The organism is Mariniphaga sediminis (assembly GCF_003573545.1).
Taxonomy (GTDB): Bacteria; Bacteroidota; Bacteroidia; order Bacteroidales; family Prolixibacteraceae; genus Mariniphaga; species Mariniphaga sediminis.
The window spans coordinates 1-43,019 of the sequence record NZ_QWET01000029.1 but is presented as its reverse complement, the minus strand read 5'-3'; the positions used below and the strand labels follow the sequence as shown (position 1 = coordinate 43,019).

Genomic DNA, 43,019 nt, shown 5'->3' with positions numbered 1-43,019 from the left:
ATTTTAGAGTCCATATCAGAGCAAGGTTTTGTTTGTTAAATATTTAAATATAAGACACTTAAATATAAACAAAACTTTGCTTTTTTGCTAGCAATTTCTTAGGTTTCTTACATCGAACTGACGTTAATAATACGTTCTGCTATTTTTTGGGCTCACCTTGAAAAGGGATCACCTTGAAAAGTAGGTGAGCCAAAAACTGTCCGAACATAAAATAAAAAAACCGTTGGAATAATTATTTCAACGGTTTTTACTAATCTTAAAAAGTGACTCAGCTGGGGCTCGAACCCAGGACCCCATCCTTAAAAGGGATGTGCTCTACCAACTGAGCTACTGAGTCATCCTTATGTTGCCTTTTCCTTAAAGGCGGGTGCAAAAGTAATATTTATTTTTTTCCAGACAAATCCAGCCAGTATTTTTCCCTAAAAAAAAACCTTTTTTAAACTTTCAAAATACACTCCCAAACAGAAAAACATTCATTATCAAGAAATAAAACAAAAATACATTTTTTAAGCCGATGTATAAGGTAATGAGGAGTGATGCAAATTGATTTTTAATTCTCCATTCTGGTTGAGAAAATACCCAAAGGTATATTCTACTTTCACTTCATATCCGGTCTTATCGGTGAAATAATAGTTCCCCATGGCAACCGCATGATTTTTAATGATAATTATCCCGGCATTCCGGAATTTGACTTTCACCCATGGCCTTATCGCAAACCCTTGGTCTTCCGTATATTTCGGATTCCCTGAAATAAAATACGATAATGCCTTCTCAAAGGTATCGCGAAATTGTTCAACAGAAGCCAGAGTGGGTTTAAAAAGAACTATTCCTTCCTGGTACCCGTAAAACTTTTTCACAAAATCTTCTGCAACCGACTGGTAATCCCCATTATTGACGTAGGTATTTCCTATTTCGACAATTCCATCTCCCCACATTTTTTGTATGGAGTTGATCTTTTTTTTAGTCAGTATTTTTTTCATCCTTTTCCATGTTTGTGGCTTTAAATATAAATTAAAATTGAAAAAATCAGCCCCGCAATTCAGACAAAAAAGAATTTTATTTATCCATTCTCAATATCGCCCTGCATTTTTCATCCTGTTTTCAAAAAAAGAGAGCGGTTATTTATAGGAATACAGATATCTGCATACAAGCATTTGTTAAGTCAAATGCAGTCAGAAATATTAATTCCGGCCAATAAAAACAGAGAGATTTAAAAGAAACTACATTTGCAAAATTTTTTAAATAGCAGCCAAATGGAAACATCCTTTAAGCCAAAATTATTCAGTGTACTAAAAGAGGGTTATTCCCGAAAACAATTTTCATCCGACCTGCTGGCCGGGATAGTAGTTGGGATTGTGGCCCTTCCTTTGGCAGTTGCCTTTGCCGTGGCTTCGGGTGTTTCTCCTGAAAAGGGATTAATTACCGCAGTGGTAGCAGGCTTTTTAGTTTCTCTGCTGGGCGGCAGCCGGGTACAAATAGGCGGTCCCACCGGCGCCTTCATCGTGATTGTTTACAGCATTCTCGCACAATATGGTTTCGATGGATTATTAATATCGACAATCCTGGCCGGCATAATCCTGGTTATTTTTGGACTGTTAAAACTGGGGTCGTTGTTGAAATATTTTCCTCATCCGCTGATTGCCGGATTTACCAGTGGAATTGCCGTTGTTATTTTCTCCACTCAGATCAGGGATGCATTGGGGCTGGACATTCGCAATCTGCCTCCCGGATTTATCGCAAAATGGGCTGTTTATTTTGACCATATCCAGGAAGTCAGTTTTTATGCTGTCGGCATTACACTTTTAACTATTTTACTGGTAATCTTTTCCAAAAAATTTGTAAAACAAATACCTGGTTCACTTATTGCCATCATTGCGGGGACGCTGCTTGTCCAGCTATTTAAATTACCAGTACTCACCATTGAGTCGTTTTTTGGTGAAATTCCCCAAACGTTTCACCTTAGTTGGCCGCAGTTGGAGATTAACAAACTGGGAGATTACATCCAACCGGCATTGACCATTGCCCTGCTTGGTGCTATCGAATCGCTACTTTCCGCTGTTGTCGCTGACGGGATGATCGGGGGGCGCCACCGTTCGAATACCGAATTGATCGCCCAGGGAGTTGCCAACATTGTAACTCCATTTTTTGGCGGAATTCCGGCAACCGGCGCTATTGCACGTACTGCAACCAATGTAAAAAATGGCGGGAGGACCCCTGTTGCTGGCATGGTACATGCCGTTGTATTACTCCTTATTATGCTGTTTTTCGGCCAATGGGTAAAATTAATTCCCATGGCAAGCCTGGCCGGCATTCTAATGGTTGTAGCTTACAATATGAGCGAATGGAGGACGTTTCGCTCCATTCTGAAAAGTTCGTTTTTCGATATTACCGTTCTTTTGACCACTTTCTTTTTAACGGTACTGGTAGATTTAACGGTGGCCATCGAAGTGGGAGTAGTGCTGTCGGCCACACTTTTTATGAAAAGAATGGCCGATTTGGGTAAAAACATCCCTGCTGTTGTAGATACCGACATCATTGAAGATTATTCGCAATTACCCCGGGAAATCGGCATTTACGAAATAAGCGGACCGCTGTTTTTTGCTTCTGCCAAACAATACTGCGAAGTACTGAAAGCTACCGGACTAAAGAACAAAATTGTCATCATCCGGATGCGCCATGTTCCGTTTGTCGATTCAACCGGTATGAAAAATCTGAAAGACGCGCTAAAAATTCTGAATAAGTCCGAAATAAAAGTCATTCTATCGGGAGTGAATGACAGCGTAAATGCTGACTTAAAAAAGGCTGGTGTGTACAAAATAATTGGAGAAGATTCCATTTTCAGCACGTTTGAAAAAGCGGCAGAAGAAGCAAAAAGGCAACTTGGTTAAAGCCAGGATTGCCCTGCTCTTTAATTCAAATTTATTTCCATAAAATCTTTTAGCTGCTCCACCGTCATCTTCTTTGCCACTATCTTTTTATCTTTATCTAAAACATACAATCCGGGTGTTTTACGGCCATCATACTTGACTTTAAAACGGGAAACATGATGCTCGTCCCACACATTAATCCAGTCAAATAAATTGTGTTCCGTCAGAAAATTGCCCCACTCCTCTTTGTTATCCATGGAATAAATGGCATAAACCTCCAGACCTTTCCCTTTAAAGGGTTCATACACTTCGGCGTGCAGGCCCGGAACAAATACTTTGCAATGCGAACAGTCGGGTTCGTAAATGAGCACCAGCGTAAACCGGGCATTTATTGCGTGCAGGTTATGGTATTCGCCGTCAAACCCTTCAAGGGTAAGGTCGGGTGCTGTTTGACCGACAAGGTTGTTTTCAAAAAAAAGCACATTTTCCCTCACTTTTTCCAGCGATTCTTCCGTGGCCCAAAATGCTTCACCGGAAAGGTAATATTTACGGGCAAGATCCACAAAAAGAGCATCCATCCCCATAATATTGCTGTTAATACTGCTGTTTAAAAAGAACGACACGGCAAACTGAAAAATTCGCTTGTGTGGCCGGACTTCCTCAATAAAACCAAATACATGGCTTTTCACTGAATCATGGTGTTGGTAAAGTACTTTGGTAAACCAGGTTTCGAGTTTCGATTTAAAAAACGGAGTGTAAAGGAACCGTTCATCCGTATAATCGAAATAATCCCAGAAATGCGCCTGCTGGTAATAAAACCGCGCGTTCAGTAAAAGCGAATCATTATTTTGCACTTCTTCGGGCAATGTGGAAATATCTAACGCGGGAACAGAACCTGCTTTGACAAATTTTGAAAGAAAAGAATCCGGAAATTCTTCGGACAGTCTATCCCAATAACGATGCAATTGAGGTGTAAGCTGTAAAAGTTCTTTTCTCAATTTCTCTTTTTCTTCCGTAGAAGCAGATTGCAGCCGATCGTTTAATTCCGATTTTTTGGTCTGAAGGTCTCTCAAAAAAGAGGTATAAGCGCCAAATGCCGCCGTTTCTTCCGCTCCTTCAACCTCCATGGTTTCGGAATTGAATGTTTCATTTTTCAGCAATAACTGCTGATCGGCTCCCAATAAAAAGTCGAAATGATGATTCTGGTCTAGGTAAATTTTATACAACCCTTGCGGAAGCAATGAATCCGATTCAAATATACCAACCCCTTTCCCATCTGTCAGAACAGTATCTTTCACATAAATATTTCCAAGATAATGGCTGGCAAGAAAAATCTTTTTGTCCACTGCCTGTTTCAGCTCAACCTCAATTTTCAGCCCTTGCCCGAAAACAGCAAATGGAATCCCAAAAACTACACAAAAAATGTATTTTAACATGCTCCCAAATTTTTAGACTGAATTATTCACCTACTACTTTTCTAATCCGGAATGACTACGATTCTTTGAAACCTTTTTCTCCATTCCCCTCCATCTAAGTCGAACAAACCAAAATCAAATGCATATGTAGTAAAAACTTATGAATAATTCAGGTCAACTTGTTCCAAAACAGGATATCAAAAATAATGTTTAACCGGAAAATATTCTGACCCCCTGCCCGAATCCCTGCATTTTTTCGTAAATTACAGACAGAAATGTCTTTTATTATAATAATTACAAGGGAGAACAAACTATGGAAACAAAGTTTATTGATTTGCACATCCACCCGGCCATGAAACCAATGGGAAAAAGTTTTAACCGCAAACCCGGTGTAAACAACCCGGATAAGAACCGGCTCAACAATATCTGGCATCATGATTCAGCCACCTTCCTCGATAAAGTTCTCAATATTGTGACCACCCTCACTAAGTTCAGGCAGTCTGACTTTACTTCGCTCGCCAAAGGAGGAGCCGAGGTTGTTTGTGTGTCGTTGTGCGGACTGGAAAAAAGTTTTGTAATGTCTAAACTTGGCACCCGGCTCCCGGGCGACGTGGTGAGTGATCTGGTTACCGGACTGGGCAAAAAACGAATAGACCATGTACAGGAAATGAGCGACTACTTTTCTGACCTGGAAATGGAGTACGATTTTTATAAACAACTGGACGGGCACAAAGTAAAAATTGACGGATTATGGCATCGTTACAAAATTGTTTCAAGCTTCAACGAGATAGAAGAAAGCCAGGATCCGGATACAAAAACCATTTTTATTATTCTCACCATTGAAGGAGCCCATGTTTTTAATGCAGGGTTGCAAATGATGGGAAAAACAGCAAATCCGGACGAAGTTTTGGCGAATGTGGATAAAGTAAAAAACTGGGACAAAAAACTTTTTTTTATGGGACTAACCCATCACTTTGATAACGAAATGGTAGGTCATGCCCAGAGCCTTCACGGTGTGGTAAGAAAAATGTGCGATCAGTCGGACCGGATGAACGAAGGATTTAACGATCTTGGCTGGAAAGTGTTACGCAAATTACTTGACAACTCGAATGGAAAAAGGGTTTTGCCCGACCTGAAACACATGAGCGTTAAAGCCAGGAATGAATATTACCGTTTTTTGGAAGAAGAATATCCCGGCGAGATACTTCCGCTAATTGTAAGTCATGGTGCGGTAAATGGTTTCAGATCACACCTGGAGAAAGTGGAAGATGACCTGTTCAATTACGGGAAGTTTCAGCCTGACGATATTAATTTCTATGACGATGAGATTCTCCGCATTGTCCGGTCAGGAGGGGTCTTTGGCATTCAGTTCGACGAAAGAAGGGTAGCCAGCGAAACGGAACTTAAAAAAGGCGGGCCAACCCTGAACCGACGAAAAATGCTTTTTTATAAATCAAAACTTATTTGGAATCAAATCCAGCATGTCGCCGAAGTTCTTAACCGGAATGACCAGTTTGCATGGGGAATTCAGTGCATCGGCACCGACTATGACGGAATGATTAACCCGCTCAACGGCTTTTGGGGGGCAGAGGAAATGCCTCTGTTCGACAGTTATCTTGAAAAACATGCTTACAATTTTCTTGCATCAAGCCAGTCTGACAATCTGAAAGATTACAACAAACTGAAAGCTTCTGATATTGTAGAGCGGTTTATGAGAGGCAATGCCTGGGATTTCCTGAAGAAAAATTTTTAATCTGAAATAAAAAAGAGGGGCGACTTGCGCCCCTCATCAGAAGGCGATACCGAATTGATGGTAAAAAAAAAGTGGACTAATGCACGCCTTCATGGATACAAAACGGTGATGTATGTCTTTTATTATTCATCGTCACAAAAAATCAAAAATGTACTCCCAACGACAGAAAAAAGTTTATCCCGGGCGCAACCACCCCCGATGAATAGGTGCGGTATCGGCGATCGAAAATATTTTCCACGCCGCCGGCAATGGAAAAAACATCGCTCATCCGCCAATTCATTTTAACATTTAATGTCCACCAGCCAGGCGACCAGGGCTTCCCATTTTCATCCGCTGCATAAAGATGTGGTTTCTCCTGTTCATCGGGAGCAAGCTGTTCAAAATCAAATTTCCCGGAGTAATCCACATACATATCAAAGAACCACCGCTGTTTTTCAAAAAGAAAATGCGAACTTCCAAAAACAGGCGGCACATGTCGCAAGGGATAGCCGTCGGCATCTTCTCCCCGGGCAAACGAAATATCGTTTCGGGTACGGAAAGCCGGAGAAAACAGGTACTCAAAAGAAAAATTTCCGCCAAATACCCTAGCCGATTCCGCGTTAACCAACGCTTCCACCTTACTTAAAACACCGTCGTATACAATGGAATCACTTCCTCCTAAAGAGAAATCACGACGAACCATCGCATCCTTCAGGTGGGTAAAAAATACCGTTAGTTCCACCTTTGCCTTTCCGGCATAACTTCTGACAATACCTGCCTCCAGATTCCGGGTGTATTCCGGCCTGAGGTCCGGATTGGGAACAACTACATTCCCCGGCTCCGAATCAAAAACCTTAGCCACATCGTCGATATTGGGGGAACGAAACCCGGTAGAAGCATTCAGGTTGATTTGCCAATCAGGGGTCGGATGCCACACCAGACCTGCATTTCCATTAAGTGCTGAATTTTTCATATCGAACCCCTGAAAAGGGAAATTATAAAAAGCGGGGTCGAACTGTCCGTTTAATTCGGTGTAAGTATAACGCATTCCGGCCTGCAGAATCAATTGATCTTTCAGGTTATATTTCCATGAAAAATAACCTGCCCAACTTTTGTAATCCGAACCATCAGGGTATCGTGGAGCAATCTTTTGAGGAGTTCCCCCGGAAATATTTTCGGCTGTACCTTTTGAACCTACCTTATTCAAAAAGGCTTCTGCCCCGTAAAAAAAATCGTTACGCTTGTTCAACGTTTTTCCCAAATCCACATTAAACGAAAAGATGTCTAATGCCTCCTCGCGGCGGAACATTTCTTTGGCGTACAAGCTTCTGTCATGGCGGCTTTCGGCATACTGCTGAAACCCCGCCAGAATATTGAGTTTATCAAACAATACATGAGTGCGCCGATAATCTATCCGCGCCGAAACCAACGACCACTGTTGGGGCCCGTAATACCACCGGGCATAACGCAGGGCGTCGTTCCGGTAAACCACCAGCCGATCGTAACGGGGAATATCGGAAGTTTGGGAAAGATGCGCCCCCAGGGTAACATCAAAATATTCGTTTGGCCTGTACCTTGCTTTTGCCATCAGGTTAAACTGGCGGTAACCTGTTGACACCTGAACTTTCGGATTCCGGTTACGGACTATGCGGTCATCCGTTCCCATTTTTCCGGGTTGTACATACTCGGGGCGCAGATACTCCTCCGGGCCATGAGTTCCCATGCGGAGATTATCAAAGTCTGAAAATGTGGTACTCACTAACGCAGCCCACTTTTTCCGGCCAAAATTAAGACGACCATGAATCATTTTCTCCATGTTGGCGCTGGAAACACGCGACATGATTTTACCTTTTTGTTCTGCCTTCTCGGAAGTAGACAACCGGGGAGAAAAAGTGTTAAAACTCATTACCCCTCCCAAAGCATCGCTTCCATAAATAACCGATCCCGGCCCGAAAATAACTTCGGTTTTCTCCAGGCTGTTGGCATCAAGCGAAATAACATTATGCAGGTTTCCACTGCGGTAAATGGCATTGTTCATACGAATTCCATCCACCACCAACAACACCCGGTTCGCGGCAAATCCTCTGATCATAGGGCTTCCGCCACCCATCTGACTTTTCTGAACAAACACGCCCCCTTTGCTTCCAAGCATATCAGCAGTCGTTTGCGGTTGATTTTGCAGTACCTCCTCGGCCCCAATCTGGTGAATTTTATGGGGTATCTCGTTTTTTGTCTGCTCCCAGCGGTTTACCGAAATCACCACCTCATCAAGCCGCACCGGATCTTCAATCAACATCACAATATTTCCGCGGTCTGCAATTCTTTCTTTTGTACTGCTAAATTTTAAAAACGAAGAATGTTGAAACAATATTTTTTCATCAGGTTTGATGTTGTCAAGACTTACTTTACCTTCAATATCTGTTTGGAAGGTAAAGTTTTCTCCAATGACAAGGACTCCTTCCAGCGGTTTGCCGGTACGGGTAGTTATAACCTGAACAGTTTGCCCTGTCAGGGTGAAAGTAAAAAGAAGAAGGATAGCGTAAACAAAAAGAAACTTCACAAACTGTTGATTTTATTCAAATTCCAAGGCGTTGCGAAGCAAAAATTATGCCTGTTCATACGGATTCATACTGAAACAAAAAAACAGCTTACAAAAAAATATCCGGACTGGGTTGTACAGTCCGGATACTAATCTTATCAAAACGAAATCGTATAATCTATACCAGTCCCTGCGCCAGCATTGCGTCGGCAACTTTCACAAAGCCGGCAATATTAGCACCTTTCACGTAATTTACCACTCCGTTCGAACCTTTTCCATGTTCAACACACATGGAATGGATATTCTCCATAATACATTTTAGTTTTTCATCCACTTCTTCACGGGTCCAGCTCATGCGCATGCTGTTCTGTGACATTTCCAGTCCTGAAACAGCCACACCACCTGCATTGGCAGCTTTTCCGGGAGCGTACAATATTCCTGCATTGAGGAATTTATGTTCGGCCTCGTAGGTTGATGGCATGTTGGCGCCTTCGGCTACCACAAAACAACCATTTTTCAGCAGGGTTTCTGCCTGGCTTCCACTGATTTCGTTTTGCGTTGCACAAGGAAGTGCCACATCACATTTAACACTCCAAGGACGCTCGTTTTCAAAATATTGAACGTTGTATTTATCAGCATACTCGTAAATCCTTCCCCGGTAATAGTTTTTCAACATTTTAACGTATTCCAGCTTTTCGCGATCTATTCCATCGGGATCATAAATGGTTCCGCCTGAATCGGACAACGTCACTGGTTTTCCACCAAGATCGAGTACTTTTTCAACCGCAAACTGGGCTACGTTACCCGAACCTGAAATCGTCACTGTTTTTCCGTTAATGCTGTCTTTCTTCGTTTTCAGCATCTCTTCGGCAAAATAAACCGTTCCGTAACCTGTGGCCTCCGGACGGATGAGAGAACCGCCCCATCCAATTCCTTTTCCGGTAAACACACCCGTAAACTCATTTCTTAACCTTTTATATTGGCCAAACATAAAACCGATTTCGCGTCCCCCAACGCCAATGTCTCCTGCCGGGATATCGGTATCAGGACCAATGTGCCGCGCCAGTTCTGTCGCAAAACTCTGGCAAAAACGCATTACTTCGCTGTCTGTCTTCCCTTTTGGGTCGAAATCAGAACCTCCTTTTCCACCCCCCATTGGCAGCGAAGTCAAACTATTCTTGAGTACCTGCTCAAACGCCAGGAATTTAAATATGTTAAGGTTAATTGTTGGATGAAACCGAAGTCCGCCTTTGTAAGGACCAATCGCACTGTTCATTTCCACCCGGTAACCCCGGTTTATATGAATATTGCCTTTATCGTCAGTCCAGGGTACCCTGAATTGTATCACCCGTTCGGGCTCCACCATCCGCTCCAATATCTTAGCTTCGACGTAACGTGGATTTTTAACCAGAAACTCCGACAGGGTTTCAACTACTTCGAGAACTGCCTGATGAAATTCAGCTTCTCCCGGATTTTTTGCTTTCACATAAGCCATAAAATCCTCTGTAAATCTCTTTGGATCTTTTGTCATTTTTGTCTATTTTAATCTGTTGCTGTTGAACTTAATAACCCACTCAATCTTATTCTATTTTACTGAAGGATACAGAACATTAGTTCTTTATGGTTTGGATTTCCCCTTAAAATAGCAGTTTATACCGACTGAATAAAAACTTATGCAAAAATAAAATTTTTTGATATTTTAATCGAATTCCTTCAAAAAATCTAATATTTCTTAAAAAATCATCAAGTTTTTCAGCAAAAATGACACAAAATGACCCAAAAAACACAAAATTTAAAATTTGGGGGTTTCTCCACTCACAAAAAAAGCGGGTTTAAAAATTTGCATTTTTAAAAACCCGCTGACAATAGGAAAAAAGAAATTCTGATTCTTCTCTACCTATTCATTATGATAAAAAAATCAAGGTATTTCACCTGTTCATTCAACTTAACAATATAGATCTTGCTTCTTCATCCAAAGCATCTGTCATAAACGGAATATTTGCCACCTCTGCCGTTTCACGATTCGATGACATTAAATCGTTCCGGCTTAACTCGTTCAGGTTGAATTTCCGTGCGCCGGCCATAAATTGCTGCAACCCGGCTCCGAGTTTATCGGCATATCCCATCATCGCAACAGCACCAAAAGGAATGTTCTTCATTTCATCTGCTCCCACTTTATTTTTTACGGTTTCCCATTCCGTAAATATCTCTTCGGGATAAATACCGTATTCGGTAACAGACGGGGGAAGCTTCTCCCAGTGTCCGTTCAGTTCGGCTTTTCTTTCCGGGTGGAAGGTGCTCTCAATATTACTACCCAAAAATCCGGCAATCATGGGAGCGCGCCCCAAACAAATCATTTTCGTAAAAGGTGCCCCTAAAGACAATGCTTTAAAAAGATGATCCTCGCGGGCAAATCCTCCGGCAAATGAAATATCGGGAACCTTAATTCCTCTTTTTTCAAGCAACTGACAGTATTCGTACGTTTTAGCATGCAACGGAAGAGAAGGAATACCCCAATTCTGCATCATATTCCACGGGCTCATTCCGGTTCCTCCGCCGGCGCCGTCAATGGTTAGCAGGTCGAGTTTGGCATCGGCTGCAAACCGGATAGCCATGGCCAGGTTCTCCATTCCGTAAGCTCCTGTTTTTAAAGAAATCCGCTTAAATCCTAACTTGCGGAGGTAAGTAATACTATTCATAAATTCCTCGCGCACTGCTTCTGCATTGGGCTTATCGGTTGCCCCCAAACGACTGTGACGGGCAAATGCGGTAACTGCCCGGTTTTCATACCCCCTGATTATCACCGGGCTGTATGGATCCGGATCGACAATATAACCCCGATCCTTCAAAAACTGGGCATACTCCAGGCTCGAAACCTGGATTTCACCGCCAATATCTTTGGCGCCCTGGCCCCATTTAAGTTCGATAATAACATCATTCCCGTATTTTTCAATCAGGTATTCAGCCACTCCATTCCGGGCATCTTCCACATTCATCTGGATGATTATTGCGCCGTATCCATCGTAATAACGCATGAAATATTCAATCCGCCGTTCCAGTTCAGGCGCTTTTATAATCCGTCCGTTTTTTATTTCTGACTGCTGGTCCACACCTACCACATTTTCTCCAACCACAATAGGAAAGCCGGCCAAAGCAGCCCCTACCGCAAACGAAGGCCAGTATTTGGCTGCAATAAAAGTCGATCCAAGCGCTCCGGTCATAACAGGTAACCGGCTTTTGGTTTTTATTTCATTTCCAAATTCGGCCTCAATGTTTACATTCGTGAAGATGCAATCATCCGGATCATGGGTGAGGTTATCTGGAATACCTGTTGAGCCATAAGCATAACCTTGTATGCGTAAAGCATGATAACCGATGCCAACCGCCGTTACCTGATTGGCACCTGAAGTAGAATAACCAAACCTCCTTGGATAAAGCATCTTCCGTCCTTCGAGACAGGAAAGCCAGGTTTCACATTTTCCTTTGCAGGAAGATTCACACAGGGTACATAAACCCGATTCACAGGGAACACCCCTGTTTACACTCCCGAGAGCGTCATTGTTTTTTACAAACTGTAACATTTTTGCTGTTTTTATTTAAAAATTAGTTGACTTATCTCAAAAATAGTAATAATCTGACACAAACATGTCATTTGTCATGTTTTTCACAACATATCAAAACAAAACAGCATTCAGCAACATCGAACAAAATCTTTATCTTTGCAGCTTTAAAATCAAAACCTTTTTTAAGAAGTAAAAAATGGAATATAATTTCGCGGAGATAGAACCGAAATGGCAACAGTACTGGGAAAAAAATAAAACCTTCAAAACCACCGATGATTTTTCAAAGCCGAAATATTATATCCTCGATATGTTTCCTTACCCTTCGGGGGCAGGATTACATGTAGGTCATCCGGAAGGATACACGGCTACCGACATTTTGAGCCGTTACAAAAGGATGAAAGGGTTCAACGTGCTGCATCCCATGGGTTACGATGCTTTTGGGCTGCCCGCGGAGCAATATGCCATGCAAACGGGTACTCATCCGGCCATCACAACAAACAAAAACTGCGACAATTTCCGGCGTCAAATCAAGGCCATTGGTTTGAGCTATGACTGGGACCGCGAAATCAACACGACTGATCTTCATTATTTTAAATGGACACAGTGGATATTCAAACAGATTTACAACACCTGGTTCGATGAAAATTTGCAGAAAGGCCGGCCAATTTCCGAATTACCGATTCCGGAAGAGGTAAAAGCTCAGGGGCAGGAAGCCATAAACGAATACGTTGCCGAAAAACGGCTGGCGTATTACGACAATGCACAGGTATGGTGGTGCGACTCGTGCAAAACAGTGTGTGCCAACGAAGAAGTTCTTACCGATGGTTCGCATGAGAAATGTGGCCACCCGGTAGTTCGAAAGAATTTAAAACAATGGCTGCTGCGCATTCCACACTACGCCGAAAGATTGCTTCAGGGGCTTGAAAACCTGGATTGGCCTGAGGGAGTAAAAGACATGCAAAAAAACTGGATTGGCAAATCCACCGGGGCCGAAATCGATTTTCAGGTTGAAGGACTGGGCAAAAAACTAAGAGTGTACACTACCCGTCCTGACACATTATTCGGAGCAACTTATATGGTTATTGCCCCGGAACATGAATGGGCAGATGAGATTACGATTCCGGAGAAAAAAGAGGAAGTAAAAAATTATATCCGTACAGCAGCATTAAAATCGGATTTGGATCGTACGGATCTGGCCAAAGAAAAAACCGGCGTATTCACCGGTCGCTATGCGGTAAATCCTGTGAACAACCAGCCCATTCCTATCTGGATTGCGGATTATGTACTTACAGGATACGGAACCGGGGCCATAATGGCTGTTCCCGCACACGACACCCGCGACTTTGATTTTGCAAAAGAATTTGATATTCCTATCGTTTGTATCCTCGATCCGAAAGAGGTGGAAGGCCGGGAAGAAATCCTGTCAGGCAACAAATGCTGGACTGAAGACGGACAGTATATCAACTCAGCCAGCGAAGAAACTGGATTGAACATTAACGGGCTGAACAAAGAAGCCGGCATCCAAAAAACAATTGAATGGCTTGAAGAACGTGAGTTAGGTAAAGCCACCGTTAACTTTAAAATGCGCGACTGGCTGTTTAGCCGCCAGCGCTACTGGGGCGAACCATTCCCGGTAATCCACTGGGAAGATGGTGAGGTGTCTCTGCTTGACGACGAGGAATTACCTTTGGCTTTGCCTGAACTCGAAAAATATACACCCGGAGAATCGGGTGAATCGCCGCTGTCCAATGCCAGAGAATGGCTTCATGTGACCGACAAAAACGGACGTAAAGGTCGCCGGGAAACCAACACCATGCCGCAGTGGGCTGGTTCGTGCTGGTATTACCTTCGGTTTATCGACCCGAACAACAAAAACCGGATTTTTGATCCGGAAAAGGAAAAATACTGGATGCCCGTTGACCTTTACATCGGAGGTGCCGAGCATGCCGTACTGCACCTGCTTTATTCACGTTTCTGGCACAAAGTACTGTTTGATTTGGGTATTGTTACTACCGACGAACCGTTTCAAAAACTGTTCAATCAGGGAATGATTCTGGCTTTTGCCTACGAAACAGGCACCGGCGCCAAAGTCTCCTCCGACCTGGTGGAAGAACGGGACGGTAAATACTTCCATAAAGAAACAGGCGATGAATTAAAACAGATTGTGGCCAAAATGTCGAAATCGTTGAAAAACGTAGTAAACCCCGACGACGTGATCGAACGCTATGGCGCCGATTCGCTGCGGCTTTACGAGATGTTTATGGGGCCGCTGGATGAACGCAAACCCTGGGCAGAAAATGGTGTGAAAGGTGTATTCAACTTCCTGAACCGGGCGCATCGCTTTTTTACAGATACAAATAACATTACAGAAGGACAGGAAGACAATGAAGTGGCCAAGGTATTACACCAGACCATCCAAAAGGTAGCATTCGATATTGAAAACCTGAAATTTAACACAGCCATTTCGGCTCTTATGGTTTTCAATAACATCGCCATAAAAAAAGGGAAGGTTACGAAGGAAACGGCACAGACATTCGCTAAAATCCTCTCCCCTTTTGCGCCCCATTTGGGGGAAGAACTTTGGTCCCAATATGGTAATGACAAAACACTGGCTTACGAACCCTGGCCAAAGGTAGACGAAACCCTGCTTCAGGAAGACAGTTATGAATACCCGGTATCTTTCAATGGAAAAATGCGGTTTAAAGTGGAAGTTCCGCTAGACATGCCCAAAGAAGAAATTGAAAAAACTGTTTTGGCCGATCCGAAAGCTCAGAAATGGATATCGGGTAAAACCGTTCGAAAATTCATCCTTGTGCCGAAAAAGATTATTAATATTGTGGTTGGATAAAAAAATGGACATGCAACAAAATCTCAAAGGCACAAAATACCACAAAAGGATGCCGTTTTAGGGAGATTTTGCATTTTATAGTAGTAATGGTGAAAATAATATTGGTATGAAAAATTCATGGGCTATTATTCTGGGAATCTCCGTTATTTTTGCGTTTGCGCTTTGGGGATGGTTTTTTAAACAATCGAGACAGGTACAGCAAACGGTAAGGGTTGTTGGGTACGGCACCGAAGAGTTTGACAGTGACATTGTAAAATGGTCAGTTAGTTTTTCCGAACGGGTTTCATTAAACGGGACACAGCAGGGATATAAAACCATGGCAACCAAGCTGGAAAACTTCCAGAAACTTTGGAACCAGACCGGTATTCAAACTTCAGAGTTTAAAATTTTCCCGGTAAACGTAAACCGGGAATACGGGCAAGGTGGACACATCGGTTATACTTTGAATCAAAGAATCTACATTGTTTCCAACAATATCGGGAAGGTAGAGCAACTGGCCATCGACCCGAAACTCTTTGTGGACGACGGGGTAATATTCGACAACTCCACTATGGAATTTTTCAGCAGTGAGATTGAAGAAATAAAAAAGAAGTTGCTGGGCGAAGCCACGCAAAATGCGTATGAACGTGCCGAGCAAATCACCTCTACGACGGATCTGAAGGTGGATAAGCTCATCTCGGCCCGCGCCGGCGTATTCCAGATTACCGAACCCTACTCCACCGAAGTGGCTGGCTACGGGATTCATAATACCAGTTCTGCCCGTAAAAACATCAAAGTAACTGTTTCAGCAGAGTTTACGTTGAAATAATATAAAATTGTAATTAGTTTTTAGTAGCTCTGTAGCTACTAAAAACTAATTATGCGAATCAAGAGTTGACATCAGCTAATTTTCAGCAATTCAACCCTTTGCATTAATTGCAAAACATTTCAACGGCAATCTCAAATTTCGGATATAGCTCTCGCTTTTTATACGTTCAATGTTGTATACTCCCTGTATTGGATACTACAAATAGGGAATATGTTGGTCTGAATCAGGCAGGACAAATGAGGTTGCATCAAAAATGGTTCTGATCCTTCTGACATTGTTTTTACAATGGATTGAACACAATTTTTTCGGAACCCGAAGCCTTAAAAACCGGCAGCAACCAGATAGTTAACCCAAAGTAGATTCTCCAGAAAACACTCCCTGTAAAACATAAAAATTTTCCAATGGATTGTTTTTGCTTTTACATATTATTCCATATTTTTGATTCCTAAAGATCAACACCTTGAACAAAAAGCTACCAAACCAAATAGTCCTTTTATTGTCTATTCTATGGATAATATCTTTCCATTCAGCAGCGGTGGGAAACCATCCTGTCGGAGGGCGATCTTTGGGGCTTTCACATGCATCCGTTTCGTTTACAGATCCCTGGGCTGTTTTTAACAACCAGGCAGGAATGGTTGGATTGCCTGGATTTTCTGCGGGCTTTTTTTACGAATCACGATTCGGCATCGATCTGCTTTCGCTCACTGCCGGTACAATTATCCTGCCCCACCGGGAAGGGGCATTCGGGATTAGTTTTTCTCAATTTGGCAGTGGAACTTTCAAAGAGAACAAATACGGATTTGCCTATGCCCGGCGGTTCTCCGAAAAGTGGAGTGCCGGCATCCAGCTCGATTACTTCTCCCAAACTTTTCCGGAGAATAGTCGGGCCAAAGGATTTGCCACATTTGAGGGAGGCCTTCTTTTTCACCCCTCTGAAAAACTATCTCTCGGAGCACATATTTTTAATCCGGTATCTGGTGGTATTGAAACGCCTGAAGGCAAACAGAAAATGCTTGTCACCTTTCGAGCCGGAGGTCATTACTGGTTCGACCAATCTGTAATGGTAGCTTTTGAGGCGCAAAAAGAAGAACAATACCCGGCTCTATATAAGAGCGGAATAGAATTTTATCCGGTTGAAAAGCTGGCGCTGCGTTTTGGTGTGTCTGGAAAACCCTTCAAATATACAGCAGGAGTCGGGTACCAAACCGGCAACATTTCGGCTGACCTGGGCTTTAGTTACCACGGAAACCTGGGTGTCACTCCATCTGTTTCCGTTCAAATTCTGCTGCCATGAAACAGGTGTTCCGATATATCGCACTATTTTTTATGATAAGTTTGCCTCAGGTTGTCTTGTCTCAAATATCCGATGTTTCCGGCCAACTGGAGGCCATCATCGAATCTGTTTTAGAAGGACTGGAAAAAGAGACTGATGCTGCACTTATTATTGAGGATCTGGAAGGATTTGCAGAAACCCCGCTAAACATCAACACGGCTACCCGCGACCAACTCTCACGGCTTCATTTGCTCGACGATATTCAAATTCAAAAGCTACTGGACTACCGTACGGAATTTGGCCCGGTGCTTTCCATTTTCGAGTTGAATACAGTGAACGGACTGACCCCTGAAGTACTGACAAAGATGGAACCATTTATTTGGTTTGGCCCACTCAATGGAGAGCCCCTTTCGGTTTCGGAAAGGATGAAATACGGCCGGCACGAACTTATAATACGCTCACTCGGAACGGTTCAAAAACCCAAAGGGTACCAACAAAAGGACGACGGTTCTGTTCCTTACCAAGGTAACCGCGTCAGGTACTATTCACGTTACCGGTTTCAGTCGGGCGATAATATTTCGGCAGGTATCACAGCCGAAAAGGATCCCGGTGAAGCTTTCTTCAGAGGCTCCAACAAACAGGGGTTCGACTTTTACTCCGGACATTTAAGTTTAAAAATCAGTCCGGTGATTGAAAACGTTATTATAGGTGATTTTGTGGTACGCAGCGGACAGGGACTGGTACTTTGGCAGGGATTTTCGACCGGCAAATCGATTTATTCCCTGAACATTTCCAAAACCAACCAGGGGCTCCGTCCCTATACCTCTACTGATGAAAACCAACACTTCAGGGGTATTTCTACCTCTCTGAATCTGGGCAATGCACAGATAAGCATTTTTTACTCACAAAAAAACAGCGATGCCAATCGCGCTTTTTCGGATTCGCTGGGCAACCATTTTACCAGCCTGCAAACCTCGGGGTACCACCGCACCGAAAATGAAATTGCCGATAAAAACAGTATAAACGACATGAATACAGGCATCGTTACATCGTGGCGGTTTACAAACCTGAAAATTGGCACAACTTTTCTTTACCGTCAGTTTAATATGCCTTTCATTCGAAACGATCAACTTTATAACCGGTTTCGGTTTCGGGGCAAGAAAAATCTGGTAGCAGGCGCCGATTACCTTTTCAACAAAGGAAAGTACCAGCTTTTTGGCGAGGCTGCCTTTTCCAAATCCGGGGGCAAAGCAGCATTGCAGGGAGCCATAGCGCATCTTCACGATCTCATTCAGTTTTCGGTATTATTCCGCCATCTCGACAAAAATTACCATGCCTTGTGGGCCGCTCCTTTTTCTGAAGGTAGTTTGGCTGCCAACGAAACCGGCATGTATTTCGGCACCCGCATTCTTCCTGTAAAGTTTGTAACCTTTTCTGCTTATTCTGATTTCTACCGTTCAAAATGGATAAACTACACCACCGCCGGACCTTCCAACGGTCGGGATATTTTTGCACAGGCTGACTTTCGGCCCTCCAACCGGATACAATTTTATCTCCGGTATAAAAATGAGGAGAAGGACCAAAAATTTAGAATCGATGAAAAATATGAAAACCATCCGGAACGATTTCAGAAATCCCGATTTCACATACAATATAATCTATCGGATATTTTTACGCTGAAAACCCGGCTGGAACATGTTCTCTACAAAGGATTGGAAACGGAAAACGGCTGGATGATTTTCCAGGATGTGCAGATGACCCCGGCAGTTCTTCCTCTAAACCTTTCGGCGCGGGTGGCCTGGTTCAGTACCGAAAGCTATAACACGCGGATTTATGCCTACGAAAACGACCTGCTTTACACATTCTCTATTCCGGCCTATTATAGCAAAGGGCTACGCACATACCTCAACTTGAAATACAAAATCAGCCCAAAAGCCGATATATGGTTTAAGGTGGCAAATACCTGGCTACACAACGCAGAAAGCATTGGCTCGGGTTATAATGAAATACAGGGAAATCAAAAAACCGAAGTAAAATTTCAGTTGAAGTTGAAAATATAGATCTGAATTCGTTACTTTGTGCCGCCAAAAATTTGCACCATGGAATATAATTTTGATGACATACGCCCTTACACAGACAAAGAGGTAAAGGAAAAAATCCGCCTCATGCTCAAGGATCCGGCCTTCGACAAGGTATTAATGTATCTTTTTAAGGTCCGCCCAAAAGTGGAGATGGTGAAATTGCAACTTCGTATGATGAGAAAAATCAAACAGTTGCAGGGCACCTTTGTTTATGATTTGCTTCGCTGGATTGTCAATAAAACATCCGATGGGCTAACAAGCACAGGGCTTGACACACTAGACAAAACAAAACCATATCTTTTTATTTCCAACCACCGCGATATTATTCTCGATCCTGCTTTGCTAAACCTACTGATTTTTGACAGCGGAATGAATACCACGCAGGTTGCCATCGGGAATAACCTTTTGCTCTACGAATGGATTGAACATGCCGTAAAACTGAACCGGGCATTTATAATTAAAAGAAACCTTCCCCCCCGGGAGTTGTTGAAATCCTCGATAAAAGTATCGCATTTTATTCGCAAGTCTATTACTGAAGACGGTCTTTCGGTATGGATTTCCCAACGCGAAGGCCGCACCAAAGACGGTTTTGACAAGACCCAGGAAAGCGTTCTGAAAATGATAAACATGAGCAACACCAAAAATATTTCAGAAGGCTTCAACGAGTTGAATATTGTGCCGGTTTCATTTTCGTACGAAATTGAGCCGTGTGGTTTGGCAAAGATGAAAGAGCTTATTAAAAAGGAACATTACGGGCAGAAAAAAACCAGTAAAGACGACCTGAAAAGTATGTCGATGGGCATGTTTAATCCCAAAGGGCGCATGCGGTGCTCTTTTGGAACCCCCATAGAGATGAACCTTGGCGAAGCAAAAACAAAGGAGCAAAAAAACAAGCAGATTAAAGAACTCGCTGAAATGATCGACCGGCAGATTTATGCCAATTTTAAGCTGTGGCCCAACAATTATATTGCTTACGACATGCTGATGCCCGAACCCCGGTTCCAACACAAGTACTCAACGCATGAAAAGAAGGATTTTAAAATGATGATTGAGCAGGCTATGATTCATATCGATTTCCCCATTACCGATATACAGGAACGCTTCCTGAAAATTTACGCCAACCCGGTAATTAACAAACTCAAGGTAACCGAATTGTAATGTCAGAAACTACTATTATCTGGGATTGGAACGGTACATTGCTCAATGACCTTGATCTATGCCTTTCCTCGATAAATATTTTATTAAAAAACAGAAAGCTCCCCCAGCTCGATCAGCAGTCCTACAAAGAAGTTTTCTCCTTTCCGATAAAAGATTACTACGCAACGATAGGGTTTGATTTCAGCAAAGAGGATTTTGAAATTCCGGCAAAAGAATTTATTGATTTGTATGACAACCAGGTAGAAAATTGTGCACTTCAACCGGCAACCCTCGAAGTGCTTTCATTTTTCAAAAGGAAAGGAATCCGGCAGTTTGTGCTTTCTGCTATGAAACAATCCATGTTGAATCATACACTGAAACACAATAACATCCTGCACTTTTTCGAAGGTGTTGCCGGCCTGAACGATCATTATGCTGTATCAAAAGTAGAAAGAGGGCAGCAACTCATCGGCAAATTCGATATTGATAAGTCCAATACCTGGATAATCGGGGATACAAATCACGATTTTGAAGTGGCGCAGGCGTTGGGAATCCGCTGCATTCTAATTACCGACGGTCATCAGTCGGAAAACCGGCTAAAGCAAACCGGCTGCCCACTCATTAGCAACCTTCAGCATCTTATAAATTCAGACTTGTTAAAAATGTAATGGATAGCGCAAGTGAAATACAGGCCACCAAACGACGCTGAAACATCCGTTCGAGCCAACCTTCCAGCCGCTCAAAACTCTAAAAAATATCTCTCTTTTTAATGTCGCGAATAAAAAGCTGAAGGCTGGTTTTGCCGCGGTATTCATTCTCAGTAATAGAATAACACACATCAAACGGAAGCCCCGAAGTGATCAGGTCGAACTTATCGGACTGGTTAAATGCAATACCGGGGAAAATGCCGGAATGGACATCCGGCTCTACAAGATCGAGCTTCAGGTGTTCCTGGTTTTTCCCTACCATCCGGCTGGTACCCGCATCAAACACATCTTCGGTCATAAACACAGGTGTCATATTATGCGGTCCAAACGGAGCAAACTGTTTCAGGATACGGTAAAACCGCGGATTGATTTCGCTCAGTGTAATTTTACTGTCGACCTCAATGGTTTGCACCTGCGAGAGATCGGTCAACTGAGTTGTTACAATTTCTTCGAAACGGCGTCGAAATTCGGGAATATTTTCAATTCTAAGCGTAAGGCCGGCGGCATACATGTGCCCGCCATAAGATTCCAGCAAGTCGCTGCACTGCCCTATGGCCTCATATAAATCGAAATCTTTTACCGATCGCGCAGAACCCGTAGCCAACCCGTTCGATTCAGTTAAAATAATGGTAGGCCTGTAAAACTGCTCGGTTACCCGGGATGCTACAATGCCGACTACCCCTTTGTGCCAGTCGCGGTTGTATAGAACCGTGCTGTTCATATCTTTCATTTCGGGGTCTTTCTCAATCATATCCAACGCATCCTGCGTAATGTCCCGATCGAGTGTTTTTCTGATTTCATTAAACGAATCAATTTCTTCTCCCAGCAGGTCCGATTTATCTTCGTCGTTGGAAACCAGTATCTGTACCGATTTTTTACCGTGCTCAATCCGCCCGGAAGCATTCAGGCGAGGGCCTATTTTAAATACGATGTCGCTAATGGTGATATCATTCCCGTTTATCCCTGCCACATTAATGATAGTTTGGAGCCCTATACCAGGATTCGAATTAATCTTTTTCAACCCATAGTAAGCCAGCACCCTGTTTTCTCCGGTGATGGGAACAATGTCGGAAGCAATGCTTACTACCACCAAATCCAGCAGATCGTAAATTTCCTCCAGCTCAATGTTGTTTTTCTGGCAATACGCCTGTAGCAATTTAAATCCGACACCGCATCCCGAAAGTTCTTTGTAAGGATAGTTGCAGTCGGGTTGCTTGGGATCAAGTACGGCCACTGCAGGCGGCACCTCTTCATCAGGGTTGTGGTGATCGCAAATAACAAAATCGAGCCCTCGCTCCCGGGCATCTGCAATCTTTTCAACCGCTTTAATTCCGCAGTCCAGAGCAATAATCAGCGAAAAGCCATTATCGGCAGCATAGTTGATGCTTTGCGGTGAAATTCCATAACCTTCACTGTAACGATCCGGGATATAATATTCAATGTGTTCAAAACGAGGTTTCAAAAAAGTATACATCAAAGCCACAGAGGTAGTACCATCCACATCGTAGTCGCCATAAACCAGCACCTTTTCCTGATTTGCAACAGCCATTTCGAGCCGTGCCACTGCCTTTTCCATATCTTTCATAAGGAAAGGATCGTGAAGGTCGCTTAACCGGGGACGAAAAAATGCCTTGGCTTCGTTAAAAGTTGTAATTCCACGTTGTACCAACAGTCGCGCAATGGTCATGCTTACGTTCAGTGCTGCCGAGAGATGCTTTATCTCGTTCGATTCGCCCTGCCTTTTTAAAGTCCATATTTTTTCCATGCGTCATTCTTTGTTTTTTCTCCCCCGATTTGCAAAGATAACAAATGATCGCATAGAAAGATTTAAAAGCAATCCCCGCATCTTTTATTATCTTTGCGGAAATTTTTTGGAATCCCGTTACCCGGGAACCAACATATCTCTGAAAGAAAGTAAAAAGGAGATTGAAATCAAAATAAAAAAGTTCAGACAAGAATTATTAAGAAGTATGAACCATCTGGAATTGAGCGAACAGGAAATTATCCGCAGGGAATCATTGAAAAAACTACGCGAGTTGGGAATTGATCCTTACCCGGCCGATGAATATAAAATAAATGCCACTTCTCTGGAAATTAAGGAGAAGTTCGACGAGGAAAAAAATAATTTTCAGGAAGTGAGACTGGCAGGCCGGATCATGAGTCGCCGGATAATGGGTAAGGCTTCATTTGCCGAGATACAAGACCACGAAGGCCGTATCCAGTTGTATTTTAACCGGGACGAAATCTGCCCCGGTGAAGACAAAAAAATGTACAACGAAGTCTTTAAGAAATTCCTTGACAGGGGTGATATTATCGGAGTAGAAGGTTTTGCTTTCAGAACCCAGATGGGTGAAATTACAGTGCATGTAAAAAACTTCGCAGTACTGAACAAATCGTTGCGCCCCTTACCGGCAGTAAAGGAAAAAGAGGGCAAAACCTACGATGCTTTTACCGATCCGGAACAGCGTTATCGCCAACGTTATGTGGATCTGATTGTGAACCCGCTGGTAAAAGATGTTTTTATAAAACGCACCAAAATTATAGATACCATGCGGCAAATGTTCAACGAATACGGCTACCTGGAGGTGGAAACGCCCATTTTACAGCCTATTCCCGGAGGCGCAGCCGCGCGGCCATTTGTCACGCACCACAATGCCCTGAATATTCCACTTTACCTGCGTATCGCCAACGAGCTGTACCTGAAACGTCTTATCGTAGGTGGTTTTGATGGGGTTTACGAGTTTGCCAAAGACTTTCGCAACGAAGGAATGGACCGCACGCACAATCCGGAATTTACCGTAATGGAAATTTACGTAGCGTACAAAGATTACAAATGGATGATGGGTTTTACCGAAGAGATTTGTGAACGGGTGGCGCTGGCACTACACGGAACAACCAAAGTGCAACTCGGTGAACACATTATCGATTATAAAACTCCGTATCCGCGGGTTACAATGACCGAAGCCATTAAAGAACACACCGGCTACGATATTTCCGGCAAGACAGAAAATGAACTTCGCGCTATCTGTGACAAGCTGGGCATTGAGACCGACCCCAGCATGGGAAAAGGGAAACTGATTGATGAAATTTTCGGTGAAAAGTGTGAGCACAACTACATTCAACCTACTTTTATTACCGATTACCCGGTGGAAATGTCTCCCCTGACAAAGCGCCACCGCGAAAACCCGGAACTCACCGAACGGTTTGAACTGATGGTTAACGGAAAGGAACTTGCCAACGCTTATTCCGAGCTGAACGATCCCATTGACCAACGCGAACGGTTTGAGGAACAGCTAAAACTTTCGGAGAAGGGAGACGACGAAGCAATGTTTATCGATCAGGATTTTCTGCGAGCACTGGAATACGGTATGCCGCCCACTTCGGGTATGGGAATCGGTATTGACCGCCTTACCATGTTTATGACCAACAGCCCTTCCATTCAGGATGTATTGTTCTTCCCGCAAATGAAACCGGAAAAGAAAAAAGTGGAGCTCACTGAAGATGAAAAAATGGTGCTGGAACTTTTAAAAGCTGTCTCCCCGGTTGATTTGAATCAACTGAAGGAGCAGACAGGCCTCAGCAACAAAAAATGGGACAAAGCCATAAAGGGACTCACCAAACACAAGCTGGCCAAAGTGGAAAAAACAGAAGAAGGGCTGTTTGTGGAAGTAACGAATTAGTACAAATTATTTAGATAGAATATGAAGCCTCGGGTATTCCGGGGCTTTTTTGTTGGGTACGCTATCCCAGGATTGGCTTTGAGATATAGTGTCGCATATAAAACCATTAATTATTTCTGAATGACGCGGTTGGAAACCGCATCACCTGGTTCAAAAAAAAAGCCCCGTCAGGGATTTGAATCCCTGACGGGGCTAATGGCTATACCGAATCTGTGGAAAACCCACTATCCGGATTAGAAACAATATTTATTTTCTTCAATCAGTTTGTCTGCAATACGGCGACGGGCATCTTTTACATTCACTGGCTTCACGCAGGTGAAATGGCTTATTCCACTCGCAAACAATTTTTGCTGCTCGCCCTCAGTAAACGAGTTGATAGCATCTTTAGCCTCTTTACGTACATACGCGGCAGTATCGTAAATAAACACGTCGAGTATATCTTTGTAAAGCGCCACATCCTGTCCCATTCCTTCTTTTTTCTGAACGCGCAACAAGGCTGACTCTGCCACGTACACCTTCATTATAATGTTTGAAATGTTATCAAGGATTTCCTGTTCACTCATCATCTGGCGTCCAAATTTTTCGGAAACCGCCTTCATCAGCATCAACCCTACTTTCTTGAAATTTTTCACTGCTGCCTTTTTGTTTTCATAGTAACCTTCCTCACAGCAACTGCAACCATTCAGACTTTCCAATCCATTGATGATCGACTCTCCTTGCAGGTACAAGTCGTAGTCTTTTTTGGCCCCACGTTTATTCAATGTATCGATGGTTACCAGGCGGTTAATCTCATTGGTTCCTTCAAAAATACGGTTAATGCGCGAGTCGCGGTAGCCTCGCTCAATAGGCATTTCAGACGAATACCCCATTCCACCATGAATTTGGACTCCCTCGTCCACCACATAATCAAGCGCCTCAGAACCATACACTTTCAGAATCGCTGCTTCAATGGCATATTCTTCAAAAGCTTTTACAATGGCTTCTTCTTTAGACAGAGTATCTGCGTGCATCTCGATATATTCATCCACATTGCGGCTGGCACGGTAAACTGCCGATTCGTTTGTAAATGTGCGGATAACCTGCTCTGCCAGTTTGTATTTAATGGCACCAAAAGATGAAATCAACTGGCCAAACTGTTTCCGCTCATTGGCATAATTCACCGACTGGTCGATGGCCATTTTTGCAGCGCCAATCACGTTACCCCCCAGCTTAATACGCCCCATATGTAAAATATCCAGGGCAATGCGGAATCCTTTACCACGACCCCACAACAAGTTCTCAACCGGTACTTTACAGTCTTCAAAGAAAATCTGTCGGGTAGAGGATCCTTTAATCCCCATCTTTTTCTCTTCCGGATTAAATTTCAGTCCCGGAAAATCACGTTCAATAATAAACGCGCTCAACACACGGTCGTTATCAATTTTGGCAAAAACAGTAAATACATCGGCAAAACCGGTGTTGGTAATCCACATTTTTTGTCCGTTCAAAATATAGTGTTTCCCATCTTCGGAAAGGGTTGCACGGGTTTTACCCGAATTGGCATCAGAGCCGGCACCCGGCTCAGTAAGGCAATAGGCTCCTGCCCATTCCCCTGAGGCCAGTTTAGGCAGATACTTCTGCTTTTGCTCATCATTTCCGAAATAAAGAATAGGCATAGAACCGATTCCGGTGTGGCAGGAATAGGTTACGGCAAACGAATATGCCGATCCCATTACTTCACTGGCCAGCATAGAAGTAACAAACGACTGACCGAAACCTTCCAGTTCTTCAGGAATCGAAATTCCGAGCAGCCCCAACTCCCCGGCTTTATCAAGCAGGCCCCGTACAAAACCTTCCTCCTGAATGTCAATACGATCAAGGTTTGGCATTACTTCGGTATCCAGAAAATCGCGGCAGGTTTCCGCAATCATTTTTTGTTCCTCGTCAAATTCTTCGGGGATAAAAATTTCACTGGCGTCAAGATCCTTCACCATAAACTCGCCGCCTTTTACATACTTTTTGGTTTCCATTATTATCTTTTTGTGTTTTTACAAATTCAACGACATGGCCACCAGTTCTGCCAAATCGTAATTTTTTATCTCTTCGTTTTTATTTTTGTATTTCAATCCGTCTGTAATCATCACCATACAATACGGACAGGCAGTTGCCACAATATTGGCTCCCGTTTCCAGCGCATCTTCAGTACGTTCGATGAACACTTCCTTGTTCCCTTTTTCAGCCTCCTTAAACATTTGTCCTCCACCGGCACCGCAACACAAAGCAAAACTTTTGTTACGCTTCATCTCGACAAAATCAGCCTGAATACTTTCAATAATTCTCCGTGGAGCGTTGTATTCGCCATTGGCGCGCCCCAGGTAACAAGGATCGTGGTAAGTAATTCTTTTTTCTTTGAACACATCCGAACTGAGACGTAATACCCCTCCTTCCATCTTTTCTTTCAGAAACTGCGAATGATGAATCACTTCAAAATCAGCTCCCAGATCAGGGTATTCATTTTTAAAGGTGTTGTACACATGCGGATCGCAGGTAATGACTTTTTTCACCTCGTACCCCTGCAACAGCTCAATATTCATCAGCGCCTGCATCTGGAAAAGCATTTCGTTTCCTGCCCGGCGGGCTACATCGCCACTGGAAGACTCTTCTGTTCCGAGCACAGCGTAATTCACTCCGAGGTGGGTCAGCACTTTCACAAAAGCCTGTGTAACCTTTTTGTAGCGGTCATCGAAGGCCCCTGCACTCCCAATCCAAAGCAGATAATCAGGCTTTTCACCTTTGGCAAATAAATCAGCCATCACCGGTACTTCCACTTTTACTTTTGTCATTTCCATTTTTTCTGATATTTAGTTTACCGGTTGGTTCATGTAAAGCTCATCTGCCCACTGCATCCTATCCTCCTGCGAAAACTGCCACGGAGCGCCGTTATTTTCTATATTGGAAAAAATCTGGTTCAGTTCGCCCGGCGCGGCTGACTGCTCCATCACAATATACCGGCGTAAATCAAGGATAATGGCCGGCTGATTGATATTGATGGGGCATTCCTGTGCACAGGCATTGCAGGTGGTGCATGCCCATAACTCTTCAGCAGTGATATAATCGCCCAGCAACGCTTTCCCGTCGCTCCACTCTTTTCCGTTTTTCACCATCTGCGGACCTTTTTCGCCCATCCGTTCACGCACATTCATCACAACTTTTCGTGGCGATAAAAGCTTCCCGGTCAGGTTAGCCGGACAAACCGAAGTACAACGCCCGCACTGGGTACAAGCCAGCGAATCGAGGTAGTTCTTCCAGGTAATATCTTCTATATCAAGCACACCAAAGCGTTCGACTGCCTCTTCCTCTCCTTCTGCCGGTTCTGCAAAAGCAGCCTCCGGGTCCATCATCAGCTTCACCTCTTTGGTAATGCTTTCCATGGTCTTCATTTTCCCTATTGGCGCCAGGTTACTCAAAAACACATTGGGAACCGACATAAACACATGGAAATGTTTGGAATAGGGAAGATAGTTGGCAAAAAAGAAAATTCCCAGGATATGCCCCCACCAGTTTATTTCATGCAAAAGGTGAGCTGACTGAGGAGAAATTCCTCCAAACCATCCGGCAAAAACCTGGCTTACAGGATAAATACCGACGAGTTCATGCCCTGCCATTTTCGCATCAAGAATGTAAAACGTATTCATTCCCAAAAGGGTAACCATGAGGAAAAAAATCAGCGACAAGGCAATGTTGGCATCAACATGCGAATGATGTTTCATTTCCACGCCGTTGAATCGTTTGATATGCATGAAGATCCTGCGAAACAAAAAGGCCATGATTAAAACACCAATAATCAGGGCAAAAATATCTCCTGACCCGAAAATAACATCGTACACTATACCCAGGAAGCCAAGCACACGTTCCGTTCCGGCAAGGCCATCTATAACCATTTCGATACTACCCACCAAAATAACCAAAAATCCCCACCATACCAGTGCGTGCATCATACCCACCACCGGACGGCGCAATATTTTGGTCTGACCAAATGCCACTTTCAAAGTCAGGGCAATCCGTTTACCAAAATCCGTTACAGGGAAAGCAGGTTTGGTTAATTTGAATAACGCCGCCAGCCGACTGATTGTCCATGCAAAAACGACCAGTGTGACAGCAAGGGCGACGGCAAAAAGAATTTGTTTTATCATCAATCCGGCTTATTTGTTTTTGGCTTCTTTCACTGCGTTGGTAAGCGCCGGCAAAACTTTCAACGCATCTCCAACGATACCGTAATCAGCATATTCAAAAACCGGTGCATCAGAATCAGTATTAATGGCAACAATACATTTAGAAGAGCTAATTCCTGCCATATGCTGAATGGCTCCTGAAATACCGGCAGCAATATAAAGGTTCGGAGCAATAATCTTTCCGGTCTGCCCGGTGTGTTCCTCATGCGGACGCCATCCTTCGTCGGAAACCGGCCGTGAACACGCAGTGGCTGCTTCCAAAACACCAGCCAGTTCTTCAATAACACCCCAATTATCAGATGATTTCATTCCCCGACCACCAGAAACAACAATTTCGGCATCGGTTAACAAAATCTTCCCGGTTTGTTTCTGAACATCTTTAACAACGGTTTTGGGTTCGCCCACTTCCGCGGCAAAAGACTCGACAGAGGCCTTGTTTTCAGTTTCAACCAACTCAAAAGAATTTTGCGTCAGGGTTAACACCTTTACGTCGGTTTTTAATACCACGTTAGCAAATGCTTTTCCCGAAAATACTTTTTTACAAACGGTAAAGGGCTCAGTAGATACAGGTAGTTTTATCAGACCTGCTCCCACTGCAGCTTTTAACCTGACCGAAAGCCGGGAAGCTACCGCCTTTCCTGTATTGTTATGCGAAATTATGATAACCTGCGCACCTTCTGCAACAGCTGCCTGCGCCAAAATATCGGTGTAAACCTGGTTGTCGAGGCTTTTCAGGTTTTCGCTTTCCACTTTTAAAATCTTATCCGCTCCGTAATTTCCCAGCTTACCAAGCTCAGTCTCATCCACTTTCCCGATGGAAACGGCGGAAACAGTGGAGCCAATCATTTCGGCTACTTTGGCGGCATAAGAAACCAGTTCGAACGTCGCTTTCTTAAATTTTCCATCCCAATTTTCAGTATAAACTAAAACTGACATATTCTGTAATTTTTTGTTCTGAATAAATTTTGATTAAAGCACTTTGGCCTCATTCTGGAGTAGCTCCACTAATGAAACCACATTCTCGGCATCCACCATTTTACAAGGAGGTTTGGGTTGTGGAAGCTCAAAACTAACATAGTCGGCAAGAGGTTCAACCGGAGTAACGGGAACCACATTCAATGGTTTTTTACGTGCCATCATTATTCCGCGCATAGCGGCAATACGGGGCTCTTTGGCAATCCCTTTCTGAACAACAGCCACAAAGGGTGCCGAAACAGTTACCTGTTCTTTCCCGCCATCGATATCGCGGGTCAGTTCCACTTCGCTTCCCTTAAGCTCCAATCCTGAGACAGCTGAAACAGAAGGAATTTCGAGAAATTCAGCCAGCATTCCTCCCATCATCGATCCATTATAATCACTCGATTCAATTCCGGAAAGAATAATATCAAAATTTTTATCTTTCACAGCTTCAGCAATTTGAGCAGCTACTGAAAAAGCATCTACCGGCTCGGCATCCACCCGAATGGCATCGTCGGCGCCAATGGCAAGTGCCTTGCGCATAGTAGGTTCAGCATCTTTTCCGCCAACTGTAATCACTGTAACTGAGTTTACCGGATTACCTGCATCTTCTTTCAACTCCATCGCGCGTGTCAGGGCCAATTCATCCCATGGATTGATGATCCACTGCACACCCGTTTTATCAAGGGCTTTACCGTCGCCAAACTTCACCTTGGTGGTGGTGTCCGGTACATTCCCCAAACAAACTAATATCTTCATCTGTATAAAATTTAAAGAAATTGTTTTTTACATAAGTCTGAAAAACAAAAGCCAATTTTCTTATTTAAACAAAATTGGATGACAAATATAAAAACTGAGTTCGTAGAAAAAAAAGGACTCAAATGTCTTGTACTCTGTTCATTCTCAAATGATTTTCTCTCAAACTCAACTTTGAAAGGGAAAAACCGCATTAAAATCAATGCCAGCAACGGTTTAAAACAATCAACCAAATACTTCCAAAATTTACAGGAAGAAAAATCTGTCTTATTTATTTAGAATTGGTTTAAGTAAAAAGGGACTGAACATCAGGAAAGATAGAAGTTTTCCGGTCTTCTATTTCGCATAAACCGGCAGAATAAAAGCAATAAAAACGTACTCAGGGATTATATCCCTCAATAATTTTTCCGTTTGAGCTCATTCCATGAGTGATTACAGCTCAACAGTCAAATAATTAGCAGATTTTCGATCAACCTGGATTCTCTCGGATCATCGGAATAAAAGAAAGGAATTTTTGTTAAAAACATGGATTTTTATAAATTCACCGCCGGAAATTTTCAAATCGAACCTAACCAAGTTCAAACAGGGGCTGCCTTCGGGCGGCCTTTTTGTTTAGTTTTCAGTGCAATCAGTTTCATATTCATTCAGGCTACCTCTCCGGCTCCGCATCAAACCGTTCGATAAAATCAGTTGACAATACCCTGAATTCTGTTCTGCGGTTAATTGCCCTGGCTGTTTCCTGTTGCTCTTCAGTCAGCTTCAAAATAAATTCTTCCGTAAGTTCGTCGCCCCGTTTCAGAAAATCGTATTGACGGGCCTGGTCACGTGTAACAGCTTTGGGCCAGGTTTCTCCGTAGCCTTTTGCCACCAGCCGTTGCGGGCTAATCCCTTTCTCAATCAGATAATCCACCACGCTTTGCGCCCGCTTCTGTGATAACTCAAAGTTAAACTGGTCGCTTCCCACATGGTCGGTGTGCGACATAATTTCAATCGTAATGGTTGGGTTCAGCATAAGGGTAGCCACCAGCGTATCAAGAGAAGATTTTGATTGCGGGAGCAACTCCCAGCTTCCAAATTCATAGTTGATATTATCAAGTTTAATGGGGGCATCGGTGGGAGTTAAAAACAACTCAAACCTGAAATCTTTACTGTCTTCCAGTCCAATGGTATTTGCCGAAGCCTTGTCACGCAGGTAGCCGTCTTTAAACGCAGCAAAAATATACTCAGTCTCGGGCTGAAGTTTCATTTGGAACTTTCCGTCTTGCGTACGTAGGCGAAGACTGGTGCCGTCCGTGCCAATAATACGTACATTGGCTCCATCAATTCTATTTCCGGTTTCTTTGTCGAATACTTCTCCATCTACCCTGAATATTTTCGGAGGTACTACAAACTCATACAAATCGTCGCCACGCGATCCTTTCCGGTTGGAGGTAAACATCCCCTTGTTTTCTCCTTCCACGTAGGCAATGCCAAAATCGTCCGATGGAGAATTGACCGGATACCCCATGTTTTCTACTGTCCAGGTACCGTCATCATTTTTCACCGCCCTGAAAATATCGAGTCCTCCCATCCCCATGTGGTAGTTCGAAGAAAAATAAAGCTCCCCGTTGTCTCTTGAAAACGGAAACATTTCATCACCTGGTGTATTAATTGCTTCCCCGAGGTTAACAGGATTGGCATAAGCACCGCCAACCTTCTCCGCTTTCCAAATATCTTTCCCGCCAAAACCGCCCGGCATATCAGAAACAAAATAAAGTTCGGAACCATCGTAACTAAGCGCCGGATGGGCTGCAATGAGGCTGTCTCCCACTACTTGCACCTTTATGGGATCAGACCACGATCCTCGTGATTGGGAAGTAGAATAAAGTTCTGCTCCCAATGCCTGAGATTTGTCGTAACGGCACCGTGTAAAAATCATTTGTTCCCCCGTAGGTGAAAGTGTTGCTGCACCTTCCTCTTCTCCTGTATTTATCACGAAATTTTCATCCAGTAACTGCGGTTGTTCCCATTTTTGTCGTTGAATGCTGAATGTCGCCCTGAACAAATCGGTATAATCCTGCCCGGTAATCATACTTTCCTTTTTCCCGGTGGAAGCCTTCCGGGACGAAGTAAAAATCACTTCATTGTCGCGCCCCCCCACAAAAACAGGGGCATAATCGCTTTCCCGTGAGTTGATTTCCTTGATAGGATTAACAATGTGCCGGGAAGGATTGGCTACCCACTCCTGTGTTTTTCGTATCGCTTCCAGTCCGGCCCGTGCCCGCTCGTCTCCGGGTATGGTATCAAGATACATCCTGTAGGTTTCAATGGCTTCTTCATAATCCTGGGCAGACCGTAGCATTTCGGCCAGGTCCAGCAGGGCGGCAGGATCCCCATACCCACGTCGAATGGCATTGCGGTAATACAATGCAGCCCGTTCATAGTCGCCAATATAATGGTAACACTCAGCAATGGCATAAGCATATTCCCGGCGTTTCACGCGGTCTTTTTCCTTACGGCTTGCTTTCCTGTATTTTTCAATCGCTTTATAATATTCCCCAATTTCGTGGGAAAGAAGCGCATCCCGACCCATTTTTCCTGCGCCACAGGAAAATAAAACAACTGTAAAAAATAAAAAAATAAGTAGCCTGAAGTATCTATTCATCCCCATAAATCCTTTCGGAAGGTAAAAGTAAATTATTTTTTTTATTGACTGTAAAAATAACGTCTTAATACTGTTTTAAGTATATCATTAAAAAAGAGGCTTCGCCGGATACGAAGCCTCTTTAAAATCAGAGATTTATGAATTAAAATTCAAACATTTTCCCTTTGTCGGTTACCTCCCGGCATTACTAAATCAGACCATCAGACAACCTCTGGTAAAATATAAGGCGCACGGTAATTCCGGCTAAGCATGGCGTTTGCTTCATTTTCACCTTCTCCGATAAAACGTTCAGCCACCGGATCAAACTCGAGCTGACGTCCCAAACGATACGAGATATTTCCCAGGTGAGCCAGGGAAGAAGACAAATGACCTGTTTGTACAGGCCCGTTCTGAATACTCATATCCCGGGCGCGAATGGCATCGAACCAGTTTTGGAAATGAAGGGTAAGTTCCCCTTCTTCCGAACGCGATGGTCCAGGTTCCCGATCCCTGCCCAGATACGTTTCGTAAGTGCCATACCCTTTGATTACCATGTAACCTTTTTCGCCATAAAAGATATTGCCTACCCCGGCACCGTCTTCCTGGTTTGTACACCAGTTGCGCACCTCAAACTGAATGATTTTTTTCTCCTTAGGATAGTGGTAAACCGAAGTCAGAATTTCCGGCACCTCCTTACAATCGTCCCAAAGGAATTTTCCACCCATGGAAGTTATCTGTTCAGGAAGGCTGTCAACACCAAGACCCCACATGCACAAATCCGTTTCGTGGATCCCCTGGTTTCCCACATCGCCGTTTCCGTAATCCCAATGCCAATGCCAGTTATAATGCACCAGGTTTCGTGAAAACGGACGAAGGGGAGCCGGTCCGGTCCACAAATCATAATCAAGGCCGGAAGGTACTTGAGAAATCCCTTTGTCACCGATATCGGGACGCCAGCGAAATACCAGTCCTCGTGCCATATAAACACGGCCAATGAGCCCTTCTTCCAGATGTTTTACTGCTTCGCGAATGGCAACGGAACTACGCAACTGTACCCCATTCTGAACAATGCGGTTGTACTTGTAGGCGGCCTCGATCATCTTTTTACCTTCATAAATATTATGGGTGGCCGGTTTTTCCACATACACATCCTTTCCCGCCTGACATGCCCAAACAGTTTGCAATGCATGCCAATGGTTGGGTGTAGCAAGAGCAACAGCATCAATGGTTTTATCGTCGTAGGTTTTCCTGAAATCCTGTTCGATCGCTACTTCTTTGCCATATTTATCCTTAAATTCTTTAGCGCGTTCCCGCAAAATGTCCATATCCGGATCACACATAACAGCAACTTCCACGTTGGCTTTATCTGAAAGCCCCATTATTTCACTGACATGTGATTTCCCCCTTCCGTTCATTCCCAGGACAGCGACACGGATGCGGTCATTTGCGCCTTTAGCACCTGCCGGCAAAATGGTAGGGGCCTCCACTGTTTTTCCCTCCAGCAGATTGGGTGCAACAGTTGCGAACAAAGCCCCCGTTGCGGCATTCTTAATGAAAGATCTTCTTGAGTTTTTCTTGTCCTTTTCCATGATTTTATTGATTTAAGTACTAAAAAGAATCAGAATTGGCAAAAAAAACGGAATTTCCCTTTCAGAAAAATTCCGTCTCGCAGCTTTTATAAAGTTGGTTCCCAGCCCGGTTCATAATCGCGACTCCACAATTTCATCGCATCGCGGTCGAACATTCGGCCTGTCATATCATCTATATCAAACCCCTTCCCTATACGGTAAGCAATATTGGAATAATGTACCATTGCCATGCTAATATTTGCATCGTCAATAGGCGCATTCAAATTAGCTTTTCCACGAATAGCATCGAAAAAGTTGATTACGTGGGTAGTAGTTGTATCTCCACCGCCTCCGAGGGCCGTGCCAGCTTCACTGGTAGCTGATTTATTATCTTTCACTACTTTCCCATCCCTGTCATACAATATATATTTACCTCTGTCTACAAAAACAGCCCCCTCGCTTCCGTAAATTATAGTTCCACGGCCACCTCCGTAAGTATCGTAGCCATTACGACTTTTACCGTCCCATTTAATGATTTTATCCCCGGCAAACCGGAAGGTTGCATCCATTGTATCGTACATTTCCCAGCCATCGTTTACAAAATGACGTTTGGCCGCTTCCACGTCCACTCTCATGGGCAGATCCACCTGTAATGCCCACCGGGCAACATCTAACTCATGAGTCGCGTTATTTCCGGCTTCTGCTGTTCCATAGTCCCATCCGTACCAGTGCCAGTTATAATCCCAGGTTTCAACGGTGTATCCACGACGTGGTGCAGGCCCCTGGAAAAGGTCCCAGTCAAGTCCTGCGGGAGCGGATGCTTTCTTTTGTAACGGTACTTCACCCCTGTCATTCGTATAAAAAGCTAAAGCTTTGTAAGGAGTTCCGATAATTCCATTATGAATTTCCTTTATGATACTGATGGTATGAGCGGAGGAACGTTGCTGGTTCCCCATCTGCACTACCTTATTCAGCTTTTTCGCCGCTGCCACCAGTAGTTCGTTCTCGAACATATTGTGACTGCTTGGTTTTTCCACATACACATGCTTTCCTCCTTTCATGGCCATCACTGAGCCCGGAGTGTGCCAGTGGTCCGGTGTGGCATTGAACAGAGCGTCGACCTTTGGATCGTCAATCACCTTACGGATATCATTTTCAAGCTTCGGTTGATAGTCGATGTGACTGGAAAAGTTTTTCAGCGCCTTCTCGCGCTGTTTTTCCATCACGTCACACAAATAGACCAATTCAACATTCGCTTCCTTTTTTGCTATTGGTTCGTAATAAGCTCCCAGTCTGCGTCCAAGCCCCACGATAGCCACATGTAACCTTTCGTTAGACCCAATAATACGGCTGTAACTTTTGGCCGACATTCCCATGGCAGAACCACCTACTGCTATTCCGGCAGCACCGGCTGTAACTTTTTTAATAAAATCTCTTCTGTTTGCACTCATTTTATTCTTAACTCTTTTGTTTTTTATTCGTTTCAGATTGTTCATTTTTCAGCTAAATACCCGAGAAACCTGAATAACTGAAACTAAACTACTCTACACTAAACCATTGCCATTATCCCTTTGACATAGCCAAACGACTCCATCATTCCGGGTTGCGGATCATCGGCTTCGGCCTCGTATTCAAGCGCAAGGGTTCCATTGTATTTCATCTTTACCAAAGCTTTAATAAATGACGGGAAGTTAATAACCCCGCGCCCGATAATACACGTTTTCCCCTCAGCTGTTGCTGCACTTACATCCTTTATATGAATGTCAAAAACACGATCAAAAAAATCTTTCACATCCTGTTCAGGATCACGGTTAATCCGCTTGGTATGCCCTATATCAACGCATAACCCCATCCGGTTATCCCTGTTTTTAATCAAATTATAGGCACTTTCCGCACTGGGGTACAATTTGTCGCCAGGCCCGTGGTTATGAATAGCCAGCTTAATGTCGTACTGCTTTACTTTCTCTTCCACATAATCCAGCAATTCATGGTTGGGAACCCCAACAATCATGTCCATCTCAGCGGTTTTAGCGTATTCGAAAGCCTGATCTACTTCCTTTTTGGTTTTCATGTAAATAACGCCGCCTCCATAAAGCGCTACCCCTTTTTCTTTGCATAAAGCAACGGCCTTTTTAATCGTTGCTTTATCAGAATCAAGAGGCAAATGCATGCTTTTAAATGTGATCCGGTTGACCCCGCAACGAAGGGTCATGTCCAAAGCTTCTTCCTGCGAAAACTTACGCAATGTATAAGATGCCACACCAAGCTGAAACCTAAATGTACCTTTCGCTGCTTCTACTTTTGTTGCAGAAGCCTTTGCCAACCCCGGGAGGGCAGCTGCTGCCGCTCCAATTCCGGCAGCTTTCAAAAAACTTCTTCTACTTGCCATGTTATAATTCTCTAATTTTTATACTTCTGAAATGCACTTCATCATTATGTTCCTGGATATGAATGGGACCCCTTTCAGCCATTCCAAACCCTTCACGTTCGGCAAATTTACTTCCGGCTACCAGCTTATTAAATTCTTCGCTTCCGCGGGTAAACTCAACCACCTTACGCCCGTTGAGCCAATGCTCAACCCGGTTGTCGGGAAAAAGAATGATACGTCCCTGGTTCCATTCACCAACACCTTTTACAAAACGAGCATCCTTTACTGCAGGGATCAAATCATACAGAGAAGCCAGCGTTTGATTATCATTCAACTCCCCTTTAAGAACAGGATAATTCTTATCGTCGATAACCTGATATTCTAACCCAACAGAGGGGCCATTATTCCCCAATCCGTATTTGATACCGCTGTTGGCACCTTCCGTAAACATAAAATCAAACTTCAATTCAAAAGGACCAAACTCTTCCTTTGTTATAATACTGTTTCCCTTTCCTCCTTCCAGAACAGTTAACATGCCGTCACTAACCTGCCATCCTTCTGCAGGAAATGTATCGCCTTCCACACTTTTAAAATTATCGGCAGTTTGTCCGTCGAAAAGCAATTTGAAACCCTGCTCTTTTTCCGCCCCGCTCAAATTGTTGGGGACAAGGTTTACCACATATACTCCTTCATTTGGAGAAGGTTCCAGATTTTCAGTTTTGATGCGGATATTTCTCCATTTGATTTGCCGGCCTTCTTTTTCTTTACTGCTGCCTATCCCGTGCACCTGCAAAGCAATAAAACCTTTGGGTGTCATGTCGTCAATCAAGTGTGACACCGGCACTCCGTTTAGCCAGGTTTTAATTGAATTGCCAATGCATTCGATACGGTAACGGTTCCATTCTCCCATTTTGAGGGCAGGCTTGGCATCGGGATTTAAATCCAAAGGATACAACCAACCGCGACGTGCTTCATCAAAAATACCGGCGCTCCAGGCCCGGTCAGAAGGATCTACTTCGCATTGGTAACCGTGAACGCGACCATTATTGTATTCCGGCTTGCTCTCGCTCCTAAACTGGATTCCCGAATTCATATTCGCTTCCACCAGCAATTCAACCTCGAAAATAAAATCAGAATAGTCCTGTTCTGTGCATAAAAATGAGTTGGGTGTATTCACTACAGTTGTACCGACAATCATGCCGTCAACCACTTCGTATTTTGCTTCACCATTCAGTTGTTTCCAACCGGTTAAGTCTTTACCGTTAAACAATTCGGTCCAGCCATCATCCGGACCTGAAGCACAACTATTTAAAATAAGGATTGCAATGGAAAAATACAGGATTCTCTTCATTTTTTTAATTTAAAGTTTATTTGAATCTTAAAATGGTCTCCGTGTACGAACACGGCACATACAAAAATAGTCATTTTTTTGAATTGTGTCATGATGTTGCACAACAGAAATTAAGAATTTGATGACAGGAATAAACGATAATATTATCCGCAAAAAAAATCATCCTGCCATTCAGGACAAAAAGATTATTTACTTAAGTTCCAGTGGCTGAATGTTTTTGAAACCTCCCCCTCTTACTTTTTCAAAAACACGAAGCATCTCCTGCAGTTTTTCAGGATTTTCTTCGGCTAAATTCTTTCGCTGACCTAAATCTTCTTCCAGATTATACAACTGAAAACCGGAGGAGTTACCCAACTCAATGTTAACCTGTTTATTCACCGCTGGCCCGTCATAAGGCGGAATCATCACCCAATTTCCTTTTCGGAGGGCTGTCCGGGAAGTAGCTTCCAGGACGAGTTCTTCACGCCCTTCCTTGCTTTTCCCAAGCAGCACATCCAGCAGTTCCTGACTATCCGGCCCCCGGGTTTCACTTCCAACCAGTTCTGCAAGAGAAGACAGCAAGTCAAGCTGACATACAAAAGCCTCTGAAACCATCGGGTCAATTTTCCCTTTCCAGGACGTAACAAACGGCACCCGTGTCCCGGCTTCAAACAGACTGTATTTTCCACCCCTGAGTGGCCCCCATGGAGTGTGGTCGCCTAACCGCATCTCCGCTCCGTCATAATAGCCATCATTCAAAACAGGCCCGTTATCGCTTGAAAAAATGATCAGTGTATTTTCAAGTATTCCTTCTTTTTCCAGCGTTTCCATAAATTGCCCGATGCACCAGTCGGCTTCCACAATCACATCGCCGCGCGGCCCCATTCCCGATGTGCCGGCAAATCGTGGGTGAGGCGTGCGAGGCACATGCGGCTGCTGAAGTGCATAGTACAGAAAAAATGGTTTGTTTTTATTTTTACGAATATACTCTTTGGCCTTTTCGAGAAACGTGTCGGCCATCTCCTCATCTTTCCATTTGGCTTTCTCGCCGCCCTTCATGAAGCCAATTCGGGGAATCCCGTTGACAATGCTGTTAAAATGTCCGTGTTCCCATTGTACTCTCAACAGTTCGGGATTATCTTTCCCGGTAGGTTCCCCTTCAAAATTATGCTGGTAATCCACCTGAATGGGATCATTTTCGTCCAGGCCAACTACATACCCGTTTTCAATGTAAACGGTAGGAACCCTGTCCTGGGTAGCTGCCATAACAAAGGAATAATCAAACCCTACCTCATTGGGGCCCGGAGTAATCTTGCGGTTCCAGTCTACATTTCCAGAACCGAGGCCGAGATGCCATTTCCCAACCACTCCCGTGGTGTATCCTGCCTCTTTCATCATTTTGGGAATCGTCATCTGGGAGGTGCCTATCAACAAAGGCGCCGTTCCGGGAAGAATCTTTGCATTCTCATTGCGCCAGGGGTATTGCCCTGTTAACAACGCATACCGGCTGGGAGTGCAGGTTGCAGACGAAGCATATCCGTTGGTAAACCGGATGCCGCTTTCAGCCAGTTTATCCATGTGGGGTGTTTGAAGTTCAGTAGCGCCATAAACACCCACATCACCATACCCCAAATCGTCCATATAAATAACCACCACATTCGGTTTCTCCGTAGCAAACCCGCCTAAACTCATAAAACCTGCCACCACCAGCAAGACAGAAAGTCGAAGAATCGCCTGAATCCGATTTCCCGTTATAAGTTTCATAATTGTTTGATTTTAAATATTTAATAATCCAAAGATAACTCCAATCATTGATCTTTAATAATAATCATTCATTTTTTGCCTGTTTGTTTTTCCCCGAATTCCAATTCATTGCTCCACCAATTCCGTGTCTATTCTGCAAAACCAGTACCCCGGGTCCCATTCGCCAATTCTCCGGAAGTCTGTGAAGGGCATTCAACACTTTTATCCAATATTCCTCGCTGATTCATTGGTATTCTATTGGGGCATGCCATTTTACGGATACACATTCAGGCAGTATATTATTCAGAGTGTGCCCCAAGTTTCTTTTATCCTTTGCCTTCATTGAAATACTTCCGGATACGCCAATAATCAAACAGATTTTCCGATATTTGGCCCAATATTCTGACAGAAAACATTCGACATGAGTATCCCGGTCATTTTTGTAGCCGTCTATTTCCTGCTTGTTGTATTGCTGGGTATTCTCTCCTGGTTTAAAATAAAAACGCCCGCTGACTATTATGTTGCCGGGAAAAAGGCACGACTCATCCCTGTTTCGGGCAGTTTGCTGGCTACCATCCTGGGCGGATCGGCCATATTGGGCACCATCGAATTGAGCCAAAGTACAGGCTGGGCGGCACTGTGGTTCCTTTTTTGTGCCGCTTTAGGGTTGTTTGTTCTGGCACCGCTGGCCAAATATGTGAGCCGGTATGGAAAATTCACGTTGCCCGGGTTGCTCGGTCATTTTTTCGGAGAGAGGGCAAGGTTTATCGCGTCAATTATTATTCCCATAGCCTGGCTGGGTATTGTAGGAGCACAAATTATTGCCGCTGCCAAAATACTTTCCGGGCTCGAAATCATCAGTTACTCCAACGCCGCTATTTTTGCTGGGGTTGTATTCTTGCTTTACACCCTGGCCGGCGGGCAGGTCAGCATCCTGAAAACCGATACGCTACAGTCAATCCTTATTGTAGCAGGACTGGCAGCATTAACTGTTTTTGCTTCCCGCACTCCTGAGGCTGCCAGCATGCCGAAACTAAATGCAGAAGCGCTTTTCAACGACTCTTTTTCCGGAATCGACTTGCTTATTCTCCTACTCACCTACTCTGTTACTTTTGTTGTAGGCCCCGACATTTACTCCCGCGTTTTTTGTGCGAAAGATGAAAAAACGGCCACCAGAAGCATTCTGATTGTCGCATTTTTACTGCTCCCTATTTCCTTTGTGTTGACCTACCTCGGTATTTTTTCCGGGCAAACCAGTGGAGAAGAAATTATTTCTTTTGCCCAACACCTGCTGCCCGACTGGTTCTACGGACTCTTTATTGCCGCGTTACTTTCAGCAGTGATGTCCTCTGCGGATACAACTCTGCTTACTTCCTCACTTATTCTCAGCGAACTGTTTCACAAGGACATGGAAGAAAGGAACGCCCTGCAACTTACCCGAATTTTCATTGTAATACTGGGTAGCCTGAGCATTGTCATTGCGCTGTTCGTCACTTCTATTTTACAGTCGCTGCTGCTGGCACTCACCTTTTTTTCGGGTGCATTTGTAGTGCCGATGCTCGCCGGGCTACTGAAATTGAAAGTGGTAAATAAGCAGGTGACCTCAGCCATCCTTGCAGGTGGTTTTGTGGCGCTGGCAGGTAAACTCATCAACCTCTGGGGCGCTTCTACTTTAGGAAACCTGGTCATAATTCTGGCTTTTGCGGTGAATGCATTATTCTTGTTTGTGTCGCTGAGTAAAAGGGAAAAGGAATAATCCCTTTTCTTCACTGAATCTTTGAAGATGTGTTTCCGGTACATAACTAAACCTTTCGAATAATTTCGAGTACCGGGTATATCCGGTAATTTAGATAGCCTTCAGTTATATAGCCGATCACAATAATTTACCTTATTTTATCACATGCAAACAGGAAAGTGCAATCCGCTCCACATTCATACATCTCATAGAAAAACAATTAGTCTTTTATGATTTGTACAATTTCCCGAATTCTCGTCAATTCAAATTTTTCATTCCCGCAATCAATCTGCTCCACAGGATAGTTCTCAATAAAATGATTAAAGTCCTGACAGTTACGAAAAATATTAAACTCCTTTGCTTCGATATCCCATACGACACCTGTACCAAATTGTGTTGTTACAGGGTACGAATTATCAATTGCCTCTCCTAATTCCCTTCCAACAATGCCACCAACACCTGCAGCTACTCCGCTACTCAGTCCGGCTTGCCAGTGGTTGACCAGTCCGGCTTCTGCATAAAAATATTTTTCACCCCATATTGTAACTAGTACAAATGCATTCATGGAAGAGGCCGGGGATAATGATTTATCGGCCTTATTTTTATATTTCAGAATGGCCCAATTGCTGAAATACAAGTCGCCGTTATATGAAACAGCAAATATTTTTTTAATCCGCTTGTTTGTCTCTTTGTCTAAAAAGTAACATCTGTGTATTACTGAATCGGTATCATTAATTAATGCTATTTCTTTTATAACCAATGGACGAATCTCCGATGGTTTCTTATTGATAAAATCTTCTTTTGTTTTATATAATCCATCCGGATATCCAATACTTTCAAAAAGGGGCTGTCCCTGAGAAAAACTCAAACCACTCAAAAAAAGCAATATTATTAAAGTAATTCGTTGTACTATCATTCACAAATTTTTATCATCATCTAAAGACGCATCAAAATTAAAGAATCCACCCTCAAAGAAGGTGGACTTATAAAAAGGCCCCTATAAGGGGCCAAAGTTGAGCCGCTGCTGCTCTTCGAGACGTTCTTGATCTTCTTGAAATTTCACGTACTTCTTGATTTT

At 43.6% G+C, this 43,019-nt stretch carries 28 protein-coding genes and 1 tRNA gene; 10 read left to right on the top strand and 19 right to left on the bottom strand.

Annotated elements, in window-relative coordinates; genetic code table 11:
* Positions 1-264: 264 nt before the first annotated feature.
* Both D1164_RS22165 and D1164_RS22160 read right to left on the bottom strand, forming a co-directional pair.
* Positions 265-337: transfer RNA gene (locus D1164_RS22165), tRNA-Lys, on the bottom strand.
* 169 nt (positions 338-506) lie between these two features.
* A complete protein-coding gene (locus D1164_RS22160; RefSeq protein WP_119352100.1) occupies positions 507-980 on the bottom strand; it encodes a hypothetical protein in 474 nt (157 codons plus the stop codon).
* 273 nt (positions 981-1,253) lie between these two features.
* Between D1164_RS22160 and D1164_RS22155 the strand changes: the two genes are divergently transcribed.
* Complete coding sequence (locus D1164_RS22155) at positions 1,254-2,888, top strand: SulP family inorganic anion transporter (RefSeq protein ID WP_119352099.1); 1,635 nt, start codon at positions 1,254-1,256, stop codon at positions 2,886-2,888.
* A gap of 20 nt (positions 2,889-2,908) precedes the next feature.
* On the opposite strand, the gene D1164_RS22150 is transcribed toward D1164_RS22155, so the two are convergent.
* A complete protein-coding gene (locus D1164_RS22150; RefSeq protein ID WP_119352098.1) occupies positions 2,909-4,303 on the bottom strand; it encodes a peroxiredoxin family protein in 1,395 nt (464 codons plus the stop codon).
* 292 nt (positions 4,304-4,595) lie between these two features.
* Here D1164_RS22150 and D1164_RS22145 point away from each other — a divergent pair, with 292 nt between their 5' ends.
* Complete coding sequence (locus tag D1164_RS22145; protein ID WP_119352097.1) at positions 4,596-6,035, top strand: membrane dipeptidase; 1,440 nt, start codon at positions 4,596-4,598, stop codon at positions 6,033-6,035.
* Positions 6,036-6,177: 142 nt separating this feature from the next.
* On the opposite strand, the gene D1164_RS22140 is transcribed toward D1164_RS22145, so the two are convergent.
* The 3 genes from D1164_RS22140 to D1164_RS22130 all read right to left on the bottom strand — a co-directional run bounded on the left by D1164_RS22140 (position 6,178) and on the right by D1164_RS22130 (position 12,134).
* A complete protein-coding gene (locus D1164_RS22140; RefSeq protein ID WP_119352096.1) occupies positions 6,178-8,574 on the bottom strand; it encodes a TonB-dependent receptor in 2,397 nt (798 codons plus the stop codon).
* Between the two features lie 157 nt (positions 8,575-8,731).
* Positions 8,732-10,084 carry an NADP-specific glutamate dehydrogenase gene (gene gdhA, locus D1164_RS22135; RefSeq protein WP_119352095.1) on the bottom strand — a complete coding sequence of 451 codons (1,353 nt, stop codon included), beginning with the start codon at positions 10,082-10,084 and terminating at the stop codon, positions 8,732-8,734.
* A 409-nt stretch (positions 10,085-10,493) separates the two neighbouring features.
* On the bottom strand, positions 10,494-12,134 hold the full coding sequence (locus tag D1164_RS22130; RefSeq protein WP_119352094.1) for a glutamate synthase-related protein: 1,641 nt from the start codon (positions 12,132-12,134) through the stop codon (positions 10,494-10,496).
* Between the two features lie 178 nt (positions 12,135-12,312).
* On the opposite strand from D1164_RS22130, the gene leuS reads away from it, so the two are divergent.
* The 6 genes from leuS (at position 12,313) to D1164_RS22100 (ending at position 20,931) form a co-directional block, all read left to right on the top strand.
* Positions 12,313-14,964, top strand: coding sequence for a leucine--tRNA ligase (gene leuS, locus D1164_RS22125; protein WP_119352093.1), 2,652 nt, complete (start codon positions 12,313-12,315; stop codon positions 14,962-14,964).
* 106 nt (positions 14,965-15,070) lie between these two features.
* Positions 15,071-15,772, top strand: coding sequence for an SIMPL domain-containing protein (locus D1164_RS22120; protein WP_119352092.1), 702 nt, complete (start codon positions 15,071-15,073; stop codon positions 15,770-15,772).
* 460 nt (positions 15,773-16,232) lie between these two features.
* Positions 16,233-17,066, top strand: coding sequence for a PorV/PorQ family protein (locus D1164_RS22115; RefSeq protein WP_147372267.1), 834 nt, complete (start codon positions 16,233-16,235; stop codon positions 17,064-17,066).
* The gene (locus tag D1164_RS22110; protein ID WP_119352090.1) at positions 17,063-19,105 is read left to right on the top strand and encodes a ComEA family DNA-binding protein; all 2,043 of its coding nucleotides are present in this window, start codon (positions 17,063-17,065) and stop codon (positions 19,103-19,105) included. Before D1164_RS22115 ends, D1164_RS22110 begins: the two co-directional genes overlap by 4 nt.
* A gap of 39 nt (positions 19,106-19,144) precedes the next feature.
* Complete coding sequence (locus tag D1164_RS22105) at positions 19,145-20,284, top strand: 1-acyl-sn-glycerol-3-phosphate acyltransferase (protein ID WP_119352089.1); 1,140 nt, start codon at positions 19,145-19,147, stop codon at positions 20,282-20,284.
* Positions 20,284-20,931 (top strand): HAD family hydrolase, encoded by a 648-nt coding sequence (locus D1164_RS22100; RefSeq protein ID WP_119352088.1) that lies wholly within the window; start codon positions 20,284-20,286, stop codon positions 20,929-20,931. The genes D1164_RS22105 and D1164_RS22100 overlap by 1 nt, the downstream gene beginning before the upstream one ends.
* 79 nt (positions 20,932-21,010) lie before the next feature.
* Here D1164_RS22100 and recJ read toward each other — a convergent pair whose 3' ends face one another.
* Positions 21,011-22,735 (bottom strand): single-stranded-DNA-specific exonuclease RecJ, encoded by a 1,725-nt coding sequence (gene recJ, locus D1164_RS22095; protein ID WP_119352087.1) that lies wholly within the window; start codon positions 22,733-22,735, stop codon positions 21,011-21,013.
* Positions 22,736-22,940: 205 nt separating this feature from the next.
* On the opposite strand from recJ, the gene lysS reads away from it, so the two are divergent.
* On the top strand, positions 22,941-24,650 hold the full coding sequence (lysS, locus tag D1164_RS22090; protein ID WP_172594591.1) for a lysine--tRNA ligase: 1,710 nt from the start codon (positions 22,941-22,943) through the stop codon (positions 24,648-24,650).
* Between the two features lie 233 nt (positions 24,651-24,883).
* Here lysS and D1164_RS22085 read toward each other — a convergent pair whose 3' ends face one another.
* From D1164_RS22085 to D1164_RS22030, 11 genes are all read right to left on the bottom strand, one after another.
* Complete coding sequence (locus D1164_RS22085) at positions 24,884-26,659, bottom strand: acyl-CoA dehydrogenase family protein (RefSeq protein WP_119352086.1); 1,776 nt, start codon at positions 26,657-26,659, stop codon at positions 24,884-24,886.
* Between the two features lie 18 nt (positions 26,660-26,677).
* A complete protein-coding gene (locus D1164_RS22080; protein WP_241558315.1) occupies positions 26,678-27,478 on the bottom strand; it encodes a (Fe-S)-binding protein in 801 nt (266 codons plus the stop codon).
* Positions 27,479-27,490: 12 nt separating this feature from the next.
* Complete coding sequence (locus D1164_RS22075; protein WP_119352085.1) at positions 27,491-28,822, bottom strand: (Fe-S)-binding protein; 1,332 nt, start codon at positions 28,820-28,822, stop codon at positions 27,491-27,493.
* A 9-nt stretch (positions 28,823-28,831) separates the two neighbouring features.
* On the bottom strand, positions 28,832-29,797 hold the full coding sequence (locus tag D1164_RS22070; RefSeq protein WP_119352084.1) for an electron transfer flavoprotein subunit alpha/FixB family protein: 966 nt from the start codon (positions 29,795-29,797) through the stop codon (positions 28,832-28,834).
* Between the two features lie 33 nt (positions 29,798-29,830).
* The gene (locus tag D1164_RS22065; RefSeq protein WP_119352083.1) at positions 29,831-30,577 is read right to left on the bottom strand and encodes an electron transfer flavoprotein subunit beta/FixA family protein; all 747 of its coding nucleotides are present in this window, start codon (positions 30,575-30,577) and stop codon (positions 29,831-29,833) included.
* A 646-nt stretch (positions 30,578-31,223) separates the two neighbouring features.
* On the bottom strand, positions 31,224-33,218 hold the full coding sequence (gene porE / locus D1164_RS22055; protein ID WP_172594590.1) for a PorE family type IX secretion system protein: 1,995 nt from the start codon (positions 33,216-33,218) through the stop codon (positions 31,224-31,226).
* A gap of 200 nt (positions 33,219-33,418) precedes the next feature.
* Positions 33,419-34,786 (bottom strand): Gfo/Idh/MocA family protein, encoded by a 1,368-nt coding sequence (locus D1164_RS22050; RefSeq protein WP_119352080.1) that lies wholly within the window; start codon positions 34,784-34,786, stop codon positions 33,419-33,421.
* 86 nt (positions 34,787-34,872) lie between these two features.
* Positions 34,873-36,216 (bottom strand): Gfo/Idh/MocA family protein, encoded by a 1,344-nt coding sequence (locus D1164_RS22045; RefSeq protein WP_119352101.1) that lies wholly within the window; start codon positions 36,214-36,216, stop codon positions 34,873-34,875.
* Between the two features lie 98 nt (positions 36,217-36,314).
* On the bottom strand, positions 36,315-37,154 hold the full coding sequence (locus D1164_RS22040) for a sugar phosphate isomerase/epimerase family protein (protein ID WP_119352079.1): 840 nt from the start codon (positions 37,152-37,154) through the stop codon (positions 36,315-36,317).
* Between the two features lies 1 nt (position 37,155).
* The gene (locus tag D1164_RS22035) at positions 37,156-38,484 is read right to left on the bottom strand and encodes a 3-keto-disaccharide hydrolase (RefSeq protein WP_119352078.1); all 1,329 of its coding nucleotides are present in this window, start codon (positions 38,482-38,484) and stop codon (positions 37,156-37,158) included.
* 189 nt (positions 38,485-38,673) lie between these two features.
* Positions 38,674-40,227 (bottom strand): sulfatase family protein, encoded by a 1,554-nt coding sequence (locus D1164_RS22030; RefSeq protein WP_119352077.1) that lies wholly within the window; start codon positions 40,225-40,227, stop codon positions 38,674-38,676.
* A gap of 400 nt (positions 40,228-40,627) precedes the next feature.
* Here D1164_RS22030 and D1164_RS22025 point away from each other — a divergent pair, with 400 nt between their 5' ends.
* Positions 40,628-41,962 carry a sodium:solute symporter family protein gene (locus tag D1164_RS22025; protein WP_119352076.1) on the top strand — a complete coding sequence of 445 codons (1,335 nt, stop codon included), beginning with the start codon at positions 40,628-40,630 and terminating at the stop codon, positions 41,960-41,962.
* A gap of 199 nt (positions 41,963-42,161) precedes the next feature.
* Here D1164_RS22025 and D1164_RS22020 read toward each other — a convergent pair whose 3' ends face one another.
* Positions 42,162-42,857: a hypothetical protein gene (locus tag D1164_RS22020; protein ID WP_119352075.1), complete on the bottom strand. Its 696-nt coding sequence runs from the start codon at positions 42,855-42,857 to the stop codon at positions 42,162-42,164.
* Between the last annotated feature and the right edge of the window lie 162 nt (positions 42,858-43,019).

Bases quoted from the DNA above. Each gene is read 5' to 3' on its own strand.
- D1164_RS22160 (WP_119352100.1), bottom strand. From the start codon at position 980: ATGAAAAAAATACTGACTAAAAAAAAGATCAACTCCATACAAAAAATG.
- D1164_RS22155 (WP_119352099.1), top strand. From the start codon at position 1,254: ATGGAAACATCCTTTAAGCCAAAATTATTCAGTGTACTAAAAGAGGGT.
- D1164_RS22150 (WP_119352098.1), bottom strand. From the start codon at position 4,303: ATGTTAAAATACATTTTTTGTGTAGTTTTTGGGATTCCATTTGCTGTT.
- D1164_RS22145 (WP_119352097.1), top strand. From the start codon at position 4,596: ATGGAAACAAAGTTTATTGATTTGCACATCCACCCGGCCATGAAACCA.
- gdhA (WP_119352095.1), bottom strand. From the start codon at position 10,084: ATGACAAAAGATCCAAAGAGATTTACAGAGGATTTTATGGCTTATGTG.
- D1164_RS22130 (WP_119352094.1), bottom strand. From the start codon at position 12,134: ATGTTACAGTTTGTAAAAAACAATGACGCTCTCGGGAGTGTAAACAGG.
- leuS (WP_119352093.1), top strand. From the start codon at position 12,313: ATGGAATATAATTTCGCGGAGATAGAACCGAAATGGCAACAGTACTGG.
- D1164_RS22120 (WP_119352092.1), top strand. From the start codon at position 15,071: ATGAAAAATTCATGGGCTATTATTCTGGGAATCTCCGTTATTTTTGCG.
- D1164_RS22110 (WP_119352090.1), top strand. From the start codon at position 17,063: ATGAAACAGGTGTTCCGATATATCGCACTATTTTTTATGATAAGTTTG.
- D1164_RS22105 (WP_119352089.1), top strand. From the start codon at position 19,145: ATGGAATATAATTTTGATGACATACGCCCTTACACAGACAAAGAGGTA.
- D1164_RS22100 (WP_119352088.1), top strand. From the start codon at position 20,284: ATGTCAGAAACTACTATTATCTGGGATTGGAACGGTACATTGCTCAAT.
- recJ (WP_119352087.1), bottom strand. From the start codon at position 22,735: ATGGAAAAAATATGGACTTTAAAAAGGCAGGGCGAATCGAACGAGATA.
- lysS (WP_172594591.1), top strand. From the start codon at position 22,941: ATGAACCATCTGGAATTGAGCGAACAGGAAATTATCCGCAGGGAATCA.
- D1164_RS22085 (WP_119352086.1), bottom strand. From the start codon at position 26,659: ATGGAAACCAAAAAGTATGTAAAAGGCGGCGAGTTTATGGTGAAGGAT.
- D1164_RS22080 (WP_241558315.1), bottom strand. From the start codon at position 27,478: ATGGAAATGACAAAAGTAAAAGTGGAAGTACCGGTGATGGCTGATTTA.
- D1164_RS22075 (WP_119352085.1), bottom strand. From the start codon at position 28,822: ATGATAAAACAAATTCTTTTTGCCGTCGCCCTTGCTGTCACACTGGTC.
- D1164_RS22070 (WP_119352084.1), bottom strand. From the start codon at position 29,797: ATGTCAGTTTTAGTTTATACTGAAAATTGGGATGGAAAATTTAAGAAA.
- D1164_RS22065 (WP_119352083.1), bottom strand. From the start codon at position 30,577: ATGAAGATATTAGTTTGTTTGGGGAATGTACCGGACACCACCACCAAG.
- porE (WP_172594590.1), bottom strand. From the start codon at position 33,218: ATGAATAGATACTTCAGGCTACTTATTTTTTTATTTTTTACAGTTGTT.
- D1164_RS22050 (WP_119352080.1), bottom strand. From the start codon at position 34,786: ATGGAAAAGGACAAGAAAAACTCAAGAAGATCTTTCATTAAGAATGCC.
- D1164_RS22045 (WP_119352101.1), bottom strand. From the start codon at position 36,216: ATGAGTGCAAACAGAAGAGATTTTATTAAAAAAGTTACAGCCGGTGCT.
- D1164_RS22040 (WP_119352079.1), bottom strand. From the start codon at position 37,154: ATGGCAAGTAGAAGAAGTTTTTTGAAAGCTGCCGGAATTGGAGCGGCA.
- D1164_RS22035 (WP_119352078.1), bottom strand. From the start codon at position 38,484: ATGAAGAGAATCCTGTATTTTTCCATTGCAATCCTTATTTTAAATAGT.
- D1164_RS22030 (WP_119352077.1), bottom strand. From the start codon at position 40,227: ATGAAACTTATAACGGGAAATCGGATTCAGGCGATTCTTCGACTTTCT.
- D1164_RS22025 (WP_119352076.1), top strand. From the start codon at position 40,628: ATGAGTATCCCGGTCATTTTTGTAGCCGTCTATTTCCTGCTTGTTGTA.
- D1164_RS22020 (WP_119352075.1), bottom strand. From the start codon at position 42,857: ATGATAGTACAACGAATTACTTTAATAATATTGCTTTTTTTGAGTGGT.